Genomic DNA, 57,475 nt, shown 5'->3' with positions numbered 1-57,475 from the left:
CCTGGACCTGATCCAGCGCGGCAAATACCAGCCACGCCGGGACATGGACCCCCAGGCGCTAGAGGAGTTGGCTAATTCGATCAAATCCCAGGGCGTGATGCAGCCAATCGTGGTGCGCCCGATTGGTGACGGCCGTTTTGAAATCATCGCCGGTGAACGCCGCTGGCGCGCGAGCCAGCAGGCAGGCAAGGAAACCATCCCGGCGATGGTGCGCGATGTGCCGGATGAAACCGCTATCGCCATGGCGTTGATCGAGAACATCCAGCGTGAAGACCTCAACCCGATCGAAGAAGCGATCGCTTTGCAGCGTCTGCAGCAGGAATTCCAGTTGACCCAGCAACAAGTCGCGGACGCGGTGGGTAAGTCCCGCGTGACCGTGTCCAACTTGCTGCGCCTGATCGCATTGCCGGAAGTCATCAAGACCATGTTGTCCCATGGCGACCTTGAGATGGGCCACGCGCGTGCCTTGCTCGGTTTGCCGGAAAATCAACAGGTTGAGGGGGCGCGACACGTTGTCGCACGCGGGCTCACCGTTCGTCAGACCGAGGCGCTGGTTCGACAGTGGCTCAGCGGCAAACCTGCACCGGTCGAAACGGCCAAACCTGATCCGGATATCGCGCGTCTTGAGCAGCGCCTGGCCGAGCGGCTAGGCTCTTCGGTGCAAATTCGTCACGGCAAGAAGGGCAAAGGGCAACTGGTTATCGGGTATAACTCGCTGGATGAGCTTCAGGGTGTTCTTGCTCACATCCGCTGAAACATTTGCTCATGTAGCGCGCGATCGGAAATCACTACCCGGCAGTTGAATAGGGGCTGAACCGCCCCTATACTCTGCGCGCATTTTGTCGGCACAAATTATGCCAAGTTATTGATTTCCGGCAGCCGACCATTGAGGAGCAAAAGTGATGGAAACCCGCACGCCAAACACGTTGCCGTTCCATCGCTTGGCCGTTTTTCCGGTTTTATTGGCTCAATTTGTGATTTTACTGATCGCCGCTTTGGCGCTTTGGTACGGGCATGGAGTCGTAGCCGGATATTCAGGACTCTGCGGAGGCCTGATAGCCTTGCTGCCCAATATGTATTTTGCTCACAGGGCCTTTCGGTTTTCCGGCGCCCGAGCAGCCCAGGCTATCGTCCGGTCTTTTTATGCTGGCGAGGCGGGGAAACTGATTTTGACGGCAGTGCTGTTTGCACTGACCTTTGCAGGTGTGAAGCCATTGGCGCCGCTGGCTGTATTCGGCGTCTTCGTGTTGACCCAACTGGTCAGCTGGTTCGCTCCCCTGCTAATGAAAACAAGACTTTCGAAACCTTAGGGCGTTTGAGGCAACCATGGCAGAAACAACCGCTTCGGGCTATATCCAGCACCACTTGCAGAACCTGACCTTCGGTCAGCTTCCTAATGGCGGCTGGGGCTTTGCCCACTCCGCAGCAGAAGCCAAAGAAATGGGTTTCTGGGCTTTCCACCTGGATACTCTGGGCTGGTCGGTCGCATTGGGTCTGATCTTCGTTCTGATTTTCCGCATGGCGGCAAAGAAGGCAACTTCCGGTCAGCCAGGTGCTTTGCAGAACTTCGTTGAAGTATTGGTCGAATTCGTCGATGGCAGCGTGAAAGACAGCTTCCATGGTCGTAGCCCGGTGATTGCACCGTTGGCACTGACCATCTTCGTCTGGGTGTTCCTGATGAACGCCGTCGACCTGATCCCGGTTGACTGGATTCCTCAGTTGGCCATCCTGATCTCGGGCGATCCGCACATCCCATTTCGCGCGGTATCGACCACTGACCCGAACGCTACCCTGGGCATGGCCCTGTCGGTGTTCGCGCTGATCATTTTCTACAGCATCAAGATCAAGGGCATCGGCGGCTTCATCGGCGAACTGACCCTGCACCCGTTCGGCAGCAAGAACATCTTTGTTCAAGCCCTGCTGATCCCGGTGAACTTCCTGCTGGAATTCGTGACCCTGATCGCCAAGCCGATTTCCCTGGCTCTGCGACTGTTCGGCAACATGTATGCCGGCGAGTTGGTGTTCATTCTGATCGCTGTGATGTTCGGCAGCGGCCTGCTCTGGCTTAGCGGCCTGGGCATCGTTCTGCAGTGGGCGTGGGCTGTGTTCCACATCCTGATCATCACCCTGCAGGCCTTCATCTTCATGATGCTGACCATCGTCTACCTGTCGATGGCGCACGAAGAGAACCATTAAGGCCAGTCTCGACTAGTCTGATGTCCTTCCCGGTGAAACGGGAAGGTGGCCCACCAGGGCTATGAAACGATTTGTTTTACCGCTTTAAAATCTAAAAAACCTAAACCATACGACGTAAAAGTCGGGAGGAAAGATGGAAACTGTAGTTGGTCTAACCGCTATCGCTGTTGCACTGTTGATCGGCCTGGGCGCCCTGGGTACTGCCATTGGTTTCGGCCTGCTGGGCGGCAAATTCCTGGAAGGCGCCGCGCGTCAACCAGAAATGGTTCCAATGCTGCAAGTTAAAATGTTCATCGTCGCCGGCCTGCTCGACGCCGTGACCATGATCGGTGTTGGTATCGCTCTGTTCTTCACCTTCGCGAACCCTTTCGTTGGTCAACTCGCCGGTTAATCACTCGTTTTTCGAGTGATTGGTGTGTTGTGCAACGAATGAGCGAGGTATTGGCGTGAACATTAATGCAACCATTATTGGTCAGTCCTTAGCGTTCTTGATTTTTGTCGTTTTCTGCATGAAGTTCGTATGGCCTCCGGTCATCGCAGCTCTGCACGAACGTCAGAAGAAGATCGCGGATGGACTGGACGCTGCAGCCCGAGCAGCTCGCGACCTGGAGTTGGCCCAAGATAAAGCGGGTCAGCAACTGCGCGAAGCGAAAGCCCAAGCAGCCGAGATCATTGAGCAAGCCAAGAAACGCGGTAACCAGATTGTTGAAGAGGCTGTTGAAAAAGCCCGTATCGACGCTGACCGTGTGAAGGTTCAGGCTCAGGCCGAGATCGAGCAGGAACTGAACGGTGTCAAAGATGCGCTGCGTGCCCAACTGGGTGCTCTGGCCGTCGGCGGTGCTGAGAAGATCCTGGGCGCCACAATCGATCAAAACGCGCACGCGGAGCTGGTTAACAAACTGGCTGCTGAAATTTAAGCGAGGGCGATCATGGCAGAATTGACCACGTTGGCCCGACCTTACGCTAAGGCAGCCTTCGAGCACGCCCAGGCCCACCAGCAGCTGGCCTCTTGGTCAGCCATGCTCGGCCTGGCTGCAGCAGTGTCGCAAGACGACACAATGCAGCGCGTGCTCAAGGCCCCGCGACTGACGAGCGCAGACAAGGCCGCCACGTTTATTGACGTGTGCGGCGACAAGTTTGATGTGAAAGTGCAGAACTTCTTGCACGTCGTTGCCGAAAACGACCGTCTCCTGCTTTTGCCGGAGATTGCCGCTCTGTTCGACCTGTACAAGGCCGAGCAAGAGAAGTCGGTAGACGTTGAAGTGACCAGTGCTTTCGCATTGAACCAAGAACAGCAAGACAAACTCGCCAAGGTTCTCAGTGCACGACTCGACCGGGAAGTGCGCCTGCAAGTTGCGGAGGATGCCACCCTGATTGGTGGTGTCATCATTCGCGCCGGCGACCTGGTTATCGATGGTTCGATTCGCGGCAAACTCGCGAATCTTGCCGAAGCATTGAAATCTTGAGTTTGAAGGGGCAGCAGAGCAATGCAGCAACTCAATCCTTCCGAAATAAGTGAAATTATCAAGGGCCGCATCGACAAGCTCGATGTGACCTCCCAAGCCCGTAACGAAGGCACTGTCGTCAGCGTATCTGACGGCATCGTGCGGATTCACGGTCTGGCCGACGTAATGTACGGCGAGATGATCGAGTTTCCGGGCGGCGTCTACGGTATGGCCCTCAACCTGGAGCAAGACTCCGTAGGTGCCGTTGTATTGGGCGCGTACACCAGTCTGGCTGAAGGCATGAGCGCCAAGTGCACAGGCCGCATCCTGGAAGTTCCGGTGGGTAAGGAACTGCTGGGTCGCGTAGTCGACGCACTGGGTAACCCTGTTGACGGTAAAGGTCCACTGGGCAACACCGAGACCGACGCGGTCGAGAAAGTTGCTCCAGGCGTGATCTGGCGTAAGTCGGTAGACCAGCCTGTACAGACTGGCTACAAGGCTGTCGATGCCATGATCCCAGTCGGCCGTGGCCAGCGTGAGCTGATCATCGGTGACCGTCAGATCGGTAAAACCGCTCTGGCCATCGACGCGATCATCAACCAGAAAGACAGCGGCATTTTCTGCGTCTACGTAGCGATCGGTCAGAAGCAATCGACCATCGCCAACGTGGTTCGCAAGCTGGAAGAAAACGGCGCCCTGGCCAACACGATCATCGTGGCTGCCAGTGCTTCGGAATCTCCTGCGCTGCAATTCCTGGCACCGTACTCCGGTTGCACCATGGGTGAATTCTTCCGCGACCGCGGTGAAGACGCGCTGATCGTTTATGACGATCTGTCCAAGCAAGCAGTGGCTTACCGCCAGATTTCCCTGCTGCTGCGCCGTCCACCAGGCCGTGAAGCTTACCCAGGCGACGTGTTCTATCTCCACTCCCGTCTGCTGGAGCGTGCATCCCGCGTTTCGGAAGAATACGTAGAGAAGTTCACCAACGGCGCAGTGACCGGCAAAACCGGTTCCCTGACCGCACTGCCGATCATCGAAACCCAGGCTGGCGACGTTTCCGCGTTCGTTCCGACCAACGTGATTTCCATCACCGACGGTCAGATCTTCCTGGAATCGGCCATGTTCAACTCCGGGATCCGTCCTGCTGTGAACGCCGGTGTTTCGGTATCCCGTGTGGGTGGTGCCGCTCAGACCAAGATCATCAAGAAGCTCTCCGGTGGTATCCGTACCGCTCTGGCTCAGTACCGTGAACTGGCGGCATTCGCCCAGTTCGCTTCTGACCTGGACGAAGCGACCCGTAAGCAACTTGAGCATGGTCAGCGCGTTACCGAGCTGATGAAGCAGAAGCAATACGCCCCAATGTCGATCGCTGACATGGCGTTGTCGCTGTATGCCGCTGAGCGTGGGTTCCTGACCGACGTTGAAATCGCCAAAGTTGGCAGCTTTGAACAAGCGCTGATTGCTTACTTCAACCGCGATCACGCCGAATTGATGGCGAAGATCAACGTGAAGGGTGACTTCAATGACGATATCGACGCTGGCATGAAAGCCGGTATCGAGAAGTTCAAGGCCACCCAAACCTGGTAAGCCGCAGCGGGAGCCGCAAGGCTCCCGCTTGCTAACCTGATAGGTGTTACATGGCAGGCGCAAAAGAGATTCGCAGTAAGATTGCGAGCATCAAAAGCACGCAAAAGATTACCAGCGCCATGGAAAAAGTGGCGGTCAGCAAAATGCGCAAGGCACAAATGCGTATGGCTGCTAGCCGTCCTTATGCGGAGCGTATCCGCCAGGTAATTGGGCATTTGGCCAACGCCAACCCGGAATACCGCCACCCATTCATGATCGAGCGTGAAGTCAAGCGCGTCGGTTATGTGGTTGTGAGCAGTGACCGTGGTTTGTGCGGTGGTCTGAATACCAACCTGTTCAAGGCCCTGGTCAAGGACATGGCGGTAAACCGCGAAAACGGCGTCGAGATCGATCTGTGTGTTGTTGGTAGCAAGGGTGCGGCCTTTTTCCGCAACTTCGGCGGTAACGTCGTTGCAGCTATCAGCCACCTGGGTGAAGAGCCGTCGATCAATGATTTGATCGGCAGTGTGAAGGTGATGCTGGATGCATACCTGGAAGGCCGGATTGACCGCCTCTCCGTGGTATCCAACAAGTTCATCAACACCATGACCCAGCAGCCAACCGTGGAGCAATTGATTCCACTGGTGGCGACTCCGGATCAGGAACTCAAGCACCACTGGGACTACCTCTACGAACCAGACGCCAAAGAGCTGCTTGACGGCTTGATGGTGCGCTACGTGGAGTCGCAGGTGTACCAGGCGGTGGTCGAGAACAACGCAGCTGAACAAGCAGCGCGGATGATCGCGATGAAAAACGCTACCGATAACGCCGGTGATCTGATCAGCGATTTGCAGCTGATCTACAACAAGGCGCGTCAGGCTGCGATCACCCAAGAGATCTCGGAAATCGTCGGCGGCGCTGCCGCGGTTTAACGGTTCAAATATTCAGAGGATCCAGCTATGAGTAGCGGACGTATCGTTCAAATCATCGGCGCCGTTATCGACGTGGAATTTCCACGCGACAGCGTACCGAGCATCTACAACGCGCTGAAAGTACAAGGCGCGGAAACTACTCTGGAAGTTCAGCAGCAGCTGGGCGACGGCGTAGTTCGTACCATTGCGATGGGTTCCACCGAAGGCTTGAAGCGCGGTCTGGACGTAATCGACTCTGGCGCAGCCATCTCCGTACCGGTCGGTAAAGCGACCCTGGGCCGGATCATGGACGTACTGGGCAACCCGATTGACGAAGCTGGCCCGATCGACACCGAAGAGCGTTGGGGCATTCACCGTCCAGCACCTTCGTTCGCCGAACAAGCTGGCGGCAACGACCTGCTGGAAACCGGCATCAAGGTTATCGACCTGGTTTGCCCGTTCGCCAAAGGCGGTAAAGTCGGTCTGTTCGGTGGTGCCGGTGTAGGCAAGACCGTAAACATGATGGAACTGATCCGTAACATCGCCATCGAGCACAGCGGTTATTCCGTGTTCGCCGGTGTGGGTGAGCGTACCCGTGAGGGTAACGACTTCTACCACGAGATGAAGGACTCCAACGTTCTGGACAAAGTGGCACTGGTTTACGGTCAGATGAACGAGCCGCCGGGTAACCGTCTGCGCGTAGCACTGACTGGCCTGACCATGGCCGAGAAGTTCCGTGACGAAGGTAACGACGTTCTGCTGTTCGTCGACAACATCTACCGTTACACCTTGGCCGGTACTGAAGTATCCGCACTGCTGGGCCGTATGCCTTCCGCAGTAGGCTACCAGCCGACCCTGGCTGAAGAGATGGGCGTTCTGCAAGAACGTATCACTTCGACCAAGGAAGGTTCGATCACTTCGATCCAAGCGGTATACGTACCTGCGGATGACTTGACCGACCCGTCGCCTGCGACCACCTTCGCCCACTTGGACGCCACCGTCGTTCTGTCCCGTGACATCGCTTCCCTGGGTATCTACCCAGCGGTCGATCCACTCGACTCGACTTCGCGCCAGCTTGACCCGAACGTGATCGGCCAGGAGCACTACGATACCGCTCGCGGCGTTCAGTACGTGCTGCAGCGTTACAAAGAACTGAAGGACATCATTGCGATCCTGGGTATGGACGAGCTGTCGGAAACCGATAAGCAGTTGGTAAACCGTGCTCGTAAGATCCAACGCTTCTTGTCGCAGCCGTTCTTCGTGGCTGAAGTCTTCACCGGTGCTTCGGGTAAATACGTTTCCCTGAAAGACACCATTGCTGGCTTCAAAGGCATCCTCAACGGTGACTACGACCACCTGCCAGAACAAGCGTTCTACATGGTCGGCGGCATCGAAGAAGCGATCGAGAAAGCCAAGAAACTGTAATCCAGGCGCCCGGAAACGGGCGCTCATCAGGTTGAGGCAATCAGATGGCTATGACAGTCCATTGCGATATCGTCAGCGCGGAAGGGGAAATTTTCTCCGGTCTGGTCGAGTTTGTTACAGCGCACGGCGACCTGGGTGATCTTGGTATCGCCATGGGTCATGCCCCGCTGATCACAAGCTTGAAACCAGGTCCGATCACGCTGACCAAGCAAGGCGGGGAACGTGAGGTGTTTTACATCTCCGGTGGTTTCCTCGAGGTTCAGCCGAACATGGTCAAGGTACTTGCCGACACCGTGCAACGTGCTGGCGACCTGGATGAAGCCTCCGCTCAGGAAGCCGTCAAGGCTGCCGAGAAGGCCCTGAACGAAAAGGGTGCCGACTTCGACTACAGCGCTGCTGCTGTACGTCTGGCCGAGGCTGCAGCTCAGCTGCGCACGCTCCAGCAGATCCGCAAGAAGTAAGCGGCCATGCCGTCATGCTTTATGCGCGATTGATTAAAAAGGGTAGCCTCGGCTACCCTTTTTCTTTTTTTGCAAAACACTTCTCTGGTCTGAAGTCGGACCGCCCAGGATTGGTAGCCACTCATGTCTCTTGAAATCGTCATTCTCGCCGCTGGCCAGGGCACCCGTATGCGTTCGGCCTTGCCCAAAGTGCTGCACCCGGTGGCCGGCAATTCCATGCTTGGCCATGTTATCCACAGCGCCCGGCAACTCGACCCGCAACGCATCCACGTGGTGATTGGCCACGGTGCCGATGTGGTCCGTGAACGCCTGGCCGCGGATGACCTGAATTTCGTTTTGCAGGACAAACAACTCGGCACCGGCCATGCCACCGCACAAGCCGTGCCCTTCATCAGTGCCGACACCGTGCTGATCCTGTACGGCGACGTACCGTTGATTGAAGTGGAAACCCTGCAACGCCTGCTCAAGCATGTCGTGCCAGGCCAGATGGGTCTGCTGACCGTTGAACTGGATGACCCTACCGGCTACGGGCGCATCGTGCGCAATGCCGACGGTAAGGTCGCGGCTATCGTTGAGCACAAGGATGCCAGCGAAACTCAGCGCGCCATTACCGAAGGCAATACCGGGATTCTGGCGGTCCCTGCCAATAAGCTCGCCGACTGGATGAGCCGTCTGTCGAACAACAACGCCCAGGGCGAGTACTACCTCACCGACGTCATCGAGATGGCCGTGAGCGATGGCCTGCTGGTGGCTACCGAACAGCCCCACGACCCGATGGAAGTGCAGGGCGCCAATGACCGCAAGCAGCTTGCAGAGCTTGAACGTCACTATCAACTGCGCGAAGGCCGCCGCCTGATGGCCCAGGGTGTGACCCTGCGCGACCCGGCGCGCTTTGATGTGCGTGGCGAAGTCACTGTCGGCCGTGACGTGCTGATCGACATCAACGTGATCCTCGAAGGCCGAGTGATCATCGAAGACGAGGTGGTGATTGGCCCGAACTGCGTGATCAAGGACAGCACCCTGCGCAAAGGCGCGGTGGTCAAGGCCAACAGCCATATCGACGGCGCTTTGATGGGCGAGGGCAGCGATGCTGGGCCGTTTGCGCGGTTACGTCCAGGAAGCGTATTGGGAGTTAAAGCCCATGTGGGTAACTTTGTTGAATTGAAAAACGCCAAGTTGGACGACGAAGCCAAAGTCGGACACCTGACCTACTTAGGTGATGCCACCGTAGGTGCGCGAACTAACATCGGTGCCGGCACCATCACCTGCAACTACGATGGCGCCAATAAGCACCAGACCAGCATTGGTGCGGATGTATTTATCGGTTCAAATAATTCGTTGGTCGCTCCGGTTACCCTCGACGATGGCGCCAGCACAGCCGCGGGCTCAACCATCAACCAGGATGTGGATAAGTCCCAACTGGCTGTCGCACGTGCCCGCCAGCGCAACATTGATGGCTGGAAACGCCCGGTCAAAATCAAAAAGACCTGAGTTATCCACACGCTGATCAGCGATAAATATCCAATGTGCGCGGGCTTGCTCGCGAATGCGGTCGTTCAGTCAACATCTCCCGTGACTGACACTCCGCATTCGCAAGCAAGCCCGCTCCCACATTGGTTTTGTGTTGATCTAAAAATTGTGTACGCCCCACTTGACGACGTTTCGCCAATAGGTTTTGATTGCCTTCGTTATCTTTCGAAACGAAACTTACCATCACCATGTCGAAACGAAATACCCCTCAACGGCGCCACAACATCCTGACCTTGCTCAATGAACAGGGCGAAGTCAGCGTGGACGAATTGGCCAAGCGTTTCGAAACGTCGGAAGTGACCATCCGCAAGGACTTGGCTGCCCTCGAAAGCAACGGCCTGCTGCTACGCCGTTACGGTGGCGCAATTACCATGCCCCAGGAACTGGTCGGCGACGCCGCCCAACCCATCTCGATCTACAAGCGCGCCATCGCCCGTGCCGCCGTGATGCGCCTGCGCGAACACGCGCGCATCATCATCGACAGCGGCAGCACCACCGCCGCGATGATCCCCGAACTGGGCCACCAGCCAGGCCTGGTGGTGATGACCAACTCCCTGCACGTGGCCCGCGCCTTGAGCGAGCTGGAGCACGAGCCGGTGCTGTTGATGACCGGCGGCACCTGGGACCCGCATTCGGACTCGTTCCAAGGCCAGGTCGCCGAGCAAGTGCTGCGTTCCTATGATTTTGATCAACTGTTTATCGGCGCCGACGGCATCGATCTGCAGCGCGGTACCACCACCTTCAACGAACTGCTGGGCCTTAGCCGCGTAATGGCCGAGGTCGCCCGTGAAGTGGTGGTGATGGTCGAATCCGACAAGATCGGTCGCAAGATTCCCAACCTGGAACTGCCCTGGAGCAGCGTCCATACCCTTATCACCGATGATCGCCTGCCGCTTGAGGCCCGCGACCAGATCCAAGCCCGCGGCATTACGCTTATATGCGCGGCAATCATCTAGGAGAAACACCATGTGTGGCATCGTAGGCGCAGTCGCTGAACGCAACATCACTCCCATCCTGCTCGAAGGCCTCAAACGCCTGGAATACCGTGGCTACGACAGCGCCGGTGTGGCCGTCTTCTCCAACGCCGGCAAGCTTGAGCGCATGCGTCGCCCGGGCAAGGTCAGTGAACTGGAGCAAGCCCTGGCCGGTGAGCCGTTGGTTGGCCGTCTGGGCATCGCCCACACCCGTTGGGCTACCCACGGTGCGCCGTGCGAACGCAACGCCCACCCACACTTTTCCGGCGACCTGGCGGTGGTGCACAACGGCATCATCGAAAACCATGAAGTGCTGCGTGAGCAACTCAAGGGCCTGGGCTACGTATTCACGTCGGACACCGACACCGAAGTCATCGCCCACCTGCTGAATCACAAGCTCAAAGACCTGGGCGACCTGACGGTCGCCCTCAAAGCCACCGTAAAAGAACTGCACGGCGCATACGGTCTGGCCGTGGTCAGCGCCACCCAGCCCGATCGCGTGGTTGCCGCCCGCAGTGGCAGCCCGTTGGTGATCGGCCTGGGGCTGGGGGAAAACTTCCTCGCCTCCGACCAGTTGGCCCTGCGCCAGGTCACCGACCGCTTCATGTACCTGGAAGAAGGCGATATTGCCGACATCCGCCGTGAAAGCGTGCAGATCTGGGACGTTAACGGTCAGTCTGTCGAGCGTGAAGCTGTGCAATACCGCGACGGCGCCGAAGCCGCCGACAAAGGCGAATACCGCCACTTCATGCTCAAGGAAATCCACGAGCAACCGGCCGTGGTGCAGCGCACCCTGGAGGGTCGTCTGGGCGACAAGCAAGTGTTGGTCAACGCCTTTGGCCCACAAGCCGCCGAGTTGTTCGCCAAAGTGCGCAATGTGCAGATCGTGGCTTGCGGCACCAGCTACCACGCCGGCATGGTTGCCCGTTACTGGCTGGAAGAACTGGCCGGCATCCCATGCCAGGTCGAAGTGGCCAGCGAGTTCCGCTACCGCAAAGTTGTGGTCCAGCCTGACACCCTGTTCGTGACCATCTCGCAGTCGGGAGAAACCGCCGATACCTTGGCCGCCTTGCGTAACGCCAAGGAGCTGGGCTTCCTCGCCAGCCTGGCGATCTGCAACGTCAGCATCAGTTCCCTGGTGCGCGAATCCGACCTGACCCTGCTGACCCAGGCCGGTCGCGAAATCGGCGTGGCCTCCACCAAAGCCTTCACCACCCAGCTGGTCGGCCTGTTGTTGCTCACCCTGTCCCTGGGCCAAGTACGTGGCACCCTCGCCGCAGGTGTTGAAGCCACCCTGGTCGAAGAACTGCGCCGCCTGCCAACCCGCCTGGGTGAGGCCCTGGCCATGGACAGTATCGTGGAAAAAGTCGCCGAGCTGTTCGCCGACAAAAACCACACCCTGTTCCTCGGCCGTGGCGCGCAATACCCGGTGGCAATGGAAGGCTCGCTCAAACTCAAGGAAATCTCGTACATCCACGCCGAAGCCTACCCGGCCGGCGAGCTCAAGCACGGTCCATTGGCCCTGGTGGATGACGACATGCCAGTCGTCACGGTCGCGCCAAACAACGAACTGCTGGAAAAGCTCAAGTCCAACCTGCAGGAAGTACGTGCCCGTGGCGGCCAGTTGGTGGTATTCGCCGACGAGAAAGCAGGCATGACCAATGGTGAAGGCACTCACGTCATCAACATGCCGCACATCAACGACACCCTGTCGCCGATTCTCTACACCATCCCGCTGCAACTGCTGTCTTACTACGTCGCCGTGCTCAAGGGCACTGACGTTGACCAGCCGCGCAACCTGGCGAAGTCGGTGACGGTGGAGTAATACGGCACGCGCCTTGAGCGCCCTTCGAAGCTACGAAATAAAGTCTGTCGGAAATAAATAAAGTCTGTCGCTGGCGCATTCGATCCCCCCGATTGAGTAGCCGGTGACGCTTTTTCCGGGCCACCGTGCTCGGGACGCACTGAGTATCCGTTAAGAGAGTTTTTTAGAAATATTCAAGATATTTCCTACTCTAGGGACGAATACATAGGTCATTCGATGTTGCCGCTGATGCAGAATTGACCCATCTGCCGACTTGGCGTTGCCCCACAAGCATTCAGCCCAAAGTCAGACCTGCTAACGCTTTACAAAGTTGAAGCCTGGATCAGCGAAATTTCGGCAGCAGGGTCAATTCTGCATCAGCGGCAACAGCGTGGCTGACGGAGCTGGATCGTCAGGCGGAAATGGAGGCTGAGCACCCAGCCAACTACCCGACTGTGGAAGGGCTGTTTCAAAAAGGTCGGGCTGCCAAGACCACCCGGTATCCGGGCTTCTCCGAAGCCAATTCCAGGCTGAACGCCAGTACCAGCATCTACGACCTCAATATGAGCTGGGTGCTCTTCGACTTTGGGCTTCGCGCCGCAAAAGTCGAAAGTGCCCGCCAGTTACTGAACGCCGCCAGTGGCAGCCGAATTGAAGAATTGCAGAAGTCGATGCTTGCCACCGCCAGAGTCTTTTACCAAGTGCAGGCCAACACCGCGCTGTTGCAAGCCAAAATCAGTGCTGAACGTCTCGCGCACAACAGTCGGAAAGCCGCTAACGCAAAATATCATGCTGGCGCCGGCCAGCAGACATATCGTCTGCAGGCGCTGGAATCCAGAACCCGGGCATTGGCAATCAGTCGTCTTTTTGTCGAGAGTGCGAGCAAGTCTTATGACATTGCTCAGGGCCGTTACAAGGCTGGGGAGGGCAGTATTCTTGAGCTTCTGCGTTCGCAGAGTGACCAGGCCTCAGCGAGGCAGAAACGTTTGGAATCCTTGGTAAGCTGGCATAAGGCTAAGCTGCAATTGGCACCTGACATTGGCAGTCTGAACATTGGAGAATGAATGTTGTTTCCGCCGCCTACTTGATGGCCTGCGTAGCGAACTGCGCTGCAGCGGCTGCCCGGGTCGATACCCCCAGAGCTTTTAACAGGCTTGAAACGTGTATGCGCACGGTAAAGGGGGAAATACCCAAATCTTTGGCTATTTCCTTATTAGTTTTGCCTGCGGCGATCAGACTCAGTACCTGTTTCTGACGTGTAGTAAGAGGGCTTAGTGCGTTAACCGCTGATTCGTTGAAAAGCGAACCTGCGGACTTGTAATTGACGACGACGTCGCCCTGTCGGATAGAGACGATAGAGTCGGTTATTTCCTGTGGATCGATGTTCTTGCCAATAAAGCCATCAGCACCATTCGACATGACTTGGGAGATGGTTTCCGGGTCATCGATCATCGAGACCACGATGATCGAGGTACGTCGGAACTCATTGCGCAGTTTGGCAATGGTGTGAATCGAGTCCAGTCCGGGGAAGCGCAGGTCCAGAATCAGAGTGTCAACTTCTTCACCGGAGCGTGCCAAGGTCAGCACTTCATTGAAATTGCCTGCCTGCTCAATGATAGCTTCTGGCAACAGACGTTCGATGGTACGCAACATGCCTTCACGAAATAGGGGGTGGTCGTCAGCCACTATGATTCTGCACGCCATGCCTCTGCTTCCGAATTTTAAGTCGGGTCATCATACTCGATAGGCGCAATGCGTATCGCCTGTGAGAAAAATCTAGAGTGATTATTTATGCTCTCGACATCATGGAAGAGCAGGTTCGCATGACCCTAGTCAGATGATGGTGGTCGCCAAGTTAATTAAGTTATCGCGAAAATGGCACGGGAGAAGCATTTACCGCGCTCGATCTGGAGTAGAAAGCGAAAGTGGGTATGTGAGCGATAGCCACTAGCCGCTCGTCGAGCGGAACGAGTCCGCAGTAAAACGAGGTGCCTTGATGAAATGCCGGAAAAACGCTGAACTGGATCAGGCGAATCTGAGGCTGATAGTGGCGACGTTCGCGGTCACCTACGTGGCGCTGTTAGGTTTCCTGCCTGGGCTCGACATAGCGAAGTATCAACCGATCATTCTCTACTATGCCGGCTTTCTGGTGGTATCTCTGATCCTGCGCCAGCACATCACCAGGTTCCCCGGCGTCTTTCCGGTCCGCCTTGTATTCGGGATGGTCCATGACTACACCGCAATTTCCGTCGGTTTGGTCGTAGGCGGAGAGGCAACGCTGCCGATTTTCAGTGTGATGGTCTGGGTGACCCTGGGCAATGGGATGCGCTTTGGCTCGCGTTACCTGTCGATTGCTGCGTCGCTGGCGCTGCTGGCCATACTGATCATTTATAAATTGACGCCGTACTGGCAAGCGCAACCATTCATGGTACTGATGCTGGTCGCTATCACGATTCTGGTGCCTGGCTACGCCCACATTCTGTTGCTGCTGGCTCGCCAGGCATCGGAGCAGGCAACCGTTGCCAACCGCGAAAAAGAGCGTTTTCTGGCCCAGGCAAGCCACGATCTGCGCCAGCCCATTCACTCGATCGGCATGTTTACCGCGTGCCTGCGTTCAAGCCCGCTAGGTGACTATGAGCGTCAGCTGGTCGACAACATCGATCGTTCCCTGCACAACGTATCGCAGTTGTTTCGCTCGATTCTGGATATATACACGCTGGACAGCGGCAAGGTTTCGGCCAAGTCAGACGTGGTCAACCTGGGTGACATGCTGAATGAAATAGCTCAGCAAAACACGGCTGCTGCCCGATGGGCCGGCGTGGAACTGAGAGTCCGGCCGTGTCGGCGCTGGGTAAGAGTCGATGCCACACTGCTTGCCACGATGGTGCAGAACATTCTGTCCAACGCACTCAAGTATGCCCCCGAGCACCCGGTGCTGATCGGTGTACGTCGCCACAAAGGTAGCTTGTCAATCAGCGTGCATGATCAGGGGCGAGGCATCGCGGCTGAACATCTGCCCAAAGTCTGTGACGAGTTCTATCGGATTCGCCATGTTCGCGATAAGGACGTTGAGGGCGTAGGGCTGGGGCTATCCATCGTCAAGCGGCTCAGTCAGCTTCTTGGCGTACAGATCGATATCAATTCCCGTGTTGACCGCGGCACGACAGTTACTATCCATGGGCTTGAAGAGGTGAGCGCGCCTGTAAAACCGGCCCGCAAAAAAACATTGGGCGACAGCCTGCTCAAGGGCGTCAGGATCTGCCTGGTGGAAGACGACAAAAATGTGCTGATGGCCACCGCCGCGCTGCTGGAAAGGTGGGGATGCGAAGTCCAGGTCGCCCGATCTGTTGAAGGGTTGACCACCGACTGCGACATTATCGTAGCCGATTACGACCTAGGCACCGAGGCCAATGGCCTTGACTGCATTGCGAGTATCAGAGCAGCCCGCGGCTGGGATGTACCGGCTTTGATCCTTACCGGGAGGGAGGTGGAAGTGGTCATTGAATCAATGCAGGGTACCGAAGTGTCCGTGCTCTCCAAGCCGCTGCGCCCTTCGGAGTTGCGCCTGAACCTGTTGTCGCTTCACGAGAGGCGGGTGAATACGTCCTGACCTGAGTGCTGCTGGTCAGGGCGCAACGGACATAAACCAACAAACGGCCCGCGAATGTCTGACGGTGGAGGCACATCAGGGAATGGATAGATGCAGATCGGATCAGGTTTGATCACACCAATGCCGGGTACCGGCATGATGGTGAAATCGGCGCCGCCGGAGACGCAGTGCAGCCCGGTGTCAGTCAGTTCATGAGCCTGAGCCCAGCAGATAGCTGCTGTAGTTTCGGTGGTTTTCTGATGGCGGATAATTATGTCAAACCTCTCCATGTTGGTAGGGACACGCTTTTTACGTAGTAGGTTATAAACAGGACTGCCTGACCCTCATCGACTATTCACCTCATGCCCAGACGCTAATGTTCTGTTTTCGAAATAATTTACTTATTGGCTACGGCTTCAAGTGCCTCACGCGCCCGCTTGATTTTGTTCAAGATCTCCTCTCCCTTTGCGTTCCTAACGTATCGGGTCGGCTGAGCATTGCGTAACGCCATTAACGCTGTAATGGAGCTTTACAGCTCGCGAACCGAGGTAAAACTGCCGTCGCGAAGATACACCGTGACGTCTCGAAAGAAGCGCTCAACCATGTTCATCCATGAGCTGGAGGTCGGCGTGAAATGAATATGAAAGCGAGGATGTTTCGCCAGCCAGGCTTTCACTGCCGCATGCTTGTGCGTCGCATAGTGATCGACGATCAGGTGAGGCTGGAGGTGTTTGGGCGTCTCTTTATTGATCTTCTTGAGAAAGGCCAGCCACTCTTGATGCCGGTGCTGACGCTCGATGCTGCTGATCAATTTGCCCTGAAGATAATCCAGTGCGGCGAATAAAGTGACCGTGCCGTGTCGGGTGTAATCATGGGACTTAGTCTGGATATGACAGATGCCCAAAGGCAAGCCCGGCTGCGTCCGCTCCAGCGCTAGAACCTGGCTTTTCTCATCGCAACACAACACCAAAGCCTTGTCCGGCGGGGCCAGAATCGTCGGGCAGGAAAAGCCAGTCAGCCGTGCGATGTTGTCCCGGGTTTCGCCCTCGGCAGCTAGCAGGATAATGCGTGCTCGACGGCCTTCTCTCTGGGGGAGAGTCGCAGAGCGAACGAGCCGTTTCAGTTCGGCCTTTTCTTCGGGGCTAAGCGTGATGTCCAGAGCACTCACTGTCAGCTCTCCAAGGCAGGGGTGACGTTTGAAGTGTAGACGAATTAATCAGTAATTTATTTCGCGAACAGCACACTAGTGCGCACCTAAGGCGTCTATGCTTAGTCAATTTTTCAGGCATGTCTTAGTTCAATAGCTCATCTGTACTATAGAAGTTCGTGGCTGGAGTCACCATTATCGTGCGAATGCTTTCGTCTGCTCACTAAAAGTGCCAAAGGCGCAAAGAGTTTAATATGAAGTACTCATAGTTACCGGATGTGTTTTATGAAGGATTAAGGCGCTCAGGGGTAGGATTAGTTTAACGTTGTTGCCACTGATGCAGAATTGACCCAGCTGTCGAAATTCCGCTGCCCCTAAAGCGTTAGCCCGTCTGACTTTGGGGGGACTTATGGCGCAACGACAAGTCGGCATATGGGTCAATTCCATAATTATCAATTCTGTTAGTGAGGCAAGAAAATGATAAAAATTCAACAAGCTTTAATACTACTGGGCGCTCTGACGCTAGCAGGTTGTGCCGGAATGACGACGGATGACAAATATAGCACCAGCTATGTCGAATCCCACATAATTGAGGGTAAAACCACGCAAGCCGACGTTCAACGCCTATATGGCGTTCCTGATAGTAATGAAAAGTCAAGCAACGGAACAACTTGGGTCTACCGTAAAGGTGGCACCTTGAGCGATGTTTCAAGTTTGGTTGGTTATATCCCCGGGGCTGGCTCTGTTTCTAGCGCATTAGCCATGGGAAGATCTACCTCAGCAGCTGTATCGAGTGTAAATAAAGTAGCTGGTAAAGCCAATGGTAATACCGAGATTCATGGTGATCGTTTTTATGTGACATTTACCAATAAGGGAATTGTTGATTATTGGAGCCTTGAGTAATATAAATCGGACTGAACCGTGTAAGAGTATGGCCGCTTATGCAGAATTGACCTGGCTGCCTAAATGTTGGCTTGACTTTGGGCTGAGTGATTATGGGGCAACGTCAAGTTGGCAGACGGGTCAACTCTGTGTCAGCAATAACAGATAGACATCTGTATGCAGTCTTTTTAAATCTGTACCAGCATTTGTATGTCATTCTTCAAAACTCATCCGGATAGATAGGCTGATCACCTCTACTGTGGCGTTAGTGAAATAGCTTTTCGTTATTTTCGGCTACGCTGCGGATGTCATTCCTGCCTTTGATAGCTGACAGTGAGTGCTCTACCGGAGGTATGCTGATGTTTTCAATAGTAGTTGCCTAATGGCTTATTGGTTAGCCTCTACATCGAGCGAGATGGCGTGGAGTATTTTCCGCGATATGCCTTCAGCGCGGCCGACTATAGCTGCGTCGAGGCGCTGGAGATGATTATTGTCAGAACTCGATTAAAAGCTGATACCTAAGCCTCGGCTACCTCTACCCTGTTTCGTCCCGCTAACTTACCTTCGTAGAGCGCGTAATCCGCCCTTGCAATTGCGTTGCTGAGAACCTCATCAGCACGATATTGAGTGACACCAATAGAGAGAGTTACGCTTACTTTTTTGCCATTGCTGTCAATCTCCAATGCCTGGACCGCCTTGCGTATACGTTCTGCGCTATCAGTTGCATTGCTAAAATCCGTATCCGGCAATATGGAGAGAAATTCTTCGCCGCCCCAGCGTCCGATAAAGTCTTGCTCTCGCATTGAACATTTGAGTAATAGGCTCACTGCCTCGAGTACACGATCACCGGTATCGTGACCGTATAGATCATTGACCTGCTTGAAGTGATCTATATCCATCAACATCAAGGTGAGATTGCGGGGACGTCTATGATGCCGTGCCAAAATTTTCTCGGTCAGAGCAATCATGTGCCGACGGTTGAATAACCCGGTTAATGAGTCCGTCGTTGCCATACGCGCCAGGCTCTTGTGAGCGCGGGTTACCGTGATCACATAGAACAACGCAAGATAGCTGAACATGCAGAAAACTACTGTCAGGTTAAAAACATGCACACCCAACAGGGCATTGGAGGCGATGGGTTGCAGAGGACTAACGAACCACATTAGTACATCTAAGCCTACATAGTAAGCCCAAAGGCAGCCTGCGTATATCCAGGCGCTACGGGCACGCATGCTGACGAACAGGGCCGGAATAAACATTAACAAGAAGTAGTGAAAGCCACTTCCCCAGCCGACCAGAACTGTGCCCAGCCCAGCGTGCACAAGCACTTCAATACGTATAAGGAGAACTGCAAACTGATTTCGTCGTTGCTTGAACGCGTGATAGGCATAGACATACATGGCCACGCTGATCACGTTTATCCACGCCAAAATGGGTGAGCCCAGAATGAGGAAAATGAAAAAAAACGCAACGTCTACGCTGCCCGCCAATTGGCAGCAACGCATGGAAAGTTGCCAAAATTCTGGTCGAGCGTCGCGCGTGGGTAGGCTTTCAGAGAGTGTCCCTTGCATCAAACCTGTTACCTCAATATCCGGGTATACGTCGGTTTTTTAGGTTGGCTTTCTCAAGCCAGCAAATGAGACCTAAAAAAGGTTTCGCAGGGCCTTCAGGTTTAAGGTACGAGGCTAAGCATCAGTTGTCTAGTGGCTACTGGCCGCTTTTTAGCGGGAAAGGGGGCCCGGAAAAGACGCAAAGGGTACGTCGTGTGCGGTGCCCACGGCGCGCTGTTCAACCCGCTGATCGTTCTTCTTGGGGGCTCGGGGCCGCTCCGCCAGTCGGGCCTGCACTTTCTCCCAATAGCTTCATGCTTATGATCGCTTCCGTTTAAATCTAGATGGACTCCATGCCACAAACGGCGTTGTAAGGACGTGTGTTCCTCGGACGGCTACCCTTTTCCTGCAGGGTTTTTGGTTCAATTTTGAAATGCGCGCAACCATGGGGTTTCAGAGCATAGTAGGCAGAAGGAAACGTGAATGACAGTTCGATTTGATCTGCTATCGTGGAGGAAACACATTTCATCCCTGCTGAAGCTGAGTGGCTGCTGAGATGCGATGTCAAGGAGTTGGACCTGCCTTATCTGTTCGATAGCCCAAAGGCGCGGGCGTATAGAGGGGCAAATGTGGGGATAAAAAGTTGCTCGACGATCTCAAGCTAGAGCCGTTAACTATTCTAATTGTCGATGATCAGCCTATGAGTGTCCGGATCATCCGAGACACGGTTAGTGGTCTTGGAAAAGTTATATTTGCCACATCGGGGCTGGCGGCTATTGAAATAGTAAAGAGGTCACCGCCTGATGTTGTGCTACTCGACATTGAAATGCCTGGCATGGATGGATTTGCTGTATGTAAAGCTATCAAAAGCGATCCCGCCACAAAAGACGTTGCTATCATCTTCATTACCGCGCACGACCAAGATACTCGACAGATTGAGGCGCTTGATATGGGCGGCGTTGAATTCCTGAACAAGCCGCTGAATATTCCCATCGCGCGCGCCCGAATCAAAATGCACCTGGTCCTGCGGTTAAAGAACAAGCAGTTGATCGAAGCAAGACGAAGTCTGGAAAACGTAGTTCAAAACCTGCCCGCCTTTATTTCCCAGTGGGATAAAGAACTGCGCAACGTGTTTACTAACGATCCGGGTGGCAAATGGTTTGGTCTGCGCGGCAGCCAAATGGCGGGGCTGCACCTTTGCGATGTATTAGGAGAAACCAATTTTTTTGCCATTGAACGGCATCTTGACGCAGAGCTTAAGGGAGATAATACGTCTTTCGATATCAGTCTAATCCGCCCTGACGGAGACATGTTACACGGTCAAGCTTCCGTGGTTTACCGCGATGTCGAAAATCGTGATGCTGGTTTTCTGCTGCTGATCACTGACGTCACGGACCGCAAACGTGCAGAGACGGCGCTATTTCGTGAAAAGGAGCGTATTCGAATTACCCTTAATTCAATTAGTGATGCCGTCATAGCAACCGATGTAGAGGGGCTGATAAGCTTTTTGAACCCGATCGCTGAAGAGATGACGGGATGGAGGGGCGCAGACGCGCTTGGTCAGGCGATCGAGAAGGTGATGCCACTGCGTGAAGCCAGTACTGGGCTCGAACTGCAAAATCCAATTCGCCTTGCGATACGCGAAAAACGAACTGTTGGTATGAAATTGAGTTCTAGATTGGTCTGTCGTGATGGCAGCACAATAGAGATTGAGGACTCCGCGGCACCCATTTTCGCTTCGGATCAGGAGCTCACAGGCGCAATTACCGTATTTCATGACGTTAGTGAGGCTCGGGCGTTGGCTATCAAGATGGCGCATTTAGCAAATCATGATGCACTGACCAACCTGCCAAATCGGATTTTACTGCGCGACCGTACTGAGCAAGCGATTCGCGACGCCAAGAGCGTAGGCGGAAGGGTCGCCTTCCTCTTTTTTGATTTGGATCACTTTAAAAGCATCAACGATTCAAGCGGTCACTCGACCGGTGATCTACTACTCCAGCAAGTCGCTACCCGGCTTACAAAAAGCATGCGCGGTAATGATACGGTCAGCCGCCAAGGCGGAGACGAATTTATAGTTCTATTACATAACATTCAGAAAGTTGAAGACGTCGCGTCAAAAGCAGAATATTTGCTTGGTTTGCTGTCAGAGCCTTATTGGATAGAAGGTAACCGTTTCGATCTCACGGTGAGCATAGGCATAAGCCTTTTCCCTGATGACAGCGATCATATGGCGACTCTACATCATCAAGCAGATGCGGCCATGTATCGTGCCAAACAGGATGGTCGTAATCGTTTCCAGTTTTTTTGCGCGGAAATCGAAGATACCTTGCGGTCTCGCCACCTGCTGGAAAAGCAAATGCGTGTTGCCTTAGAAAATCAGGAGTTTGAGGTCTATTACCAGCCTAAGGTGAATGCCAAGCACTCGACTATTATCGGAGCGGAGGCCTTAGTTCGCTGGAGGCGGGCTGATGGTCAACTGGTTTCTCCAGCTGAATTCATACCGATGGCGGAAGAAACCGGACTTATAGTGCCTATCGGTCTTTTTGTGCTTCGCCAAGCGTGCCTGGATGGTGTCAGGTGGCATGCAGAGGGCTTTCCCATCCTTATTGCCGTTAACGTCTCCTTGGTGCAGATGGAAGAGGTCAACTTCGTTGACTCAGTAAAGGCCGTGCTCGTAGAGACAGGTATTGCTCCAGAGCTTTTGGAGCTTGAGATCACCGAGGGCGTGTTTGCCAGCAATATGATACGCACTCGTGATTCGTTGTTCGATTTAAAGGCACTGGGAGTTTCTATTGCACTTGACGACTTTGGAATCGGTTATTCGAGTCTCGCCTACCTCAAGCGCTTCCCAATCGACGTACTCAAAATTGATCAAAGCTTTGTGCGCGATATGCTGATAGACAGCAGCGATGCTGGGATTGTGGAGGCGGTAATTCAGATGGCGCAAAGTCTCAATCTCAGACTGGTCGCAGAAGGGGTTGAGCAAGAAGTTCAAGCTCAAGCACTGCTTGCTCTCGGCTGCCAGGTAATGCAGGGATATTTATATGCAAGACCGATTCCCTCGCTAGATTTTGAGGCATTACTGTTCCGAGGACTTGGTTAAATGCCCAGAAAACGCGACGACCCGAAGACCAGTTCAGCATAAGTTTTTATGCTGTTTGTCATACGTTAAGGATAATGAATGTCCGATTTTATTGACTTAAGTGCGATAACATCAGAGAGGCGTCTGTCCCTCGGGACATTGCCCGCTCTGCTGTTCATTCTCGGCGTGCTTTTCACGGCGGCACTTTGTTTATGGGCTTCACAGCGCAACCAAGCTACTACACATGAGGCAATGGTTGACGCCACTCAGAGGGCTCTTTCAGCAATTCAATCCCAGCTCCGGCTTTATCAGTACGGCCTTCGAGGAGCGCGAGGTGCAGTGCTCACGAAAGGCGAGCAAACAGTCACACGCGAGCAGTTCAAGCGTTACAGCGACAGTCGCGACCTTATCAGCGAGTTTCCCGGTGCGCTTGGTTTTGGGTTTATAAGACGAGTCCCTCGTCCTGAGCAAGCTAGTTTTCTAGAGGCAGCACGTCGCGACGGCATGCCTGATTTTTCGATCAGAGAGCTCTCCCCAAATGAAGGAGAGAGATATGTGATCCAATATATTGAACCGTCCGGACTGAACCGACCAGCGATTGGCCTGGACATCGCTTCGGAGGCCAACCGTAAGACGGCAGCACAAAGCGCTATGCTCAGTGGCAAAGCAACGCTGACCGGTCCAATCACGTTGGTTCAAGCGACCGGCCAGCCCAATCAATCTTTCCTTTTTTTGATGCCGATTTACCGCACAGCTAAAACGCCTGAAACAGAAGCAGCAAAAATAGACCAAGCCTATGGTTGGACCTATGCTGTTCTCAGGATGCAGGACGTGCTGGGCGACAGCGGAGTCAATCTTGCGCACGTAGGTTTAGAGTTGCAGGATCAAACAACACCGGGCCAACCAGTATTGTTTTACTCAACCGTGACGCCAGAAAATCTAGCGCAAGCCATCGACAGCTACTCTGTCACACAAGAGGTCTATGGCCGGAAATGGCAACTCAAACTGAGTATTTATCCAGAGTTCATTTACACACTTCCTTTGATGTCGGTGAATGCGTTGGCCTTGAGTGGCGCATTGACAAGCCTATTCATTGCTGCGTTTACCTTGTTATGGAGCAATACCCAGCGCCGCAAGGAGCTGTTGATAATGGCGAGACTACAACTTGCCAACGTGATAGAGAATTCAGTTGATGGCATTATTGTAAAAACACTCTCGGGTACGGTAGTCGGCTGGAACAAAGGTGCGGAACATCTTTTCGGCTATACGGCACCTGAGGCAACGGGTCAGTTGCTTTGCTCATTGATCGTACCTCTAGATCTTCAAGATGAGGAAATAAACATCTTAGAGCGTATTCGAGGCGGTCATGCAGTTGAGCATTTTCAAACCCTTCGGCAACATAAGGACGGCCATCTGATCCATGTGTCTGTGTCCGTATCCCCAATGTGCGACTCCGTAGGCAACATTATAGGAGCCTGCAAGACCATCCGCGACATCACTATAGAAAAGGCAGCTGAAGCGCAGGTATTGGCAAGTAATCTTTGGCTTGAGGGGGAGGTTCAAAAACGTACTTCTGAGCTGGAGAGCGCACGACGCGCGTTGCGCACCGTTTTGGATGGCGTCCCGTCCATGATTGGCTATTGGGATACGCAACTCATCAACCGCGTTGCCAATCATGCTTATCAGGTCTGGTTTGGGCTCGATCCAGAGACGTTACCGGGACGTTCAATGCAGGCTGTATTGGGTGAACAGCTATTTCACGCCAATCGCGGTTATATAGCGGCTGTGCTGCGTGGAGAACCGCAGAGCTTCGAACGAGCGATCCCTGGACCAGATGGAAAGATCCGACATTCGCTTACCCATTACATCCCGGACACCGTCCAAGGTGAAGTTAAAGGGTTTTTTGTGATAGCACATGACGTGTCCGAGATCACCGAGAGCCGCCTCAAACTGGCACAGGCACTCCGTGAAAACGACCTGTTATTGCAAACTATAAACGAGCAGCTACTTTATTCCTTAACCGATACAAACGGCCTGATTCTGGATGTGAACGAACGCTTCTGTGAAGCTCACGGTTTTGCGCGAGATGGGTTACTGGGCAAGACTCACCAGTTACTTAAGTCGGGCGTTCATCCCGAATCATTCTGGCAATCGATGTGGTCCACGCTCCAAGAGGGCAAAGCGTGGCGTGGCGAAATTTGCAATCGTACGTGCGAGGGCAATCTGTGTTGGTTTGATACCGTTATTGCGCCCCGCATTGAGAGTGACGGCAGCATAAAGAGTTATATTGCCTTGTGCATCGACATCACCCATCGACGCGCTGCCGATGAAGAAGTGTCGAGACTGCATTTGTTGTTGCACACTGTGTTGCAAGCGGCATCAGAAGTATCGATTATCGCAACTGATAGAGCTGGCGTCATTAGCGTATTCAATGTGGGCGCTGAGAATATGCTTGGTTATAAGGCGAGCGAGGTTTTAGGCTTTTTGACGCCCGCCAACTTCCATCTTCAGGATGAGATCTTAGCTCGTGGCCAGGTACTGACCAAAGAGTTTAATCAAGTCATTGAAGGATTCCGCGTTTTTGTGCATATTCCCGAAGTCGCTGGCGCTGAGGTGAGGCAATGGACTTACGTGCGCAAAGATGGTGAGCATCTAACCGTTTCGTTAATCGTTACTCCCATGCGCGATTTACAGGGATGCATCACGGGTTATCTGGGCATCGCCACCGACATTACCCAGCAAGCACTACATCGACGTGAGCTTGCTGCTGCACGTGATCAACTTTTGCTTGCCGCAGAGGCGGCGCAGCTAGGGATATGGAGTTGGATTCCCGCGCAAGATCTGATGGAGTGGAATGACCGTATGTTCAGTCTCTATGCAACGCCTAGAGACTTGAAGGGTGGTGATCAACTCTACAATCATTGGCGATCGCGTATACACCCAGAAGATATAGAGGCGACTGAGACCAGTTTACTTGCTGCAATAGAGGGCCACGGGAAATATGATCCCGTTTTTAGAGCGCTCCGGCCTGACGGTTCTATTCGTTATGTGCAGGCAGGTGCTTACGTTGAGCGCGACCAAGATGGCAAGGCCACTCGTATAACGGGTATTAACCTGGATATTACTGAGCGCAAGGAGGTTGAGGCCGAACTGCGTGGCGCTATAGAGCGCGCAGAACAAGCCAGCCAAGTCAAAGGCCAGTTCGTGGCCAGCATGAGCCACGAAATCCGTACCCCCTTGAATGGGGTGCTGGGCATGCTACAGCTGCTGCGCAACGGTGGGTTGGATAGACGACAAGACGATTATGCAAGGAAAGCCCAGACGGCAGCTGAGTTGCTTCTCAGTCTTCTGAACGACATCCTCGACTTTTCGAAAATGGATGCGGACAGACTAGAGCTTGAGCAGCATCCATTCAGCCTTGAAACACTCCTGCGTGACCTGGCGGTTATCCTGTCAGGCAATATTTCCGATAAGCGCGTCGAGTTGTTATTTGATGTTGCCCCTCAACTCCCCAGTGCTGTTATTGGGGATCAACTTCGTTTACAGCAAATTTTGATTAACCTAGCGGGTAACGCGATAAAGTTTACCCCCGAGGGGCATGTTGTGGTGAAACTAACCGAACTGGCGCGCAATGACGAGCAGGTCGTGTTGCGCATTTCTGTTGCGGACACCGGTATAGGTATAAGCGAATCACAGATTAGCGGAATTTTTGAAGAGTTCACGCAAGCGGAAACCTCAACAACCCGACGCTTTGGTGGTACTGGGTTAGGTCTGGCAATCAGCAAGCGCCTGGTTCAGATGATGGGAGGTCAGCTACTCATTGACAGCGAGCTCGGAAAAGGCAGCACGTTTTGGTTTGATATCGCACTTGCTATTGATGATTCCGCGCCGCTCACGTCCATTCAGATTTTCACTGAGCACAGGCGTCGCGTATTGGTTGTTGATGACAACGTTTTATCAGGCCAGATTTTGGTACAGGCACTTGAAGCGTTCGGCTGGGATGTCGTTTTTGTCAATGAAGGCTGCGCGGCTGTTCAGTTGGTTAATCAATCCATCTCTCTGGGCGTCCTCTTCGATGCCGTGATTATGGATTGGCGAATGCCCGATATGGATGGGTTGACAGCGGCAAGATTGATAAAAAATATCCCGGATCATCCAAAGCCTCCGGTGATTGTTATGGTGACAGCATTTGGCCGCGAAGAACTGGCTGACGCGGTCAAGGATCAAGACGCACCATTTCAGGACTTTCTTACCAAACCGGTTACCCCTCAACAACTTTACGCTTCCATTGAATATTCATTAGGGGCGTCAGGTCCGTCAGGTATTGTTCAAGGAGTACAGACTACGGCTGGGGCACTTGAAGGCCTACGCCTGCTCGTGGTTGAAGACAATGCGCTTAACCGACAAGTGATCAGTGAGTTGCTGAGTGCAGAAGGCGCTGAAGTGACCCTAGCAGACTGCGGACTACTAGGAGTCGAACTTGCCATCCACGAACAAGGCGAGTTTGATGTCGTAATCATGGATGTACAAATGCCGGATATCGACGGTATGGAAGCTACTCGCCGTATTCGGTCCACTGCTCACTTTGCGTCACTGCCCATTGTCGCAATGACTGCAAATGCATCCCCTGCTGATCGTGAATTCTGCCTTGCTTCAGGCATGAACGAGCATCTAGGCAAACCTATCGATATGGCCGAAGTTATTTCCGTATTACAACAGCTGACTGGGAGAGAGAGTGAGCCCCTGTTGACGGCGAACCAATCATCGCCTTTCTATCAAAATAACTTAATTGAACCGTTTGACAAAATTTTACTCCGCCTCGGAGGAAGGGCTGACGTATACGCCATGGCTCTAAGCAGTTTTGGCGATGAGTGTGAACGTCTGCTCGCTGAGCTGGAAAAAAACGCTCAGATTTTTGAGGCAACGAGTGTTGCGGACACATTGCACGCACTTAGAGGTGTCGCTGCAACGGTAGGAGCCACAGCGCTAGCAAAACAGGCGGGCAAATGGGAGGCCTTAGCAAGGCAATCGCCGCCGAACAAGCCTGCGCTAGGGCTGCCCTCTGATGGAATTTCTGTGCTCCGAAGTTTGATGAGGGACAGCATTGAAAAGTTGCAGAGTGCTTTTGATGCTGAGAACATTTCAAATTTGCTTGACGGACGAGACGAGTCGCTTTGGTCATCAGAACGAAGTATTGCTTCGCTGGAGAATCTTTTGATAACCCTGGTGGCAGGTGATATGCGAGCGTTGGACGATGTCGCTGAGCTAGAAGCGCATACCCCTATCTCCCAACGGGCCGCGATTACTAGTCTCGTTAAGCTGATCCAAGACCTAGATTTCTATGAGGCGATTGAAAGGATCAAACACTTACTCACGGAAAAGTACAAATGAAAGAACTTCTCAATCAGCTAGTCGCCACTCGGGGATTCAAGCCAAAAGTTCTTGTGGTCGACGATCAACCTGTGAATATTCGACTAATAAACGAACTATTAAAAGTTGAATACGAAATTATTATGGCGATGGATGGTAAACAGGCCCTCCTCAAATGCCAAACACAACACCCGGATTTGATACTGCTGGATGTATTGATGCCTGGCATGTCAGGCCATGACATATGCCGTAGCCTTAAAGCCAGCGAAGACACACGCAATATACCCGTAATTTTCCTGACCTCCCAGGATGAGGTGGCCGACGAAGAACTGGGGTTCGAATTAGGCGCGGTGGACTTCATTACCAAACCTGTCAGGTCCTCGGTTATCATTGCACGTGTTAGAGCTCATCTAGCCTTGAAGTTACAATCTGACTTGCTGAAAACGATTGGGCTGACAGATGGTCTTACAGGAATTCACAATCGCAGAATGTTCGATGAAAACCTACAGCGTGATTGGCTGCAGTGCGCAAGATACGGGCAATACATTTCAATATTGATGATCGATATTGATCATTTTAAGCTATACAACGATCACTACGGCCATCAAAAGGGGGATGAATGTCTACGTGCAGTTGCCAATGCGGTAAAACATGCTCTTAGACGGCCTTACGATTCGGTCGCAAGGTACGGGGGCGAAGAGTTTTCTTGTATTTTGCAAAATACGGACGTTACCGGAGCTATCAGTGTCGCCCAAGCGATGCTTGAGGCAGTACGCGCAGTGGGTATCGAACATGTTAACTCACCTGCCCATGAAATTGTGACTGTCAGTATAGGTATTGGGACGACAATTCCGACTCGGGGTGCTTTGGCTGAGGAGTTGCTCAACGCAGCTGATAAAGAGTTATATAAATCTAAGCAGGCCGGGCGTAACAGGCTTAGCTTCATCGAGCTTAAGTAGTCTCTAACTCGTAAAAAGGTTTAAACGTCTATCCTGTCAATAGGAGAATAGGCAGTACCTGTTTGCTGCCGTAATGTGTTAAACGACATAAACTATACCGGGGGCAAGTTGGCGGTGGAGATGATTAACTTGCGTATCGTACATTGCGGTTGAGCCCGCTGTGCCAAAACCACTGCAATGGTGTTTCTGGATGCTCACGACAGTCTATAATTTCCACAAATCTGTCACACTTATAAGCTAACGGAGGCAAAAACTCGTGGGCCATAAGGTTATCTATCTTTTGTATCCGGCTTTTCAACTAAGCTACCTCCCGTGCGCTATTTATGTGTGATGTGCTTTAAGGCCGTAATCGATATTGGCGTTTAGGTTTCGTTTGATCCTTGAGGATACTCATTGGGTGGATCACCCCTTGGTCCAACGCCAGCCCATACAGAAAGGGTTTGAGCGTCGAGCCCGGTGAGCGCTGCGCCAATACGCCGTTGACTTGGCCGTGGAGGCTTGTGGATAAGTAATCCGCCGAGCCTACCTGGAATCGGACTTTCTACTGCAGGTGGTGGTGCCGGATTTGCGTGGGTATGAGCGGTTTGTCACTGGCAGTCTGCTGAAGCTGCCGGGCGTGAGAGATATCCGCAGCAACTTCGCGATCCAGACCGTAAAAACCCCAGGGGCTTTGCCGCTGGGGCATTTGCCGGGTTAATAAGGTTCTGAAACCAACACAAAACACATGTGTGGGCTTCAGAGGGCTTGAGGTCGGTGGCTCAGGTCCACCAGTAGCGCACGAGGTGGAAGAAAATCGGCGCCGCAAAACACACCGAATCCAGCCGATCCAACATGCCGCCGTGCCCTTCGATCATATGCCCCCAGTCCTTCACGCCCCGGTCGCGCTTGATCGCCGACATCACAATGCCGCCGGCAAACCCCAGCAGGTTGATCAACAGCGCAATCAGGAACGACTGCCAAGGATTGAACGGCGTGGTCCACCACAGTGCCGCACCGATCAGGGATGACAAGAGGATGCCGCCGACAAACCCTTCCACTGTTTTCGACGGTGACAAGTTAGGCGCGATCTTGTGTTTGCCGAACAGCTTGCCGCACACGTACTGCAGCACGTCGGACAGTTGCACCACGATCACCAGGTAGGCGATCAACAACAGGTTGCGGCCTTCGTAGCCGGGGATATCGAGGGTGAGCAAGGCGGGCACGAAGGAGACGCAGAACACCGCGATCATCAGGCCCCATTGCACCTTCGACGCGCGCTCAAGGAAGTGCGTGCTGTCGCCGCCCAGCGAGGCGAGGATCGGCAGCAGCAGGAACACATACACCGGGATGAAGATCGAGAACAACCCATACCAGTCCGAGTAAATCAGCAGGTATTGCAGTGGCAACGCCAGGTAGAACGCGGCGACCAGCGCCGGGTAGTCGCTGCGGCGGGTGGGCGTGAGCGTGAGGAATTCGCGCAAGGCGTAGAACGATACGGCATAGAACAGCAGGATCACCGCGCCGGTGCCGAGCCAGAAGGCGACACCGATGACCACCACCATCACCCACCAGGCGTTGATGCGCGCGTTGAGGTTGTCGATCACCGCGTTCGGGTTGCCACGGGTACGCAGTTTGAGGATCAGGCCGATCAGCGAGGCGAGCACCAGGATCGCGCCGATGCCGCCGAACAACATCAGGGTTTGGCTATCCATCTCAGGAATGCTCCGGGGCAAGGGCGAGCAGAGCATCGCGTGTACGGGCGAGGAAGGCGACTTTGTCTTCGCCTTCTTCCAGTTGCAGCGGTGCGCCGAAGCTGGTGGTGCACAACAATGGCAGCGGCAATACGCGACCTTTGGGCATGACACGGTTGAGGTTGGCGATCCACACAGGAACCAGTTCGGCCTGTGGGTAACTTTTAGCCAGGTGGTACAGGCCGCTTTTGAACGGCAACAGGCCATCCTCAAGATTGCGCGTGCCTTCGGGGAAGATGATCAGCGAGTCGCCGCCTTCCAGCGCATTGAGCATGGGCTGTAATGGGTTATCCACAGGGTCTTTGCGTTCGCGGTCGATCAGCACGCCGTTGAACACGCGGTTGATGATGTAGCGACGCAAGGCGCTTTTATTCCAGTAATCGCTGCCGGCCACCGGGCGTGTGAATTTGCGCAGGTTCTGGGGCAACGAGGCCCACAGCAACACGAAGTCGCCGTGGCTGCTGTGGTTGGCGAAGTAGATGCGCTGCACCGGCACCGGCGCGCAACCGAGCCACAGGCTGCGGGCGCCAGTGACGGTGCGGGCCATGGAGGTAATCAGCGTGGCGACCATGGGTTCGAACATGAGGATTCCTTATCCGGCGAAAGGCAGCCAAGGGCTGGCGAGGATCACGGCCAGGGTCAGCAGCGCTTGCGCGCCGAGCAGCCAGGCTTGTTTGCGCAGCAGTTTGAGTGCGCCGCGACGGCGCTCGGTCCAGGGCCGGCCAGCGCGTTTGGGCGATTGCAGGCCGAGGGTTTGCAGGGCCTGGTCGAGGTCGGCGGTGCGCTCGATGTCGCGCGCCAGCAGGGCGAACAGGTCAGCGTCAAACGCCACACGCAGCGCCCAGTACTTTTGCAGCAGCCCGAGAATAATCATCCACAGGCTCAGTAGCAGGCAAATCGGCGAAATAATCGCCATCAACAGTTGAGCCAAGCCGAATAACACGCCGACCAGCGTCAGGCCTGTGGATAACTGATCCAGCGAGCGGCCGCGACGCAGCAGGCTGGCGACGACCTGAAGTTCCATATCAACGGGCATGGGACAAACCCTCCAAGGCTTCTCGGTGAGCAGGGTGCAGGACCACGTCGGCCCGCGCTGTACGAATGATAGTCAGCGCATTCTCTACCGTCGCGGCGCGTCCGGTAGACAAAAGCCAGGCGGCGACGGCGGTTGCGCTGCGCGAATAGCCAAGGGCGCAGCACACCAGCAATGGGCCGCTGGCGCGCAAGCGTTCGATGGCGTGTGCGGCTTGCCGGCATTCGTCGGGTGTCGGTGCGACAAGGTCCAGCACTGGAATCGACTGATAGGCGCGTCCCTGTGGATTAATCGGCAATTCTGCGCAGATATCGACGATGGCCTTGAAGGGCGCCTGCTCACATGTCGTAGGAATACGACCAAGCCAGACGTTATCCACAATGAGGTCGGGTTGTGGATGTTTGCGTGTCCACAGCCGTGAGTTGATCCAGGCAGCTGCCAGATAGGGCGCGTATAGCCAGCGCGCGGCAGGGGTTAGTTGGCCATCGGCGCGTTTCTGAAAGCCCGAAGCGCCCAGTACCAAGTAATTGGCTTTGACCAACGCGAGAGAAACCGCCGGCCAGAGTATCCACAGCCAGCCACCGCCCATTACAACGGCAAGCATCGCCAACAGCAAAGCGCACACGCCGTAACGCACGCCTAACCGCCAGCGTTTGGGGGCGCGCGTCAGCCGGGCATTCAACAATGGACTCGGGTGTTCAATCGGCCACAACCACACGCAAATCCACCCCGCGAGGGCGCCTGTGGGTAAGTCGATAAAGTGATGTTGATAAGTGGTCAGTACCGAAATACCGATCAACGCGAACCAGCCATGCACCACCCACCGCCAGAACCTTTGAGTGTGGCGCTGGAACATGACCCACAGGATCACCAGCAGTGCGATATGCAGCGAGGGCGCCTGATTGAACGGCTTGTCGAACCCGGACAGCACCGCAAACAGCCAGCCGAATACGCCATCCAGTTCAGGCCGCTCGAAGGTGAAGCGCAACGGCCAGATCAGGAAGCTGCTCACGGCAATCACCTGCGCACTCAGCAGCCGCAACGCGTGTTGCTTCAACTCGTGGCGGGTCCTGGGCAGCAGGAGTGAGCACCCATACAGCAGGTCGATGGACCAGTAGGGCACGATGGTCCAGGCCCAAAACGGCATATGGGTTTCCCAGCCGAACACCAGCGTGCCGACGTCGCTGCGCTGGCTGGTGACCCAGGTGGCAAAGCCGTAGGTGCTGAAGAACAGCGGCGCCAACAGCAGCAGCCATAAAACCGCTGGTTTCAATAAACCGGGTTCGCGCATGCTCAGATCTTCTGCGCCAGTGACACGGTAAAGATGCCCCACTCATCCACACGCTGGGTGATCTTGCGAAAGCCCGCAGCCTCGACCAACTGATCCATTTCCGCCTGGCTGCGCCGACGCATGACCCAGGCCTGGCCCTGGCGATGACTGGTCAGCGCACGGGCAATCAGCTCCAACTGCGGGTGCCATGGTTGGCCGGTGTACACCAGGTAACCGCCGGGCTCCACGGCTTCGGCCAGGCCGGCCAGCGAACCGCCGACCATGCCGTTATCGGCAAACAATTCATACAGCCCGGACACCACTGCCAGCGTCGGCTTGGGATCCAGCGCGGCCAGGTCGAGGCGATCAAACGCATCGCCTTTGACGAACTGCGCGATATCCCCCAGGCCCTTCTCGCGAATCAAGGCGCCGCCGTCGCGCACGTTGATGTCGCTGTAGTCGCGCAGCAGGATCGACTCCGGCAGCGGCGACACGCCCTGCAAGGCTTCCAGGATGTAGCGACCATGACCGGCGGCAATATCCACAATGCGCACTTCGCGATCATCCGCGCGTAACTTGGCCATGGCCAGGCGCAGCAGTTCCTCGACGTTCAGCTTGCGCTGGCGAATGCCGCGCCAGCCGATGGAGTTGAGGTAATTGGTGTCGATCATCCGCCCCAGCCGACCTTTGCCGGTGGGTGTGTTGCGGTACACGTAGTCCAGGGTGCTGCCAGAGTCGAAGCCGGTGTCGAAACCCAGTTTCACCCCATCCGACAGGTTTTTGCCCAGGCCCATGCTGGCGCGGGTCATGCGCCAGTACAGGTCGCGCAAGGAGTTGCGCGGCACCGGCGCGGCAAGGGATTCGGACTCGGCGCAGGTGGCGCCGATTTTGTCGGCGTGGAGCAACGGGGCGCGGTCCAGCGGGTGTTCGAAGTTCTGCAGGATAAAGCGCTTGGCGCTGCTCACGGCGGTCGCGCGGTCGCGTTCGCCGAGGGTGTCGTGAAAGAAACCGGGAAGGATATGCAGCTCTTTTTTCAGGCTGCCGAGACGATCGAAAAATTGCTGCTGGGGTTTGCGGTGCACCACAAAGTCGGAGCCCGAGATCAGCAATTGGGTCGGCACCTGGATCGCTTGGGCATCGGCTACAACCCGGTCGGCCGCTTCGTACAGGCCGAGCAGCACATTCACCGAAATGGCCTTGGTGATCAGCGGGTCACTGTCGTAGGACACCACGCGTTCCGGGTCATGGCTGAGGAACTTGGCCTTGACGTAACTGTTGACGAAAAAGTTGCCACGGAACTTGCGCATCAGCGCCAGGCCCGGCCGGGCGAATGGTACGTAGAGCTTGACCTTGAACGCCGGGGAGGCAAGCACCAGGGCGCGGATCTTCGGTGCGTAATCGTGCACCCAGGTCGCGGCAATCACCGCGCCGACGCTTTGGGCGATGACGGCGAAGTTTTCTTCTTCGATGCCATAGGTGGCGCCAATGTGATCGCAGAACGTCTGCACATCGCGGGCGCTGGTGGCAAAGCTCGGGCTGTCACCGCGCGCGCCGGGCGAATGGCCGTGGCCACGGGCATCCCAGGCGAAAAAGTCGAGTGCCGGCAGGTCCAGTTCATCCACCAGATGGGCGATGCGCCCCGAATGCTCGTGGCCGCGATGGAACAGCACGATCGCCTTGCGCGGCTCATCGCCAAACGCAGCGGTAGCCGGCCAGCGCCGGTAGAAAAGCTCGACGCCATCGTGGGTACTGAAGGTGTGCTCTTGCTGTTCGCGCATCGCAAAATCCTTATGCAGAAGGGGAAGTCGTTTCGTTAAGACCTTGGCGCACGCGGTTGACCAGGGTGTAGGCGAGCAGGGCGGCGACCAGCCACATCACCGCATCGACCCAACCCGCGCCCAGCCAGCCCAGCGCCACGCCGGTGGCCAGCACACCCAATACAAACGCTCGATCGCTCTTGCCCATCGGCCCGTCATAGCGGCGCGATGCGCCCACCATCGGCCCAAGCACTCCGGCGTATTCGCTGAGCACCGCCAGCAGCGCCACCAGCAACACAGGCGCCAGGCTTACGCCGGGGATCAACGCAAACGGCAGGATCAGCGCGCTGTCGGCGATCACGTCGCACAGTTCATTGAGGTAGGCGCCCAGGCGCGACTGCTGGCCGAATTCGCGGGCGAGCATACCGTCGATGGCATTGAGGGCCATGCGCAGGATCATCCACAGCGGGATCAGCGCAAACAGCCACAGGTGTTGGGCAAAGCTGGCGATCAACAGGCCGACCAGCAGCGAAATCACGCCGGCCAGGAGGGTGATCTGGTTGGCGGTGGTGCCGTTGTCGTAGAGGCGCTGCACCAGAGGGCGCAACAGGTTTTGAAAGCGCGGCTTGAGCTGATAGATCGAAATCATAAGGGGTAACGCTTCCTTGTCCATTGACCCGCGAAAAACTGGTCTGGAGTGTGCCGATTAATCGCAGCCTGCACCAGTGATGGCGCGTGTTTATGGGGAGTTAGTCACGATCTTGAACACAACGATGTCCCTGTGTGGCAGTTGGCAAGTCAGCTCCCACACAGCACCGCTTCCACAGGGGGGTTGGGGGGCACTGAAACTGCTGTTTTTCGAACAAAAATTTCACGCATCGTGTTATATCGTAACGAATTATGTACATTCAGGCGTTGAGTGGATGCAAGTGGATCTGGAAGCTGAAGGCGCTTCGGTGGAGGGCCTCCCGCGGTTTCAACAAGGGCTCTTCCATGCCCGTCGATTGCGCCAAGCCGGTATCAGCCTGACGGTGCTGGCCGTTGCCGGCTGGGTGCTGGCGCTGTTTGTCGCGCTGTTCGCGCCGCTGTCGATTTGGCCGGTGGTGTTGATCAATGGCACGTCGGCGTTGCTGCTGCTGGTGGCCGGTTTGCAATCGGCGTGGTGGGTGGCGGATTGGCGTGCCCAGGCGTTGGAAGCGCCTGCGGTTGAAGAACCGGTTGAAGACATCGGCCGGTACGCGCGCCTTGCGGAGCGTTTTGGCAAGCAGATCGGCGCGCCGGTGCTGTGGCTTGGCGGTTGGTCGTTGCTCGCGCTGGTCAGCATTCTTGAGTTCTGGAACCTGGCCTTGCCCGCCGCTCCCGTCGGTCAATCAGCAAGCGTCGGTGCGGCGCTGGCGCTGGCCTTGGCGTTTGGCCTGCTGGTGTTCGAACGTCGTCTGGCCCAGGAAACCGCTGTGCAGTGGCCGGAAGCCTCGCAACTGGCACAGTTAAGCCGAGTGGCGATTATTTGCCTGGTGATCAGTGCGATTTGCCTGCTGTTCGCAGGGGCGAATTCCGTCTGGCCCCTTAGGTTGGCCGTGTTGATCGGCCTGCTGCCGGCGCTGGTCTCGCTGGAGTTTCTTTTAAGAGCGGTGCTGTCACTGTTTAGCCCGCGTCAGCCACGCCTCGAACCCCGCCTGATGGCGCAGAGTTTTATCGCTGGGCTGCTGCGTTGGCCGCCGCAACCCTTGCTCGCGTTGCAGCACGAGTTGCACAACCGCTTCGGTATCGATTTGCGCCAGATCTGGGCGTTTACCTACATGCGTCGGGCGTTTCTGCCGGTGCTGTTGGTGGTGCTGGCGGTAGGCTGGGCGCTGACCGGCGTGCATGAAGTTCCGCTGCAAGGGCGTGGGGTTTATGAGCGTTTTGGCAAACCGGTGCAGGTCTTCGGCCCTGGCCTGCATACAGGTTTGCCATGGCCGTTGGGCCGCGTAATAAGCGTGGAAAATGGTGTGGTGCATGAGCTGGCCACCAGCGTCAGTGACGCCGCCGCCCCGGAACTCTCCCCCGCCGAAGGCCCACCGCCGCTGATCGCCAACCGCTTGTGGGATGCCAGCCATGTAAATGACAAATCCCAAGTGATTGCCAGCAGCAGCGGCGACAAACAGAGCTTCCAGATCGTCAATATGGACGTGCGGTTTGTCTACCGCATCGGCCTCACCGACCAGGCCGCGCTTGCCGCCACCTATAACAGTGCGGATGTGCCGACCCTGATCCGCAGCACCGCCAGCCGCATCCTGGTGCATGACTTTGCCTCGCGCACCCTCGATGAACTGCTCGGCGAACAACGCACCAGCCTGGCCGACGAGATCGGCCGCGCGGTGCAGGCGGACCTGCAAAAGCTCGACAGCGGCGTGGAAATCCTCGCCACCGTGGTCGAGGCGATCCACCCGCCGGCCGGTGCCGCCAACGCCTATCACGGCGTGCAAGCCGCACAAATTGGCGCTCAAGCGTTGATCTCTCGCGAACGCGGCGCGGCCAGCGAACAAACCAACCAGGCCTTGCTCCAGGCCAGCACCGCGCGCGACCAAGCCCAGGCCACTGCACGCGAAGTGAATGCGGGCGCCCAAGCGGCCGACCTGCGTTTTATCGCCGAACAAAAGGCCTACGCCACGGCTGGTCAGGCCTTCGTGCTGGAACAGTATCTGGGCCAACTCAGCCAAGGCCTGGCTCACGCCAAGCTGCTGATTCTGGATCATCGCTTGGGCGCCGATGGCGCGCCGACGATCGATCTGCGTTCTTTTACCTTGCCGGCCGATCCCTCGGTGCCGCGTAAAGCCGTTCAATAAGGAGTCTGTCTGTTGAGCGCTCATTCTCACGATCATCATCACGGCCATCACCACCATCATCACGGTGACGAGCAAGCCGCCGGCCCATTCCCATGGCGGCGCATGGCCTGGGCGCTGTTGCTGGTGCTGTTTGCAGTCGCGGCCGCCAGCCTTGTGCAGGTGCGCTCCGGCGAGGCCACGGTGATTACCCGTTTCGGCAACCCATCGCGGGTGCTGCTGGAACCGGGCCTTGGCTGGCGCTGGCCGGCGCCGTTCGAAGCGGCGATCCCGGTGGACTTGCGCCTGCGCACCACCTCCAGCGGTTTGCAGGATGTGGGCACCCGTGATGGCCTGCGCATCATCGTGCAGGCCTATGTGGCGTGGCAGGTGCAGGGCGACGCGGAGAATGTGCAGCGCTTCATGCGCGCCGTGCAGAACCAGCCGGATGAAGCGGCGCGGCAGATCCGTACCTTTGTGGGGTCGGCACTGGAAACCACGGCGGCCAGTTTCGACTTGTCCAGCCTGATCAACACCGATGCCAGCCAGGTGCGCATCGCCGATTTCGAAGCGCAGTTGCGCCAGCAGATTGATCAACAATTACTCACCACTTACGGCGTGCGCGTGGCCCAAGTGGGGATCGAGCGGCTGACCTTGCCGTCGGTGACCCTCACCGCCACGGTCGACCGCATGCGCGCCGAGCGTGAAACCATCGCCACCGAACGCACCGCCGTGGGCAAGCGTGAGGCAGCGCAGATCCGTTCTGCCGCCGAGCGCGATGCGCGCATCCTCCAGGCCGACGCCACGGTGAAAGCCGCCGATATCGAAGCGCAATCGCGGGTCCAAGCAGCGCAGATCTATGGTCGCGCGTACGCCGGTAATCCCCAGTTGTATAACCTGCTGCGCTCGCTGGATACCTTGGGCACCGTGGTCACGCCGGGGACCAAGATCATCCTGCGCACCGATGCGGCGCCGTTCCGCGCCTTGGTGGACGGGCCGAAGGACGTTCAGCCATGACCGAGCGTGACAGCCCGGACAGCCCATGGATCCAGGCCGGGCGCCTGACCTTTCTGGCGCTGTACGCGGTGACCGTGTTGGCGGCGTTGGCCTGGGCGTTTTCCAATGTGCGCCAGATCGACCCGCAGAACCGCGCCGTGGTGCTGCACTTCGGCGCCCTTGACCGCATCCAGAATGCCGGGTTGTTGTTGGCGTGGCCGCAGCCGTTCGAGCAGGTGGTGCTATTGCCCGCAGCCGACCGAGTGATCGAGCGGCGTGTGGACAACTTGCTGCGTTCCGACGCGGCGACCCAGGCCGACCGCGTGGCCAGTTTTGCCACGCCGCTCAGTGATGCGCTGGCCGGCTCCGGCTACCTGCTGACCGGCGATGCCGGTGTGGTGCAGCTGGATGTGCGGGTGTTCTACAAAGTCACTGAACCTTACGCCTTTGTGTTGCAGGGCGACCATGTGCTGCCGGCGTTGGATCGACTGGTGACCCGCAGCGCCGTGGCCCTGACGGCAGCGCGTGACCTGGACACGATTTTGGTGGCGCGTCCTGAATTGATCGGCACCGACAACGGCGCCGCCGAACGCCGTGAGCGGTTGCGCGGCGATCTGGTGCAAGGCATCAATAAACGCCTCACGGAGTTGGCTTCCACAGGCTTGGGATTGGGCATCGCAGTGACCCGCGTCGATGTGCAATCGAGCCTGCCTGGCCCGGCAGTGAATGCCTTCAATGCCGTCCTCACCGCCAGTCAACAAGCCGATAAGGCCGTAGCCAACGCTCGCACCGAAGCTGAAAAACTCACCCAAAATGCAACCCAACAAGCTGATCGCCTGGTGCAAGTTGCCCACGCCCAGGCCAGCGAACGCCTGGCCAATGCTCAGGCGCAAACCGCAACCGTCGCCAGCCTGGCCCAGGTGAAAGACTCGGGCCTGTTGTTGCGCCTGTACCGTGAACGTCTGCCGAAGATTCTTGGCCAGGCCGGTTCCGTGACCACGGTCGATCCACAAGACGACTCCCGCTTGATCATCCAGGGAGCCGAACAATGAGCGCACCCATGCTGACCTCCGCCGAGCAGCGCAGTGCCGCCCGGCAATTGACCCTGGCCATGTTGGCCTTGGGCTTGCTGATACTGGGCCTGGTATGGCGCTGGCTGGCGCCGGACCAGACCGGTGTGAGCCAGTTGCTGCTGGGCGTGGCGTCCTTGCTGGTGGCCGTTCCCGTGATGCGTTCGGCCTGGTACAGCCTGCGCTTCCCCAGCCTGCATGGCATCACCGACCAACTGATCGCCCTGGCCATGCTCGGTGCTTGGGCTACGGGGGATCTGCTGACCGCCGCGCTGCTGCCGATCATCATGATTTTCGGCCACGTGCTGGAAGAACGCAGCGTGATCGGCTCACAGGAAGCGATCCATGCCCTCGGCAAACTCACCCGCAGCCATGCGCGGCGGGTGCAGGCTGACGGCAGCATTGTTGAAGTGGATAACGGCACGCTGAACACTGGCGATATCGTCGAAGTGCGCGCCGGTGATCGGGTGCCCGCCGATGGCGTGGTGCTGTCGGGCCAGGCGAGCCTGGACACGGCGCCGATTACCGGTGAGTCGGTACCGTTGGAAGCCAGCGCAGGGGTGCTGGTGTTTGGCGGCGCGATCAACCTCGACGGTTTGTTACGTATTGAGGTGACCCGCACCGGTAACGAATCCACCTTAGGCAAAGTCATCGCGCTGATGCAGAACGCCGAGCGTTCCAAGCCACCGATTACGCGGCTGCTGGAGCGCTATGCCGGCAGCTATATGGTGCTGGTGTTGTTGCTGGCGGCGGTGACCTGGTTTGTGACCAATGACGCCCAGGCGATGCTCGCCGTGCTGGTGGCGGCATGTCCCTGTGCGCTGGTGCTGTCGGCGCCGGCCACGGCGATTGCCGGCATTGCGGTGGCGGCGCGGCATGGGATTCTGATTCGCAGCTCGGCGTTTCTGGAGGAGTTGGCGGACCTGACTTCACTGGTGGTCGACAAGACCGGCACCCTGACCTTTGGCACCTTGCGTCTGCAATCCATCGAAACCACGGCGCCGGATCGGCAGGTGATGTTGAACCTGGCGGCCAGCCTGGGCTCGGCCAGCAGCCACCCGGTCAGCCGGGCGTTGGCGGGGTTGGCGACGCAGGAACAGATGCAAGTGTTGACGGACATTCGCGAACGCCAGGGGCTGGGCGTCGTGGCGCAAACCCAGCAGGGCGAAGCGGCCTTGGGCCGGCCAGAGTTATTCGAGCAACTGGGCATTGTCACTACGGCGGTACCGAACCACGATGGCCCGATCGCCGGGCTGGCGCTGAACGGGCAATTTCTCGCCTGGCTGCTGCTGGCCGACAGTGTCAAACCGGAAGCACGCCAAGCCCTGCAAGAGCTGCGCGAGCTCGGCCTCGGTCGGCAACTGCTGCTCACGGGCGATCGTCAAAGCGTGGCCGACAGCCTCGCGCTGGAGGTGGGCATCAGCGACGTCGAAGCCCAGGCCCTGCCGGAAGACAAGCTCAACCGCGTGCTAGGGGAAATCGGCAGCGGTTTTCGCCCGATGGTGGTGGGCGACGGTATCAATGATTCCCTGGCGCTCAAGGCCGGTGTGGTCGGCGTGGCCATGGGCGCGGGCGGCGCGGATATCGCCTTGGCGTCGGCGGACGTGGTGCTGATCGGCAGCGACCTGCGGCGTCTGGGTACTTGTGTGCGCTTGAGTCGCCAGTGCCGGCAGACGTTGCAGGTCAATGTGATCATCGGCTTGGGCTGGACCTTGGCCATCGTCGTGTTTGCGGCGTTCGGTTGGTTGGGTGCGGCGGGCGCGATGATTGCGGCGGTGCTGCATAACCTCAGCACCTTGCTGGTACTGGGCAATGCCGGGCGACTGTTGCGATTTCAGGAGCCACTGTTGAAGCTTGAGGAATAATGTTCAGAAATAGTTGAGAGGTGTTGTAACGCCGACGAGGGACCTCGCTCTAGTGGTGTGTCGAGACTGAACAATCCGTTCAGACCGACACCCACACTGACCCTTGAGGACTTCAAAATGAACATCAAAAATGCCGTTTCCGGTGCTGCCCTGGCTCTCGCTGCCGCCACTATGTTTGCCGGTGTCGCCACTCAGGCACAGGCCGCCGACGCTACTGTTCATTGCTACGGCGTAACTTCCTGCAAAGGCATGAACGACTGCAAAACCGCTGAAAATGCCTGCAAAGGGCAGGCTGTCTGCAAGGGTCACGGTTTCAAGGCCATGACCAAGGCAGCCTGTGACGCCGCTGGCGGCAAAGTCGGCGAGTAATCGCAGCCGAGTGCTACCGCAGCGGTTTACCGTCCGCTGCGGACACTCTCCCAGGAGTGTCTTATGCCTACCCCCCTTGCGAGCCTCGGTTACGGCCTGGGTTTACGCAGTGAGTACTACCCGCAGATCCTTGAACAATCGCCGCCCGTGGATTGGTTTGAAGTGATCTCCGAGAATTATCTGGTCCAGGGCGGTAAAGCCTTGTACTACCTGGATGCGATAGCCGAGCGCTATCCCCTGGTGATGCACGGCGTGTCCTTGTCCATCGGCGGGCCCCATGCCCTCGATACCGATTACCTGAAGCAAATCAAACAGCTCGCCGAGCGCATCCAGCCGGCATGGATTTCCGATCACCTGTGCTGGAGCCGCGGCAGCGCCCACCAGTTGCATGACCTGCTGCCGCTGCCTTACACCGAAGAAAGCCTCTACCACGTAGCTGCCCGCGTGCGCCAAGTGCAGGACGTGTTGCAACGCCCTCTGGTGCTAGAAAATGTCTCCAGTTATGTGCGCTCCAAGGCCGACGAATTCACCGAGTGGGAATTCCTCAACGCGTTGGCTCACTTGTCGGGGTGCCAGTTGTTGCTGGACGTCAACAATGTGTATGTCAGCTCGCGCAATCATGGCTTCGACGCTTGGACGTTTATTCGCAACCTGCCACCTGGGAGTATCCGCCAGCTGCACCTGGCGGGGCATATGGACTACGGCGACTACGTGGTCGACACCCATGACCATCCTGTGTGTGACCCGGTGTGGGCGCTTTATCAACAAACGCTTGAACACCTGGGGCCTGTGTCGACGCTACTGGAGCGCGACGACCATTTCCCACCCTTTGAAGAGCTGCTCATCGAATTGAGCAAGGCCCGTGAGTTGGGCGCTAAGGCCCTGGCCAGGAGGCATTTATGCGCCTGACCGATTGGCAGTTGGCCTTCGAACAGCACCTGTTAGCCGACACACCGAACGCCAGCAGTGGCTTCGCCGCGACCTTGATGGGCGGGCCGACGCTGGATGTAGAGACGGGCCTGGCGATTTACCACAACGCCTATATCGCGCGGCTGCAGGAAGTTTTGCGGCATGATTTCCGCGCTATCCATTATTGGTTGGGCGATGATGAATTCGCCTCGCTGACCCAGGCCTATGTGCGCCGTTACCCATCGGCCCATTACAGCCTGCGCTGGCTGGGTCAGCGTTTCCCGGCGTTTATCCTTGAGCATTTGGTGGCGGAGCAAAGTGCGCCGCTGGCGGAACTGGCGCGGTTGGAGTGGGCGTTTACCCTGGCCTTTGATGCACCGCAGGGCGAACGGCTGACGCTGAACGATATGGCGTTGTTGCCACCTGAAGAATGGCCGGTGCTGCAGATCACGCTGGCGCCATCGGTGCAGCAGGTGCTGTGTCATTTCAATAGCGTAGCGATCTGGCGCGCCAGCAAGGACGAGTCGGATTTCCCCGACAGCCAGCCGTTGAGCCCGCCACAGATCTGCCTGGTGTGGCGCCATCAGAATATTTGCCATTACCGTAGCTTGGAACCCGAAGAAGCCTGTGCCTTGGCGGGAATGGCGACCACTGGCTGGAACTTCGCCGAACTGTGCGCAGCGTTGGCAGTCAGTTACGCAGAGGGTGCACCGTTGCAGGCCATCACGTGGCTTAAACAATGGGTTCAGGACGGCTTGCTCGAGCGCCGGGCCTTATAGGCGAGCGCTATCAAATCGATAGCCTCCTACTTTGTCTTCGGATGGTCTACCCTCAAGCCAGACGTCTGAAACACGGGGGGACTACTCATGCTCGCGCAACTTCCACCGGCCTTACAGAATCTTCAGCTACCGCTGCGTCTGCGACTCTGGGATGGCCATGAATTCAACTTGGGCCCCGAGCCCAGCGTGACCATCGTGGTGAAGGACCCCGCGGTTGTCAGCCAATTGACCCATCCCACGCTCAACTCATTGGGCGAAGCCTTTATCGAAGGCAAGCTGGAGCTGGAAGGCTCTATTGGCGAAGTGATCCGGGTGTGTGATGAACTGAGTCACGCGCTGGTGCACGACGATGAACCCCGTCCGGTGCGCTCGATTCACGATAAGGCCACTGACGCAGCCGCTATTTCCTACCATTACGACCTGTCCAACGCGTTCTACCAGCTTTGGCTGGACCAGGACATGGCGTACTCCTGCGGGTATTTCGAAACCGGCAGCGAATCCATCGACCAGGCTCAACAAGACAAATTTCGCCACTTGTGCCGCAAATTGCGGTTGCAGGCCGGCGAGTACTTGCTGGACGTCGGTTGTGGCTGGGGCGGCCTGGCGCGTTTTGCCGCGCGGGAGTTCGGGGTCAAGGTGTTCGGCATCTCCTTGAGTAAAGAGCAGTTGGCACTGGCCCGCGAGCGGGTGAAAGCCGAGGGCCTGGACGATCAGGTGGACCTGCAACTGCTCGACTACCGCGACCTGCCGCAAGACGGTCGTTTCGACAAGGTGGTCAGCGTGGGCATGTTTGAACACGTCGGCCACGCCAATCTGGCGGAGTACTGCAAGACGTTGTACGGCGCCGTGCGTGAAGGCGGCCTGGTGATGAACCACGGCATTACCGCCAAGCACACCGACGGTCGCCCTGTGGGCCGCGGCGCGGGGGAGTTTATCGAGCGTTATGTGTTCCCCAACGGCGAACTGCCGCACCTGGCGATGATGACCGCCGAAATCAGTGAAGTCGGGCTGGAAGTGGTCGACGTCGAAAGCCTGCGCCTGCACTACGCCCGCACGCTGGACCATTGGAGCGAGCGCCTGGAAGACAACTTGGAGGCAGCGGCGAAAAGGGTGCCGGAGCAAGTGCTGCGCATTTGGCGGTTGTACCTGGCGGGTTGCGCGTATGCGTTTGCGCGAGGCTGGATCAACCTGCACCAGATTCTGGCGGTGAAACCCCATGCTGATGGCAGTCACGAACTGCCGTGGACGCGGGAAGATGTCTATCGCTGATCTACCGGGACGTTAGCGATCCAAATGTGTTGGCCTTTAGAGGATGGGTGAGATCAGCCGCGCGACCCGCATGCCCAGTTGTTGAAGACGGCGTGTCTCGCGGCTTTCTTCCTGGCTGACCTCATGGGCCAGCGCGAAATCGTCCAGCAGCATGTGCTCGACTTGTTTAGCGAACGCTTCGTCGACCGTCAGCAGCATCACTTCGAAATTTAGCCGGAACGAGCGGTTGTCCATGTTGGCGCTGCCGATGGCGCTGATTTCGCTGTCCACCAGCACCACCTTCTGATGCAGAAAACCTGGCGTGTAGCGGAATACGCGCACCCCGGCGCGCACGGCTTCGAACGCATAAAGGCTGGACGCGGCGTAAACGATGCGGTGATCGGGCCGTGACGGCAGCAACAGGCGCACATCTACACCACGCAGAACCGCCAAGCGCAGGGCGGCGAATACCGCCTCATCGGGCACAAAGTACGGGCTGGTGATCCACACGCGTTGGGTGGCTGCATGAATGGCTTCTACGAAAAACAGTGAGCAGGTTTCGTAAGGGTCGGCGGGGCCGCTGGCGAGCAATTGGCAAAGCACGCCATCCTCGGGGTAGGCGTCCGGCAGAATCAATGGCGGAAGTTCCCGCGCGGCCCAGAACCAGTCTTCGGCAAACGACTCCTGCAAGCACGCCACCACCGGGCCGGTGACCTGCACATGCGTATCGCGCCACGGCGCCAGCGGCGGTTTTTTGCCCAGGTACTCATCGCCGACGTTATGCCCGCCGATAAACCCGGTGATGCCGTCCACCACCACGATCTTGCGATGGTTACGGAAGTTGACTTGGAAGCGGTTGAGCCAGCCGCTGCGCGTAGCGAATGCTTTGATATGCACGCCGGCTTCACGCAGTGAATGCACATAGCGATGAGGCAGGGCGTGGCTGCCGATACGGTCGTACAGCACGTAAATGGCTACGCCTTGAGCGGCTTTTTCCTTCAACAAGATGTGCAATTGGCGGCCCAGTTCGTCGTCATGAATAATGAAAAACTGGAACAGCACGGCGGTTTTCGCGCTTCGGATGGCTTCAAAAATCGCGCTGAAGGTCGCGTCGCCGTTCACCAGCAGACGTACCTCATTGTTGGCCAGGCACGGCATGCGGCCCAGCTTGGGCATGGCGCGCAGCGAGGCGTAGGCGCTGGAGTGACGCGCAGCAAGGGCCTCCTCGACCCACGGGCGCCAGTTCAGTGCGGTGATTGCCTTGTGCATTTCCTGGTTGGCCTGGCGACGCGCCTGGATGTAAGCATCGAACGTGCTGCGACCAAAGATCAGGTAGGGGATCAGCGTGAGGTAAGGCATGAACATCAGCGACAAGGCCCAGGCGATTGAGCCTTGGGCGGTCCTGACGGTCAGCACCGCATGAATCGCGGCGAGGGTCCCGAGAAAGTGCAGCGTGGCAATGAAGTAGGCAAGCAGGTGCGGGCCAAAGAAATCCATGGACGACGGTACTCCAGGCAATCCAGTGCCTAACAGACCATGTCTGGTCACGAATGTCGCTATTTTATTTGCCGTGCAACACTGACGCTTTTGCGGCGTCTAACGCCCACAATTGCCCAGGAGTTACCCGATGAATGCTCGTCTGCTAGGTTTGGCCATGGTTGTTGGTTTGTCGCTGCCCGTGGCAGCGCAGGCGCAGATGCTGGCGCCGGGCTTGTGGGAATTGACCACCAGCAATATGAAAGTCGATAACCAGGACCTGCCGGACTTGTCGCTGATCCTCGGTCAACTCAAGCAACAGATGACCCCCGAACAGCGTGCCATGCTCGAAAAACAAGGCATCAACATGGCCGGCAAAGGTGTGCAGGTGTGCCTTACACCGGCACAGGTCGCCTCCGATTCCATCCCCCTGACCGACCCGCAATCGGGCTGCAAACAGGAAGTGACCGACAAGACCGGCAACCAGTGGAAATTCCGCTTCAGTTGCCCGAAAGCCCAGGGCACGGGCGTGGCGACGTTCCAGAGCCAGAAGGAATTCACCACCACCGTCAACGGCACCTTCAACGCCACTGGGATCCAGCAGAAGGGCAGCCTGGACAGCCATGCCCAGTGGTTGGGTAACGATTGCGGTACAGTCAAGCCTCGCGCTTAACGCAGAAAATGCAGGGGTAAACCCTGACAGCTATCGACCACTTGGCCGTTGTGCCAGGCCAGGTGGCCGGATACCAGGGTGGTGCTGACGCTGTGGCGAAAGCTGCGTTCGGCGAAGGGCGTCCAACCGCAGCGGGCCAGGATCGGCTGGCTGCTGACGGGCTTTCCCTCGGGCTCGGGTTTGATCAGTACCAGGTCGGCCCAATAGCCTTCGCGTAAATAACCCCGGTCCGGGATGGCAAACAGGTCGGCGACGCGGTGGCTGGTCTTCGCTACCAGGGTGGTGATGGGCAGCAGCCCGTCCGCCACCAACTCCAGTAATGCCGGCAACGCGTGCTGCACCAACGGCAGCCCTGACGGCGCTTCGCGATACCCCATCTGTTTTTGCGCCCAGGTATGCGGCGCGTGGTCGCTGCCGATCACATCCAGCCGGTTGCTCAACAAGGCCAAGCGCAAGGCATCGCGGTCGGCGCGGGTCTTGATCGCCGGGTTGCATTTGATCTGGTGGCCGAGGCGGTGATAGTCGCGGTCATCGAACAGCAGGTGATGCAGGCAGACTTCGGCGGTGATGCGTTTTTCGGCCAGAGGCTTGTCTTCGAATAGCGCCAACTCGCGGGCGCTGGTCAGATGCAATACGTGCAGGCGGGTGCCATAACGCTTGGCCAGTTCCACCGCAAAAGATGAGGAACGATAGCACGCCTCGGCATCGCGGATCAGCGGGTGCGCCACGGCTGGGATGTGCTCGCCGAAGCGTTCGTGCAGGCGCAGTTCGTTGGCCTGGATGCTCGGCGTGTGCTCGCAATGGGCCAACAGAATGGTCGGCACTTCGGCGAACAGGCGTTCCAGGATGCGTGGATCGTCCACCAACATGTTGCCGGTCGAGGCGCCCATGAACACTTTGACCCCGGCCACCTCCCGCGGGTCGAGCGCGGCGACGGTGTCGAGGTTGTCGTTGCTCACGCCGAAGTGAAAGCCATAGTTGGCCACCGAGTGCAGTGCGGCGCGGCGTTTTTTATCGGCCAGGGCTTCCAGGTTCAGGGTGGCCGGATGGGTGTTGGGCATGTCCATGAAGCTGGTGATGCCACCGGCCACCGCGGCGCGGGATTCACTGTAGAAACTGCCTTTGTCCGGTGCCCCGGGGTCGCGAAAGTGCACTTGGTCATCAATCATGCCGGGCAGCAGCCATTGGCCTTGTGCGTCGATGGCCACGGTCGCGTTGCAGCCTTCGATGCTGCTGGCGATCTTCTCGATGCGACCATTGGCAACCCATACATCGGCGTCGAATGCCTGGCCTTCATTCACCAGGCGGGCGTTGCGGATCAGCAGGCGGCTCATGGTTCAGAACTCGTTTTGCAGGGCTTTGTAGCCGCGCACCAGATCGACATTGGTGCGTGCCACGTCTTCGGAGAACTCCGAGGCACTGACGCTCACCGGCGGGAATTGCGACAGGTCGGTATTGGGTCCGATGCGGGTGGTGGAGGGCACGTAGAACGCGGCGGGCAAGTCGCGCCCGTCGACCACCGAGTTGTGGCGCACCACGCAGCCGTCACCCAAGGCGCAGTTGAACAGCACGCTGTTGAAACCGATGAACACGCGGTCGCCAACGCTGCACGGGCCGTGGACGATGGAGCGGTGGGCGATGGAAGTAAATTCTCCGATCGTCACCGCCGCGCCGGACTTGGAATGGATGACCACGCCGTCCTGGATGTTGGAGTTGGCACCGATGGTGATCGGGTCCATGGTGCCGCTGGCGTCGACTTCGTCGGCACGGATCACGGCGTAGGGGCCGACGAAGACGTTCTCGCCAATGATGACTTTGCCGCAGATGATCGCAGTTTTGTCGACGTAGGCGGATTCGGCAATCACGGGCAGATCGCCCGACGGGTTCTTGCGGATCATGGCTTGCCCAACGCGGCGCACAGGGTGTTGAGGTTGTATTCGAACAGTCCTGTGAAGGTGCTGGCCGGGCCTTCCGCGGCGAGGGCGTCGGAGTACAACGTGCCGCCGATCTGCGCGCCGCTTTCATCAGCGATCTGCTTGAGCAGGCGCGAATCCTTGATGTTTTCCATGAACACGGCTTTGACTTTGTCTTTGCGGATCTGAGTGATCAGCGCAGCCACTTCGGCAGCGGACGGCTCACGTTCGGTGGACAGGCCTTGGGGGGCGAGGAACTCGATACCGTAAGCCTGGCCCAGGTAACCGAAGGCGTCGTGGGAGGTGACGATGCGGCGGTTGCCGGGTGGCAGCGCGCCGAACTTGGTCTTGGCCTCGGCGAGCAGGCGGTGGATTTCTTTCAGGTAGGTTTGGCTGTTGCGCTGATAGTCGGCCTTGTTGACGGGGTCGGCAGCGATCAGCGCCTTGGTGATGTTGTTCACGTAGATTTCGGCATTGGCCAGGTTATGCCAGGCGTGTGGGTCGGGAATGGTTTCGCCGTCTTCATCCATGGTGTGGGAGATCACGCCTTTGCTGGCAGTGACCACGGTGGCTTTGGTTTCGGTGCTGGTTACCAGGCGGTCCAGCCAAGGCTCGAAGCCGAGGCCGTTCTTGATGATGACTCTGGCCTTGAGCAGCGCTTTGGCATCGTCCGGCGTTGGCTCGTAGGTGTGGGCGTCGGCGTCGGGGCCGACCATATTGCTGATCTGGATGTGATCGCCACCGATCTGGTGAGTGATGTCATCGAGGATGCTGAAGCTGGTGACCACCTGAAGCTTGTCTGCAGCCTGAGCCGTCGATAAGGACAAGACGAGACTGAACAGCACGAGTAGAGCGCGCATCGGGAAACACCTCATTGGGATGACAGCAAGGGCGGGCGGCGCAGCAAGCCGTGCACCGGACCGAAGACAACGGACAGCAGATACCCTGCACCCGCCACCAGCACGATGGCCGGGCCGCTGGGTAACGAGTAGTAGAACGACAGCAACAAACCCAGCCACACCGACACGCATCCCAGCACTGCCGATACTGCGATCAACACGGGCAGGCGCCGGCTCCAGAAACGTGAAGCGATGGCCGGCAACATCATCAGGCCCACCACCATCAAGGCGCCGATGGCCTGGAAGCCGATCACGAGGTTCAGCACCACCAGGGTCAGGAACAGCCCGTGAGCCAGTGGGCCGAGGCGACTGACGGTTTGCAGGAACAGTGGGTCGAGGGTGTCCAGCAGCAGCGGCTTATAGATCACAGCCATGGCGATCAGGCTGAAACCCGTGACCCAGAGCATGCCAGTGAGGGTGGTTTGGTCCACGGCCAAGGCGGAGCCGAACAGCAGGTGCAGCAGGTCCAGGCGCTTGCCGGCGATGCCGAGGATCAGCACGCCGGTGGCGAGCGAGATGGGGTAGATGGCAGCGAGGCTGGCGTCTTCGCGCAGGCCTGTGCGACGTGTGATCCAGGCGGACAGGCCAGCCATGCTAAGGCCTGCACCGAGGCCACCGATGGTCAAGGCGGGCAGGCTGAGCCCGGCAAACCAGAAACCCAGCGCGGCGCCGGGCAGAATGCCGTGGGCGACGGCGTCACCGATCAGGCTCATGCGCCGCAGGATCAAAAACACGCCCAACGGTGCGGTGCTGCAGGCGAGTACCAGGCCGCCAATCAAGGCGCGACGCATGAAGACGAAGTCGACGAAGGGCATCCACAGGTGGGCGGCGAAATGCATCAGGCCACCTGCATCTGAGGTTGCGGGCGGATCAGCTCTTTGCTCGGGCCAAACACGCAGCCGGTGCTTTTGATTTGCACCACTTGCTGGGTGTGCTGGCGCACGGACGCAAGGTCATGGCAGACGACGATCAGCGTGCGGCCTTGCGCTTGCCAGGCGTGGATGTGTTTCCAGCACAGCGCCTGGCCTTCTTCGTCGAGGGCGGCGTGAGGCTCGTCGAGCAACAACACGGGCGATTCGGCCAGGCTCATACGGGCGAGCAGGGCGCGCTGCAATTCGCCCCCGGACAAGGCCATCAACGGGCGGTGCTCCAGGCCGCTGAGGCACCAGTCTTGCAATACCGCCTCAAGGCGCTGGCTACGTTGTGGCGGGGAGAGTTGAGTGCCCCAGAAACCGGCGGCGACCAATTCTTGAAGGCTGATGGGGAATTGGCGGTCGAGTTGTTGCTGCTGGGGCAGGAACGACAGGCCGCCACGGCGTGGAACGTCCACGCTGACTTTGCCCGCCAGAGGTTTTTGCAGGCCGGCGATGACCTTGAGCAGGCTGCTTTTACCGGTGCCGTTGGCCCCGATGATGCCGGTCAGGCTGCCTTTTTCCAGGGTGAGGTTTATGGCGGGTGTCAGCGGTTGGCCTGGGGCGCCCCAGCGCAAAGCGGTGCAGGTGATCATGCAGGGTTTCTCGTCCAGCGGCTTTCAGCCACGGCATCGTGCGCGTGCAGGCTTTCGGCGTGGATCACTTTCAGGTGGAAGGCTTTGACGGCATCCGAGCGTTTCAAGGCGAGGTTCACGCGGCGGGCGGCGTCTTCGCAGAACATCAGGTTCTGCCCATTGGCCAGGGCGAAGGCTTGTTCGTCCGCACGTTTTACAGCGGTTTGTACGGCGGTGCCGAGGGCGGCTTCGACCTTATCGATTAACTCTGTAATAGGTAATTGCTCGCCTTGCAGTTGGACATGCAATTGCGCATTGCTGCGCTGACTGTGGGGCGTGGCGACGATGCCGTTGGCGCTGCCGAGCCAGCTCAACACGTCGTCGTGCCGCAACGGGGTGTTGCCAAAGTCTTCGACAAATTGCTGCTGAATCAATTGCCTGGCGAGGGCAGCAGAGCAGGGGCAGGTTGAGGAATAAATAACGTCAATTTTTAGTTCCACGTGGAACATCTGGTTTTCAAGACGCGCTTCGATACTGATCGGGTAGCGCTTCCATCCGGCCAAGGGGCTGACCAAGGCGGCGCGTTTCAGCAGCAAATCCGTGTGGATACGCAGGTAGGCGTTCTTAGATAAACCTTCATGACTGTCGAGAAACCGCTGCAGTACATTACGCAGATGTGCGGGCGTAAGGGACTGCTGGTCGAGCATTTCCAGCGCCAGGTACAGGCGTGACATATGAATGCCACGGGCGCTGCCATCGTCCAGGCTCACGCCAGCGTCGGCGGTGGCCGTCAGGTGCTGGTCGTTGATCAGGATCGGCAACGCGATGCCGCACATGCCCACCCAATCGAGTGGCAAGGCTTGGCGTGAAGCCTGCGCGGCGATATCCGGCAGAGTCAGCGCATTCATGAGCAGGTCCATCGTTGGAAATAAAAAGACATGTTATATTATAACTATTGAGTCGACGATGATTTTTCTGCTCCTGCCTTTTTTCAGTCATGTCGAGTAGGGACGCTCCTTTATTTGCGGTATTCGTATGCACAGACGTCAGCTCTTGAACCTGCTCTTGGCCAGCCCTCTTTTCACTCTGCCGTTTACGGCCCACGCCACGCAGATACGCAACGCCCGCTTGTGGCGCTCGGACGACAAGCTTCGGCTGGTGTTCGACCTCAGCGGCCCGGTGCAATACAAGACGTTTACCCTGAGCGCACCGGAGCGTTTGATCATCGACCTGAGCGGCGCCGGGCTCAGTGGTGATTTCACTCAGTTGGCGTTGAAGGACAGCGGGATCACCTCAATCCGCTCCGGGCATTTCGGCAAAAGCGATACGCGCATCGTGCTGGACCTGGCGTCGCCGATGCAGCTCAACAGCTTTCTATTGCCACCCCAGGACGGCCAGGGCCATCGCCTGGTACTGGACCTGACCAGCGCCACCCAGGCGCCTCGACAAATCGCCGCCGAACCTGCGCCGTTAGTGGATAAGGCGCACCCCAAGCGCGACATCATCGTGGTGGTCGACCCCGGCCACGGTGGCAAGGACCCAGGCGCCGTCGGCTCCAAAGGCCAGCGCGAGAAAGACGTGGTGCTGTCCATTGCCCAGTTGTTGGCCAAACGTTTGAAGCGTGAAAAGGGCTTTGACGTGAAGTTGGTGCGCAACGACGACTTCTTCGTACCGCTGCGCAAGCGCGTGGAAATCGCCCACAAGCACAATGCCGATATGTTCATCTCAGTGCATGCGGATGCGGCGCCGCGGATCACCGCGTCAGGCGCGTCGGTGTATGCCCTATCCGAAGGTGGCGCCACTTCAGCCACGGCGCGATTCATGGCGCAACGAGAAAACGGCGCAGATTTGCTCGGGGCCACCCGCCTGCTGAACCTGAAGGACAAGGACCCCATGCTGGCTGGGGTGATTCTGGACATGTCGATGAATGCCACGATCGCCTCCAGCTTGCAGCTGGGCAGTTCGATTTTGGGCAGCTTGGAAGGCATCACCAGCCTGCATCAGAAGCGCGTGGAACAGGCTGGGTTTGCGGTGCTCAAGTCACCGGACGTGCCGTCGGTCCTGGTGGAAACCGGGTTTATCTCCAATGCACGGGACAGTGCGCGCCTGGTTACCGTGCGCCACCAACAGGCGGTTGCGGAGGGGCTGTTTGAAGGCCTGAAAAAGTATTTCCAGAAGAACCCACCGATGAACAGCTACATGGCGTGGGTGCAGGAGCAGAAGAACGGTCAGGTCTAACAGCCGGTCATGCGGCTGCAGATGAATTTGGCGCTGGCGCCGCCCGAACTGGAAAACCGGTTGAGGGTGGTCCAGCCCACGCGCCGCGTGTAGCCGACCCATGCCTCACCGTCCGATGCCAGCCCGGTAAAGAACGTCAGTTGCCCGTAACGGCTGTTGGTCTGAGCCCAATAGCGTTTGCCGATCACCTCGTACCCGCGCAAGTACGTGGTGCTGCCGACTGTCGCTACGCTGTAGGCGTTACCCAATGGGTCGACGCAGGCCAGCAGGTTGGCGCTGCGCGTGCAGTTGGCCAGCAGACTCGGCGCTTGGGCGCAGGCAGTTCCTGCCGCCACCGATAACAGGGCGCACACCCAGTATTTCATCGGGATTCTCAAGGTTGGGGAAGTGTTCAAGCATTGCGCCCTTCGTCGTGGCAAGCAAGACGGCATTGGCTTATTTGTGTTGTTATACTATAACATAAAGGCACAGCCTGGCTTTACCGGGCGGCCTGATGAGAAAGTCCTGATGCCCAATCGTCTCCCCGTTACTGTGTTGTCCGGCTTTCTCGGCGCCGGTAAAAGCACGCTGCTCAACTACGTCCTGCGCAACCGTGAGAACCTGCGGGTGGCAGTGATCGTCAACGACATGAGCGAAATCAACATCGACGGCAGCGAAGTCCAGCGCGACGTCACGCTCAACCGCGCCGAAGAAAAGCTGGTGGAAATGAGCAACGGCTGCATCTGCTGCACCTTGCGGGAAGACTTGCTGGAAGAAGTCGGAAAGCTCGCCAAGGAAGGTCGGTTCGATTACCTGCTAATCGAATCCACCGGCATCTCCGAACCCTTGCCCGTGGCCGAAACCTTCACTTTTCGTGATGAAAACGAACAAAGCCTGGCCGACATCGCGCGCCTGGACACCCTGGTTACCGTGGTCGACGGGATGAACTTCCTGCTCGACTATCAGGCTGCTGAAAGCCTGGCCTCACGCGGCGAAACCCTCGGTGAAGAAGACGAACGCTCCATCACCGACCTGCTGATCGAGCAGATCGAATTCGCCGACGTGATCCTCATCAGCAAGATCGACCTGATCAGCAGCCGCGAACGCGAAGAGTTGATAGCGATCCTCGAGCGCCTTAATGCCCAGGCGGAAATCATCCCGATGGTCATGGGCGAAGTGCCGTTGCATAAGATCCTCAACACTGGGCGTTTCGACTTTGAACGCGCCGCCCAAGCCCCCGGCTGGTTGCAGGAACTGCGCGGTGACCACGTGCCGGAAACCGAAGAGTACGGCATCGCGTCCACCGCCTACCGTGCCCGCCGCCCCTTTCATCCGCAGCGTTTTTTCGACTTTATCGACCGGCCCTGGGTTAACGGCAAACTGCTGCGCTCCAAGGGCTTTTTCTGGCTGGCCAGCAAGCATCAGGACGCGGGCAGTTGGTCCCAGGCCGGCGGCTTGATGCGCCATGGTTTTGCCGGCCGCTGGTGGCGCTTTGTGCCGAAAAGCCAGTGGCCGCAGGACGAAGAAAGCGTCGCGGCGATCATGGGTAACTGGCAACCGAGCACCGGCGATTGTCGCCAGGAACTGGTGTTTATCGGGCAAAACATTGATTTCGCCCTGATGCGCGCCGAGTTGGACGCCTGCCTGCTCAACGATGAAGAAATGGCCGTGGGCGTCGAAGGTTGGCGCCTGCTGGCCGATCCTTTTGGCCCCTGGTATGAGGAGGCTGCCGCCTGATGCTGGCCCCGGTGATTCCCCTGCGCCCCGTAATTCGCCAGGCCTTTGGTGAAACGCCGCTGGCGCTCTCTGACATTCTCGAAGACGGCGTGAACCTGGCGTTGTGGCAGCGCCAGTTGCCGCTGCACATCGCTGAGTTCGGCGCCTTGCTGGTGGCGCTCAATGAGCCGTTGGCCGATTCCATGGTCATTGAGCTCAACAACGAAGACGCCGTGCCCAACGTGCAGGGCTTGGCGTCCAGTTGCCGCGATCTTGAAGGCTATGAAGGCTTTGTCGCCGATGTATCGTGGCTGGTCAGCGCGTTTGCCTGCTTGCTGGGTGCCAAGCGCATTGGTGTGCGGCTGCGACTGTTGGACAAGGCCATGTGCCCGCGTTTTCACGTCGATCATGTGCCTGTGCGGTTGATCACCACCTATGCCGGCATCGGCAGCCAGTGGTTGCGCGAAGGCGTGATGGACCGTCGCAAGCTGAGCCAACCGGACGCGGAGCCCAGCGAGCGTATCGAACAGATCCACTGCGGCGAAGTCGCCCTGCTCAAGGGCACCAAATGGCATGGCAACGAAGGCCACGGTTTGATTCACCGCTCGCCAGCCCTCAAAGCCGATGAACGCCGCTTGATCCTGACACTGGATTGGCTCGCATAACCGCGTAGGATCAAACGCTTTACACGGTCCGAACGATGCCCCTCATGCTCCAGAACATTCCTACCCACGTGATTGCCGGGGCCCTGGGCGTCGGCAAGACCAGCCTTATCAAGCACCTGCTCGCCCAGCGCCCGGCACACGAGCGCTGGGCCGTGCTGATCAATGAGTTCGGGCAGATCGGCCTGGACGCCGCCTTGCTCACTCAGGATGACGACGGCATTGCCCTGGGCGAAGTCGCCGGAGGCTGTCTGTGCTGTGTGAATGGAGCCCCGTTTCAGGTAGGGCTTGGTCGCTTGTTGCGCAAGGCCAAGCCTGATCGGCTGTTTATCGAACCGTCGGGCCTGGGCCATCCGGCGCAATTGCTCAAGCAGTTGCGCGCAGCGCCGTGGCAGGAGGTGCTGGCCGTTCAGCCTTGCGTGATGGTGTTGGATGCGCAGGCCCTGGCGGCAGGCAAACCCTTACCGCCAGCGCAACAGGAAGCGCTGGCCCGTGCAGGCCTGCTGGTACTGAACAAGGATGAAGCGCTGGACGCCGCACAGCGCCAGGCGATTGAGCGGTTGTTACCGGAATGTCCGCTTTACTGGACGCGCCAGGCCCGGCTGCCTCTGGAGCAATTGCCTGGCCTGCACGAACACGCGAGCAGCGCTGTGGATAACTTAGAAGTGCCAAAAGGCCTGGCGCAAATGCCGGCCATCTGGAGCGATCCTACGTTGCCGATTTGCCTCAGCCAAGCCCAAGAGGGCGGCTGGAGTATCGGCTGGCGCTGGCACCCGAGCCAGCAATTCGATGCGCAGCGCCTGTATCAATGGCTCACACACCTTGAATGGCGCCGCGCCAAGCTGGTTATCCACAGCACAGAAGGTTGGGTTAGCGCCAACGCTGTGGATAACAGCCCGCTCGTCTGGCAACCCAGTGAGTGGCGTCGTGATTCGCGGGTCGAGTTGATTTTCAGCGAGCCACAGGACTTGGCCGCGTTGCAGGCTGCATTAGCGGCCTGCCGTTACTGACGGTTCTTGGTGCCGTGGTCCTGGCGCCACTGGCTCAGCTCGATCACCTCGGCGCTAGGCAGCGGCGTCTTGATCTCGAACGGGTAGGGCGCGAGTTCGATATGTGCACTGTGGGCGCCAAATTGGGTAATCGTCCCAGGATGGCGGGTTTCGCCGGTCACGGTGAACTCGAAATTGTAGATACGTGCCAGGCGCCGTCGACCGTTGGCATCCTTCACAAAACCGATGCGCTTGAGCGCCACCGCGCCGTCCAATAGTTCGATGTCGAGCTTGGCGCAATGCTGCTTGACCCGCTCCAGCGCCCGTTCGCGCAAGCCGTGGTTGTGCCACACCCAGGCGGCGCCGGTCGCCAGCAGCATCAACACGAAGATGTTTCCCAGGGTCAGCATGCGATGAACTCCAACAAAGTGAGAGCAGCTTAACTGTGTCGCCGGTCTGTCGTATAGGCCGTGTTTAGTCGCATACTGCGCGCCCAGAATTTCAACGGCTTGACGGAATCCCCTGCATGAAACGCACACCTCATCTGCTTGCGATCCAGTCCCATGTCGTCTTTGGCCACGCCGGAAACAGCGCCGCCGTGTTCCCCATGCAGCGGGTTGGGGTGAACGTCTGGCCATTGAACACGGTGCAGTTCTCTAACCATACGCAGTATGGCCAGTGGGCGGGCGAAGTGTTGGCGCCGCAGCAGATTCCGGCGCT

General features: G+C 57.5%; 49 protein-coding genes and 4 pseudogenes (2 of these 53 only partly in view). 34 read left to right on the top strand and 19 right to left on the bottom strand.

The window, feature by feature from the left end; translation table 11 throughout:
* The 14 genes and pseudogenes from AACY36_RS13200 to AACY36_RS13135 form a co-directional block, all read left to right on the top strand.
* Positions 1–754: the 3' portion of a ParB/RepB/Spo0J family partition protein gene (locus AACY36_RS13200; protein WP_339418531.1), read on the top strand. It extends 119 nt beyond the left edge of the window; 754 of the gene's 873 nt are visible here — the last part of the coding sequence; its start codon lies off the left edge, out of view; the stop codon is at positions 752–754.
* A 148-nt stretch (positions 755–902) separates the two neighbouring features.
* Entirely contained in the window at positions 903–1,310 is a 408-nt protein-coding gene (locus AACY36_RS13195; RefSeq protein ID WP_003177069.1) for a F0F1 ATP synthase subunit I, read from the top strand.
* 16 nt (positions 1,311–1,326) lie between these two features.
* Positions 1,327–2,196, top strand: coding sequence for a F0F1 ATP synthase subunit A (gene atpB, locus AACY36_RS13190; protein WP_049710820.1), 870 nt, complete (start codon positions 1,327–1,329; stop codon positions 2,194–2,196).
* A 133-nt stretch (positions 2,197–2,329) separates the two neighbouring features.
* Positions 2,330–2,587 (top strand): F0F1 ATP synthase subunit C, encoded by a 258-nt coding sequence (gene atpE / locus AACY36_RS13185; RefSeq protein WP_002555987.1) that lies wholly within the window; start codon positions 2,330–2,332, stop codon positions 2,585–2,587.
* 55 nt (positions 2,588–2,642) lie between these two features.
* Positions 2,643–3,113 carry a F0F1 ATP synthase subunit B gene (locus tag AACY36_RS13180; RefSeq protein WP_008439543.1) on the top strand — a complete coding sequence of 157 codons (471 nt, stop codon included), beginning with the start codon at positions 2,643–2,645 and terminating at the stop codon, positions 3,111–3,113.
* A 12-nt stretch (positions 3,114–3,125) separates the two neighbouring features.
* Positions 3,126–3,662 carry a F0F1 ATP synthase subunit delta gene (locus tag AACY36_RS13175; RefSeq protein ID WP_049710821.1) on the top strand — a complete coding sequence of 179 codons (537 nt, stop codon included), beginning with the start codon at positions 3,126–3,128 and terminating at the stop codon, positions 3,660–3,662.
* A gap of 21 nt (positions 3,663–3,683) precedes the next feature.
* On the top strand, positions 3,684–5,228 hold the full coding sequence (gene atpA, locus AACY36_RS13170; protein WP_003195831.1) for a F0F1 ATP synthase subunit alpha: 1,545 nt from the start codon (positions 3,684–3,686) through the stop codon (positions 5,226–5,228).
* Between the two features lie 50 nt (positions 5,229–5,278).
* Positions 5,279–6,139, top strand: a complete 861-nt coding sequence (gene atpG / locus AACY36_RS13165; RefSeq protein WP_028618578.1) for a F0F1 ATP synthase subunit gamma — start codon at positions 5,279–5,281, stop codon at positions 6,137–6,139.
* A 27-nt stretch (positions 6,140–6,166) separates the two neighbouring features.
* The gene (gene atpD / locus AACY36_RS13160; RefSeq protein ID WP_003233564.1) at positions 6,167–7,543 is read left to right on the top strand and encodes a F0F1 ATP synthase subunit beta; all 1,377 of its coding nucleotides are present in this window, start codon (positions 6,167–6,169) and stop codon (positions 7,541–7,543) included.
* 44 nt (positions 7,544–7,587) lie between these two features.
* Positions 7,588–8,004, top strand: a complete 417-nt coding sequence (locus tag AACY36_RS13155) for a F0F1 ATP synthase subunit epsilon (RefSeq protein WP_003195825.1) — start codon at positions 7,588–7,590, stop codon at positions 8,002–8,004.
* A 123-nt stretch (positions 8,005–8,127) separates the two neighbouring features.
* On the top strand, positions 8,128–9,495 hold the full coding sequence (glmU, locus tag AACY36_RS13150) for a bifunctional UDP-N-acetylglucosamine diphosphorylase/glucosamine-1-phosphate N-acetyltransferase GlmU (protein ID WP_339418533.1): 1,368 nt from the start codon (positions 8,128–8,130) through the stop codon (positions 9,493–9,495).
* A 227-nt stretch (positions 9,496–9,722) separates the two neighbouring features.
* The gene (locus AACY36_RS13145) at positions 9,723–10,490 is read left to right on the top strand and encodes a DeoR/GlpR family DNA-binding transcription regulator (protein ID WP_314562196.1); all 768 of its coding nucleotides are present in this window, start codon (positions 9,723–9,725) and stop codon (positions 10,488–10,490) included.
* A gap of 10 nt (positions 10,491–10,500) precedes the next feature.
* On the top strand, positions 10,501–12,333 hold the full coding sequence (gene glmS / locus AACY36_RS13140; protein ID WP_339418536.1) for a glutamine--fructose-6-phosphate transaminase (isomerizing): 1,833 nt from the start codon (positions 10,501–10,503) through the stop codon (positions 12,331–12,333).
* Positions 12,334–12,704: 371 nt separating this feature from the next.
* A pseudogene (locus tag AACY36_RS13135) lies at positions 12,705–13,376 on the top strand (TolC family protein); the annotation flags it as partial.
* 16 nt (positions 13,377–13,392) lie between these two features.
* Here the strand turns inward: AACY36_RS13135 and AACY36_RS13130 are convergent.
* Positions 13,393–14,016 carry a response regulator transcription factor gene (locus AACY36_RS13130; RefSeq protein WP_339418564.1) on the bottom strand — a complete coding sequence of 208 codons (624 nt, stop codon included), beginning with the start codon at positions 14,014–14,016 and terminating at the stop codon, positions 13,393–13,395.
* Between the two features lie 292 nt (positions 14,017–14,308).
* Here AACY36_RS13130 and AACY36_RS13125 point away from each other — a divergent pair, with 292 nt between their 5' ends.
* Complete coding sequence (locus AACY36_RS13125) at positions 14,309–15,922, top strand: ATP-binding response regulator (RefSeq protein WP_339497223.1); 1,614 nt, start codon at positions 14,309–14,311, stop codon at positions 15,920–15,922.
* A gap of 376 nt (positions 15,923–16,298) precedes the next feature.
* On the opposite strand, the pseudogene AACY36_RS13120 reads toward AACY36_RS13125, so the two are convergent.
* Positions 16,299–17,069, bottom strand: a pseudogene (locus AACY36_RS13120) (IS630 family transposase).
* Between the two features lie 456 nt (positions 17,070–17,525).
* Here AACY36_RS13120 and AACY36_RS13115 point away from each other — a divergent pair.
* On the top strand, positions 17,526–17,951 hold the full coding sequence (locus AACY36_RS13115; RefSeq protein WP_339418566.1) for a hypothetical protein: 426 nt from the start codon (positions 17,526–17,528) through the stop codon (positions 17,949–17,951).
* A 497-nt stretch (positions 17,952–18,448) separates the two neighbouring features.
* On the opposite strand, the gene AACY36_RS13110 is transcribed toward AACY36_RS13115, so the two are convergent.
* Positions 18,449–19,501 (bottom strand): GGDEF domain-containing protein, encoded by a 1,053-nt coding sequence (locus tag AACY36_RS13110; RefSeq protein WP_339418567.1) that lies wholly within the window; start codon positions 19,499–19,501, stop codon positions 18,449–18,451.
* A gap of 622 nt (positions 19,502–20,123) precedes the next feature.
* On the opposite strand from AACY36_RS13110, the gene AACY36_RS13105 reads away from it, so the two are divergent.
* From AACY36_RS13105 to AACY36_RS13095, 3 genes are all read left to right on the top strand, one after another.
* The gene (locus tag AACY36_RS13105) at positions 20,124–22,586 is read left to right on the top strand and encodes a GGDEF/EAL domain-containing response regulator (protein ID WP_339418569.1); all 2,463 of its coding nucleotides are present in this window, start codon (positions 20,124–20,126) and stop codon (positions 22,584–22,586) included.
* A gap of 78 nt (positions 22,587–22,664) precedes the next feature.
* Entirely contained in the window at positions 22,665–27,956 is a 5,292-nt protein-coding gene (locus tag AACY36_RS13100; protein WP_339497221.1) for a PAS domain S-box protein, read from the top strand.
* Complete coding sequence (locus tag AACY36_RS13095) at positions 27,953–28,894, top strand: diguanylate cyclase (protein WP_339418573.1); 942 nt, start codon at positions 27,953–27,955, stop codon at positions 28,892–28,894. Before AACY36_RS13100 ends, AACY36_RS13095 begins: the two co-directional genes overlap by 4 nt.
* Positions 28,895–29,231: 337 nt before the next feature.
* Here the strand turns inward: AACY36_RS13095 and AACY36_RS13090 are convergent.
* Positions 29,232–29,432, bottom strand: a pseudogene (locus AACY36_RS13090) (penicillin-binding transpeptidase domain-containing protein); the annotation flags it as partial.
* On the opposite strand from AACY36_RS13090, the pseudogene AACY36_RS13085 reads away from it, so the two are divergent.
* A pseudogene (locus tag AACY36_RS13085) lies at positions 29,424–29,591 on the top strand (Lrp/AsnC ligand binding domain-containing protein); the annotation flags it as partial. The pseudogenes AACY36_RS13090 and AACY36_RS13085 overlap by 9 nt on opposite strands.
* 61 nt (positions 29,592–29,652) lie before the next feature.
* On the opposite strand, the gene AACY36_RS13080 reads toward AACY36_RS13085, so the two are convergent.
* From AACY36_RS13080 to AACY36_RS13055, 6 genes are read right to left on the bottom strand one after another with little or no spacing between them, the layout of a single operon-like run.
* A complete protein-coding gene (locus tag AACY36_RS13080) occupies positions 29,653–30,585 on the bottom strand; it encodes a phosphatidate cytidylyltransferase (RefSeq protein WP_065910146.1) in 933 nt (310 codons plus the stop codon).
* Position 30,586: 1 nt separating this feature from the next.
* Positions 30,587–31,207 (bottom strand): lysophospholipid acyltransferase family protein, encoded by a 621-nt coding sequence (locus AACY36_RS13075; protein WP_339418578.1) that lies wholly within the window; start codon positions 31,205–31,207, stop codon positions 30,587–30,589.
* A gap of 9 nt (positions 31,208–31,216) precedes the next feature.
* Complete coding sequence (locus AACY36_RS13070) at positions 31,217–31,660, bottom strand: hypothetical protein (RefSeq protein ID WP_339418579.1); 444 nt, start codon at positions 31,658–31,660, stop codon at positions 31,217–31,219.
* Entirely contained in the window at positions 31,650–32,948 is a 1,299-nt protein-coding gene (locus AACY36_RS13065) for a phosphatase PAP2/dual specificity phosphatase family protein (protein WP_339497219.1), read from the bottom strand. The genes AACY36_RS13070 and AACY36_RS13065 overlap by 11 nt, the downstream gene beginning before the upstream one ends.
* 2 nt (positions 32,949–32,950) lie before the next feature.
* A complete protein-coding gene (locus AACY36_RS13060) occupies positions 32,951–34,705 on the bottom strand; it encodes a bifunctional alpha/beta hydrolase/class I SAM-dependent methyltransferase (protein ID WP_339497218.1) in 1,755 nt (584 codons plus the stop codon).
* Positions 34,706–34,715: 10 nt separating this feature from the next.
* Positions 34,716–35,333 carry a CDP-alcohol phosphatidyltransferase family protein gene (locus AACY36_RS13055; RefSeq protein ID WP_339497217.1) on the bottom strand — a complete coding sequence of 206 codons (618 nt, stop codon included), beginning with the start codon at positions 35,331–35,333 and terminating at the stop codon, positions 34,716–34,718.
* Positions 35,334–35,607: 274 nt separating this feature from the next.
* Between AACY36_RS13055 and hflK (AACY36_RS13050) the strand changes: the two genes are divergently transcribed.
* From hflK (AACY36_RS13050) to cfaB, 8 genes are all read left to right on the top strand, one after another.
* The gene (hflK, locus tag AACY36_RS13050) at positions 35,608–37,512 is read left to right on the top strand and encodes a protease modulator HflK (RefSeq protein ID WP_339497215.1); all 1,905 of its coding nucleotides are present in this window, start codon (positions 35,608–35,610) and stop codon (positions 37,510–37,512) included.
* Positions 37,513–37,524: 12 nt separating this feature from the next.
* The gene (hflC, locus tag AACY36_RS13045; protein ID WP_339418585.1) at positions 37,525–38,505 is read left to right on the top strand and encodes a protease modulator HflC; all 981 of its coding nucleotides are present in this window, start codon (positions 37,525–37,527) and stop codon (positions 38,503–38,505) included.
* A complete protein-coding gene (gene hflK, locus AACY36_RS13040; RefSeq protein ID WP_339497213.1) occupies positions 38,502–39,536 on the top strand; it encodes a protease modulator HflK in 1,035 nt (344 codons plus the stop codon). Before hflC ends, hflK (AACY36_RS13040) begins: the two co-directional genes overlap by 4 nt.
* Positions 39,533–41,419: a cation-translocating P-type ATPase gene (locus tag AACY36_RS13035; RefSeq protein WP_339427713.1), complete on the top strand. Its 1,887-nt coding sequence runs from the start codon at positions 39,533–39,535 to the stop codon at positions 41,417–41,419. Before hflK (AACY36_RS13040) ends, AACY36_RS13035 begins: the two co-directional genes overlap by 4 nt.
* Before the next feature lie 117 nt (positions 41,420–41,536).
* The gene (gene bufA2, locus AACY36_RS13030) at positions 41,537–41,788 is read left to right on the top strand and encodes a BufA2 family periplasmic bufferin-type metallophore (protein WP_339418590.1); all 252 of its coding nucleotides are present in this window, start codon (positions 41,537–41,539) and stop codon (positions 41,786–41,788) included.
* Positions 41,789–41,851: 63 nt separating this feature from the next.
* Positions 41,852–42,697: an MNIO family bufferin maturase gene (gene bufB, locus AACY36_RS13025; protein WP_339418592.1), complete on the top strand. Its 846-nt coding sequence runs from the start codon at positions 41,852–41,854 to the stop codon at positions 42,695–42,697.
* Positions 42,688–43,476 carry a DNA-binding domain-containing protein gene (locus AACY36_RS13020; RefSeq protein ID WP_339418594.1) on the top strand — a complete coding sequence of 263 codons (789 nt, stop codon included), beginning with the start codon at positions 42,688–42,690 and terminating at the stop codon, positions 43,474–43,476. Before bufB ends, AACY36_RS13020 begins: the two co-directional genes overlap by 10 nt.
* A gap of 87 nt (positions 43,477–43,563) precedes the next feature.
* Positions 43,564–44,745 (top strand): C17 cyclopropane fatty acid synthase CfaB, encoded by a 1,182-nt coding sequence (cfaB, locus tag AACY36_RS13015; protein WP_339418595.1) that lies wholly within the window; start codon positions 43,564–43,566, stop codon positions 44,743–44,745.
* Positions 44,746–44,781: 36 nt separating this feature from the next.
* On the opposite strand, the gene cls is transcribed toward cfaB, so the two are convergent.
* Positions 44,782–46,221 carry a cardiolipin synthase gene (gene cls / locus AACY36_RS13010; RefSeq protein ID WP_339418596.1) on the bottom strand — a complete coding sequence of 480 codons (1,440 nt, stop codon included), beginning with the start codon at positions 46,219–46,221 and terminating at the stop codon, positions 44,782–44,784.
* Between the two features lie 130 nt (positions 46,222–46,351).
* Here cls and AACY36_RS13005 point away from each other — a divergent pair, with 130 nt between their 5' ends.
* Positions 46,352–46,873, top strand: a complete 522-nt coding sequence (locus tag AACY36_RS13005; RefSeq protein WP_339418598.1) for a DUF3617 domain-containing protein — start codon at positions 46,352–46,354, stop codon at positions 46,871–46,873.
* Here AACY36_RS13005 and AACY36_RS13000 read toward each other — a convergent pair.
* From AACY36_RS13000 to folE2, 6 genes are read right to left on the bottom strand one after another with little or no spacing between them, the layout of a single operon-like run.
* Positions 46,870–48,207, bottom strand: a complete 1,338-nt coding sequence (locus tag AACY36_RS13000) for a dihydroorotase (RefSeq protein ID WP_339418600.1) — start codon at positions 48,205–48,207, stop codon at positions 46,870–46,872. The genes AACY36_RS13005 and AACY36_RS13000 overlap by 4 nt on opposite strands.
* A gap of 3 nt (positions 48,208–48,210) precedes the next feature.
* Positions 48,211–48,771 (bottom strand): gamma carbonic anhydrase family protein, encoded by a 561-nt coding sequence (locus AACY36_RS12995; protein ID WP_339418602.1) that lies wholly within the window; start codon positions 48,769–48,771, stop codon positions 48,211–48,213.
* Entirely contained in the window at positions 48,768–49,646 is an 879-nt protein-coding gene (locus AACY36_RS12990) for a metal ABC transporter substrate-binding protein (protein WP_339418603.1), read from the bottom strand. The genes AACY36_RS12995 and AACY36_RS12990 overlap by 4 nt, the downstream gene beginning before the upstream one ends.
* Before the next feature lie 11 nt (positions 49,647–49,657).
* Positions 49,658–50,524 carry a metal ABC transporter permease gene (locus AACY36_RS12985; protein ID WP_339418604.1) on the bottom strand — a complete coding sequence of 289 codons (867 nt, stop codon included), beginning with the start codon at positions 50,522–50,524 and terminating at the stop codon, positions 49,658–49,660.
* The gene (locus tag AACY36_RS12980; RefSeq protein ID WP_339418606.1) at positions 50,524–51,192 is read right to left on the bottom strand and encodes a metal ABC transporter ATP-binding protein; all 669 of its coding nucleotides are present in this window, start codon (positions 51,190–51,192) and stop codon (positions 50,524–50,526) included. Before AACY36_RS12980 ends, AACY36_RS12985 begins: the two co-directional genes overlap by 1 nt.
* Positions 51,189–52,079 carry a GTP cyclohydrolase FolE2 gene (gene folE2, locus AACY36_RS12975; RefSeq protein WP_339497210.1) on the bottom strand — a complete coding sequence of 297 codons (891 nt, stop codon included), beginning with the start codon at positions 52,077–52,079 and terminating at the stop codon, positions 51,189–51,191. Before folE2 ends, AACY36_RS12980 begins: the two co-directional genes overlap by 4 nt.
* A 127-nt stretch (positions 52,080–52,206) precedes the next feature.
* Between folE2 and AACY36_RS12970 the strand changes: the two genes are divergently transcribed.
* On the top strand, positions 52,207–53,409 hold the full coding sequence (locus tag AACY36_RS12970; RefSeq protein WP_339418610.1) for an N-acetylmuramoyl-L-alanine amidase: 1,203 nt from the start codon (positions 52,207–52,209) through the stop codon (positions 53,407–53,409).
* On the opposite strand, the gene AACY36_RS12965 is transcribed toward AACY36_RS12970, so the two are convergent.
* Positions 53,406–53,774: a glutamine synthetase gene (locus tag AACY36_RS12965; RefSeq protein WP_339497242.1), complete on the bottom strand. Its 369-nt coding sequence runs from the start codon at positions 53,772–53,774 to the stop codon at positions 53,406–53,408. The genes AACY36_RS12970 and AACY36_RS12965 overlap by 4 nt on opposite strands.
* A gap of 142 nt (positions 53,775–53,916) precedes the next feature.
* Here AACY36_RS12965 and zigA point away from each other — a divergent pair, with 142 nt between their 5' ends.
* The 3 genes from zigA to AACY36_RS12950 are packed head-to-tail and all read left to right on the top strand — an operon-like array spanning position 53,917 to position 56,776.
* Positions 53,917–55,125, top strand: a complete 1,209-nt coding sequence (gene zigA / locus AACY36_RS12960) for a zinc metallochaperone GTPase ZigA (RefSeq protein WP_339418612.1) — start codon at positions 53,917–53,919, stop codon at positions 55,123–55,125.
* Positions 55,125–55,769, top strand: coding sequence for a DUF1826 domain-containing protein (locus AACY36_RS12955; RefSeq protein ID WP_339418614.1), 645 nt, complete (start codon positions 55,125–55,127; stop codon positions 55,767–55,769). Before zigA ends, AACY36_RS12955 begins: the two co-directional genes overlap by 1 nt.
* A gap of 44 nt (positions 55,770–55,813) precedes the next feature.
* Complete coding sequence (locus tag AACY36_RS12950; RefSeq protein ID WP_339427760.1) at positions 55,814–56,776, top strand: CobW family GTP-binding protein; 963 nt, start codon at positions 55,814–55,816, stop codon at positions 56,774–56,776.
* On the opposite strand, the gene AACY36_RS12945 is transcribed toward AACY36_RS12950, so the two are convergent.
* A complete protein-coding gene (locus AACY36_RS12945; RefSeq protein ID WP_339418616.1) occupies positions 56,770–57,165 on the bottom strand; it encodes a DUF3301 domain-containing protein in 396 nt (131 codons plus the stop codon). The two genes, AACY36_RS12950 and AACY36_RS12945, sit on opposite strands and share 7 nt — an antisense overlap.
* Before the next feature lie 116 nt (positions 57,166–57,281).
* Between AACY36_RS12945 and pdxY the strand changes: the two genes are divergently transcribed.
* Positions 57,282–57,475, top strand: the beginning of a protein-coding gene (gene pdxY, locus AACY36_RS12940) for a pyridoxal kinase PdxY (protein ID WP_339418618.1). 679 nt of this gene lie beyond the right edge of the window; only the first 194 of its 873 coding nucleotides appear in the window; it begins with the start codon at positions 57,282–57,284; the stop codon falls past the right edge of the window.

The organism is Pseudomonas sp. EA_15y_Pfl1_P101 (assembly GCF_963970835.1).
Taxonomy (GTDB): Bacteria; Pseudomonadota; Gammaproteobacteria; order Pseudomonadales; family Pseudomonadaceae; genus Aquipseudomonas; species Aquipseudomonas tritici.
Note: the sequence above shows the minus strand (reverse complement) of the source record. Positions and strands in the feature narration are given on the sequence as shown.

Excerpts from the sequence above, each read along its gene's own strand:
- AACY36_RS13195 (WP_003177069.1), top strand. The coding sequence starts at position 903 with ATGGAAACCCGCACGCCAAACACGTTGCCGTTCCATCGCTTGGCCGTT.
- atpB (WP_049710820.1), top strand. The coding sequence starts at position 1,327 with ATGGCAGAAACAACCGCTTCGGGCTATATCCAGCACCACTTGCAGAAC.
- atpE (WP_002555987.1), top strand. The coding sequence starts at position 2,330 with ATGGAAACTGTAGTTGGTCTAACCGCTATCGCTGTTGCACTGTTGATC.
- AACY36_RS13175 (WP_049710821.1), top strand. The coding sequence starts at position 3,126 with ATGGCAGAATTGACCACGTTGGCCCGACCTTACGCTAAGGCAGCCTTC.
- atpA (WP_003195831.1), top strand. The coding sequence starts at position 3,684 with ATGCAGCAACTCAATCCTTCCGAAATAAGTGAAATTATCAAGGGCCGC.
- atpG (WP_028618578.1), top strand. The coding sequence starts at position 5,279 with ATGGCAGGCGCAAAAGAGATTCGCAGTAAGATTGCGAGCATCAAAAGC.
- atpD (WP_003233564.1), top strand. The coding sequence starts at position 6,167 with ATGAGTAGCGGACGTATCGTTCAAATCATCGGCGCCGTTATCGACGTG.
- AACY36_RS13155 (WP_003195825.1), top strand. The coding sequence starts at position 7,588 with ATGGCTATGACAGTCCATTGCGATATCGTCAGCGCGGAAGGGGAAATT.
- glmU (WP_339418533.1), top strand. The coding sequence starts at position 8,128 with ATGTCTCTTGAAATCGTCATTCTCGCCGCTGGCCAGGGCACCCGTATG.
- AACY36_RS13145 (WP_314562196.1), top strand. The coding sequence starts at position 9,723 with ATGTCGAAACGAAATACCCCTCAACGGCGCCACAACATCCTGACCTTG.
- glmS (WP_339418536.1), top strand. The coding sequence starts at position 10,501 with ATGTGTGGCATCGTAGGCGCAGTCGCTGAACGCAACATCACTCCCATC.
- AACY36_RS13130 (WP_339418564.1), bottom strand. The coding sequence starts at position 14,016 with ATGGCGTGCAGAATCATAGTGGCTGACGACCACCCCCTATTTCGTGAA.
- AACY36_RS13125 (WP_339497223.1), top strand. The coding sequence starts at position 14,309 with ATGAAATGCCGGAAAAACGCTGAACTGGATCAGGCGAATCTGAGGCTG.
- AACY36_RS13115 (WP_339418566.1), top strand. The coding sequence starts at position 17,526 with ATGATAAAAATTCAACAAGCTTTAATACTACTGGGCGCTCTGACGCTA.
- AACY36_RS13110 (WP_339418567.1), bottom strand. The coding sequence starts at position 19,501 with ATGCAAGGGACACTCTCTGAAAGCCTACCCACGCGCGACGCTCGACCA.
- AACY36_RS13100 (WP_339497221.1), top strand. The coding sequence starts at position 22,665 with ATGTCCGATTTTATTGACTTAAGTGCGATAACATCAGAGAGGCGTCTG.
- AACY36_RS13095 (WP_339418573.1), top strand. The coding sequence starts at position 27,953 with ATGAAAGAACTTCTCAATCAGCTAGTCGCCACTCGGGGATTCAAGCCA.
- AACY36_RS13080 (WP_065910146.1), bottom strand. The coding sequence starts at position 30,585 with ATGGATAGCCAAACCCTGATGTTGTTCGGCGGCATCGGCGCGATCCTG.
- AACY36_RS13075 (WP_339418578.1), bottom strand. The coding sequence starts at position 31,207 with ATGTTCGAACCCATGGTCGCCACGCTGATTACCTCCATGGCCCGCACC.
- AACY36_RS13070 (WP_339418579.1), bottom strand. The coding sequence starts at position 31,660 with ATGCCCGTTGATATGGAACTTCAGGTCGTCGCCAGCCTGCTGCGTCGC.
- AACY36_RS13065 (WP_339497219.1), bottom strand. The coding sequence starts at position 32,948 with ATGCGCGAACCCGGTTTATTGAAACCAGCGGTTTTATGGCTGCTGCTG.
- AACY36_RS13060 (WP_339497218.1), bottom strand. The coding sequence starts at position 34,705 with ATGCGCGAACAGCAAGAGCACACCTTCAGTACCCACGATGGCGTCGAG.
- AACY36_RS13055 (WP_339497217.1), bottom strand. The coding sequence starts at position 35,333 with ATGATTTCGATCTATCAGCTCAAGCCGCGCTTTCAAAACCTGTTGCGC.
- hflK (WP_339497215.1), top strand. The coding sequence starts at position 35,608 with ATGCAAGTGGATCTGGAAGCTGAAGGCGCTTCGGTGGAGGGCCTCCCG.
- hflK (WP_339497213.1), top strand. The coding sequence starts at position 38,502 with ATGACCGAGCGTGACAGCCCGGACAGCCCATGGATCCAGGCCGGGCGC.
- AACY36_RS13035 (WP_339427713.1), top strand. The coding sequence starts at position 39,533 with ATGAGCGCACCCATGCTGACCTCCGCCGAGCAGCGCAGTGCCGCCCGG.
- bufA2 (WP_339418590.1), top strand. The coding sequence starts at position 41,537 with ATGAACATCAAAAATGCCGTTTCCGGTGCTGCCCTGGCTCTCGCTGCC.
- bufB (WP_339418592.1), top strand. The coding sequence starts at position 41,852 with ATGCCTACCCCCCTTGCGAGCCTCGGTTACGGCCTGGGTTTACGCAGT.
- AACY36_RS13020 (WP_339418594.1), top strand. The coding sequence starts at position 42,688 with ATGCGCCTGACCGATTGGCAGTTGGCCTTCGAACAGCACCTGTTAGCC.
- cfaB (WP_339418595.1), top strand. The coding sequence starts at position 43,564 with ATGCTCGCGCAACTTCCACCGGCCTTACAGAATCTTCAGCTACCGCTG.
- cls (WP_339418596.1), bottom strand. The coding sequence starts at position 46,221 with ATGGATTTCTTTGGCCCGCACCTGCTTGCCTACTTCATTGCCACGCTG.
- AACY36_RS13005 (WP_339418598.1), top strand. The coding sequence starts at position 46,352 with ATGAATGCTCGTCTGCTAGGTTTGGCCATGGTTGTTGGTTTGTCGCTG.
- AACY36_RS13000 (WP_339418600.1), bottom strand. The coding sequence starts at position 48,207 with ATGAGCCGCCTGCTGATCCGCAACGCCCGCCTGGTGAATGAAGGCCAG.
- AACY36_RS12995 (WP_339418602.1), bottom strand. The coding sequence starts at position 48,771 with ATGATCCGCAAGAACCCGTCGGGCGATCTGCCCGTGATTGCCGAATCC.
- AACY36_RS12990 (WP_339418603.1), bottom strand. The coding sequence starts at position 49,646 with ATGCGCGCTCTACTCGTGCTGTTCAGTCTCGTCTTGTCCTTATCGACG.
- AACY36_RS12985 (WP_339418604.1), bottom strand. The coding sequence starts at position 50,524 with ATGCATTTCGCCGCCCACCTGTGGATGCCCTTCGTCGACTTCGTCTTC.
- AACY36_RS12980 (WP_339418606.1), bottom strand. The coding sequence starts at position 51,192 with ATGATCACCTGCACCGCTTTGCGCTGGGGCGCCCCAGGCCAACCGCTG.
- folE2 (WP_339497210.1), bottom strand. The coding sequence starts at position 52,079 with ATGAATGCGCTGACTCTGCCGGATATCGCCGCGCAGGCTTCACGCCAA.
- AACY36_RS12970 (WP_339418610.1), top strand. The coding sequence starts at position 52,207 with ATGCACAGACGTCAGCTCTTGAACCTGCTCTTGGCCAGCCCTCTTTTC.
- AACY36_RS12965 (WP_339497242.1), bottom strand. The coding sequence starts at position 53,774 with ATGAAATACTGGGTGTGCGCCCTGTTATCGGTGGCGGCAGGAACTGCC.
- zigA (WP_339418612.1), top strand. The coding sequence starts at position 53,917 with ATGCCCAATCGTCTCCCCGTTACTGTGTTGTCCGGCTTTCTCGGCGCC.
- AACY36_RS12955 (WP_339418614.1), top strand. The coding sequence starts at position 55,125 with ATGCTGGCCCCGGTGATTCCCCTGCGCCCCGTAATTCGCCAGGCCTTT.
- AACY36_RS12950 (WP_339427760.1), top strand. The coding sequence starts at position 55,814 with ATGCTCCAGAACATTCCTACCCACGTGATTGCCGGGGCCCTGGGCGTC.
- AACY36_RS12945 (WP_339418616.1), bottom strand. The coding sequence starts at position 57,165 with ATGCTGACCCTGGGAAACATCTTCGTGTTGATGCTGCTGGCGACCGGC.